This is a genomic window from Micromonospora sonneratiae (assembly GCF_042679305.1).
In the GTDB taxonomy this organism is placed as follows: Bacteria; Actinomycetota; Actinomycetes; order Mycobacteriales; family Micromonosporaceae; genus Micromonospora_H; species Micromonospora_H sonneratiae.
Window position 1 is genome coordinate 115343 of sequence record NZ_JBHTMP010000004.1, and the last position, 57671, is coordinate 173013.

At 69.5% G+C, this 57671-nt stretch carries 25 protein-coding genes (1 of these 25 cut by a window edge); 7 read left to right on the top strand and 18 right to left on the bottom strand.

The annotated features are described in order from the left end of the window. Positions 1-234 precede the first annotated feature (234 nt). On the top strand, positions 235-1404 hold the full coding sequence (locus ACFQ4H_RS04475; RefSeq protein WP_377567242.1) for a UDP-N-acetylglucosamine--N-acetylmuramyl-(pentapeptide) pyrophosphoryl-undecaprenol N-acetylglucosamine transferase: 1170 nt from the start codon (positions 235-237) through the stop codon (positions 1402-1404). A 157-nt stretch (positions 1405-1561) separates the two neighbouring features. Beyond that, entirely contained in the window at positions 1562-1822 is a 261-nt protein-coding gene (locus ACFQ4H_RS04480) for a hypothetical protein (protein ID WP_377567244.1), read from the top strand. Positions 1823-1873: 51 nt separating this feature from the next. On the opposite strand, the gene ACFQ4H_RS04485 is transcribed toward ACFQ4H_RS04480, so the two are convergent. Together ACFQ4H_RS04485 and ACFQ4H_RS04490 are read right to left on the bottom strand one after the other, a co-directional pair. Next, positions 1874-3325: a WD40 repeat domain-containing protein gene (locus ACFQ4H_RS04485; protein WP_377567246.1), complete on the bottom strand. Its 1452-nt coding sequence runs from the start codon at positions 3323-3325 to the stop codon at positions 1874-1876. Continuing rightward, the gene (locus ACFQ4H_RS04490; RefSeq protein ID WP_377567248.1) at positions 3322-3831 is read right to left on the bottom strand and encodes a SigE family RNA polymerase sigma factor; all 510 of its coding nucleotides are present in this window, start codon (positions 3829-3831) and stop codon (positions 3322-3324) included. The genes ACFQ4H_RS04485 and ACFQ4H_RS04490 overlap by 4 nt, the downstream gene beginning before the upstream one ends. A gap of 185 nt (positions 3832-4016) precedes the next feature. Here ACFQ4H_RS04490 and ACFQ4H_RS04495 point away from each other — a divergent pair, with 185 nt between their 5' ends. Both ACFQ4H_RS04495 and glpK read left to right on the top strand, forming a co-directional pair. Then, positions 4017-4850: an MIP/aquaporin family protein gene (locus tag ACFQ4H_RS04495; RefSeq protein WP_377567250.1), complete on the top strand. Its 834-nt coding sequence runs from the start codon at positions 4017-4019 to the stop codon at positions 4848-4850. A gap of 31 nt (positions 4851-4881) precedes the next feature. Further along, complete coding sequence (glpK, locus tag ACFQ4H_RS04500) at positions 4882-6399, top strand: glycerol kinase GlpK (protein WP_377567252.1); 1518 nt, start codon at positions 4882-4884, stop codon at positions 6397-6399. Between the two features lie 78 nt (positions 6400-6477). On the opposite strand, the gene ACFQ4H_RS04505 is transcribed toward glpK, so the two are convergent. Then, on the bottom strand, positions 6478-7047 hold the full coding sequence (locus ACFQ4H_RS04505; protein WP_377567254.1) for a hypothetical protein: 570 nt from the start codon (positions 7045-7047) through the stop codon (positions 6478-6480). A 282-nt stretch (positions 7048-7329) separates the two neighbouring features. Between ACFQ4H_RS04505 and ACFQ4H_RS04510 the strand changes: the two genes are divergently transcribed. Continuing rightward, on the top strand, positions 7330-8064 hold the full coding sequence (locus ACFQ4H_RS04510; protein ID WP_377567256.1) for an anti-sigma factor: 735 nt from the start codon (positions 7330-7332) through the stop codon (positions 8062-8064). Here ACFQ4H_RS04510 and ACFQ4H_RS04515 read toward each other — a convergent pair. Continuing rightward, the gene (locus tag ACFQ4H_RS04515) at positions 8061-10898 is read right to left on the bottom strand and encodes a helix-turn-helix transcriptional regulator (RefSeq protein WP_377567258.1); all 2838 of its coding nucleotides are present in this window, start codon (positions 10896-10898) and stop codon (positions 8061-8063) included. The genes ACFQ4H_RS04510 and ACFQ4H_RS04515 overlap by 4 nt on opposite strands. Positions 10899-11172: 274 nt before the next feature. Here ACFQ4H_RS04515 and ACFQ4H_RS04520 point away from each other — a divergent pair, with 274 nt between their 5' ends. After that, a complete protein-coding gene (locus ACFQ4H_RS04520) occupies positions 11173-11793 on the top strand; it encodes a sigma-70 family RNA polymerase sigma factor (protein ID WP_377567260.1) in 621 nt (206 codons plus the stop codon). Beyond that, positions 11790-12635: an anti-sigma factor family protein gene (locus tag ACFQ4H_RS04525; protein ID WP_377567262.1), complete on the top strand. Its 846-nt coding sequence runs from the start codon at positions 11790-11792 to the stop codon at positions 12633-12635. Before ACFQ4H_RS04520 ends, ACFQ4H_RS04525 begins: the two co-directional genes overlap by 4 nt. Before the next feature lie 83 nt (positions 12636-12718). Here ACFQ4H_RS04525 and ACFQ4H_RS04530 read toward each other — a convergent pair whose 3' ends face one another. The 14 genes from ACFQ4H_RS04530 to ACFQ4H_RS04595 all read right to left on the bottom strand — a co-directional run. Beyond that, positions 12719-16081 (bottom strand): right-handed parallel beta-helix repeat-containing protein, encoded by a 3363-nt coding sequence (locus ACFQ4H_RS04530; protein WP_377567264.1) that lies wholly within the window; start codon positions 16079-16081, stop codon positions 12719-12721. 2 nt (positions 16082-16083) lie between these two features. Further along, positions 16084-16536, bottom strand: a complete 453-nt coding sequence (locus tag ACFQ4H_RS04535) for a YbaB/EbfC family nucleoid-associated protein (protein ID WP_377567266.1) — start codon at positions 16534-16536, stop codon at positions 16084-16086. A 9-nt stretch (positions 16537-16545) separates the two neighbouring features. Further along, positions 16546-18324 carry a hypothetical protein gene (locus ACFQ4H_RS04540; RefSeq protein WP_377567268.1) on the bottom strand — a complete coding sequence of 593 codons (1779 nt, stop codon included), beginning with the start codon at positions 18322-18324 and terminating at the stop codon, positions 16546-16548. A 6-nt stretch (positions 18325-18330) separates the two neighbouring features. Further along, entirely contained in the window at positions 18331-19887 is a 1557-nt protein-coding gene (locus tag ACFQ4H_RS04545) for a hypothetical protein (RefSeq protein WP_377567270.1), read from the bottom strand. Between the two features lie 44 nt (positions 19888-19931). Beyond that, complete coding sequence (locus ACFQ4H_RS04550) at positions 19932-20360, bottom strand: hypothetical protein (RefSeq protein WP_377567272.1); 429 nt, start codon at positions 20358-20360, stop codon at positions 19932-19934. A 144-nt stretch (positions 20361-20504) separates the two neighbouring features. After that, on the bottom strand, positions 20505-20807 hold the full coding sequence (locus ACFQ4H_RS04555; RefSeq protein ID WP_377567274.1) for a WXG100 family type VII secretion target: 303 nt from the start codon (positions 20805-20807) through the stop codon (positions 20505-20507). 39 nt (positions 20808-20846) lie between these two features. After that, positions 20847-21170, bottom strand: coding sequence for a WXG100 family type VII secretion target (locus tag ACFQ4H_RS04560; protein WP_377567276.1), 324 nt, complete (start codon positions 21168-21170; stop codon positions 20847-20849). A 102-nt stretch (positions 21171-21272) separates the two neighbouring features. Next, the gene (eccB, locus tag ACFQ4H_RS04565; protein WP_377567278.1) at positions 21273-22796 is read right to left on the bottom strand and encodes a type VII secretion protein EccB; all 1524 of its coding nucleotides are present in this window, start codon (positions 22794-22796) and stop codon (positions 21273-21275) included. 27 nt (positions 22797-22823) lie between these two features. Next, a complete protein-coding gene (eccD, locus tag ACFQ4H_RS04570) occupies positions 22824-24218 on the bottom strand; it encodes a type VII secretion integral membrane protein EccD (RefSeq protein ID WP_377567280.1) in 1395 nt (464 codons plus the stop codon). Between the two features lie 58 nt (positions 24219-24276). Beyond that, entirely contained in the window at positions 24277-28257 is a 3981-nt protein-coding gene (gene eccCa, locus ACFQ4H_RS04575; protein ID WP_377567345.1) for a type VII secretion protein EccCa, read from the bottom strand. A gap of 8 nt (positions 28258-28265) precedes the next feature. Further along, positions 28266-29612 (bottom strand): type VII secretion-associated serine protease mycosin, encoded by a 1347-nt coding sequence (gene mycP, locus ACFQ4H_RS04580; RefSeq protein WP_377567282.1) that lies wholly within the window; start codon positions 29610-29612, stop codon positions 28266-28268. Positions 29613-30062: 450 nt separating this feature from the next. Then, the gene (locus ACFQ4H_RS04585) at positions 30063-55721 is read right to left on the bottom strand and encodes a macro domain-containing protein (RefSeq protein ID WP_377567284.1); all 25659 of its coding nucleotides are present in this window, start codon (positions 55719-55721) and stop codon (positions 30063-30065) included. A 9-nt stretch (positions 55722-55730) separates the two neighbouring features. Continuing rightward, positions 55731-56033, bottom strand: a complete 303-nt coding sequence (locus ACFQ4H_RS04590; RefSeq protein WP_377567287.1) for a PE domain-containing protein — start codon at positions 56031-56033, stop codon at positions 55731-55733. Between the two features lie 177 nt (positions 56034-56210). Then, positions 56211-57671: the 3' portion of a hypothetical protein gene (locus tag ACFQ4H_RS04595; RefSeq protein ID WP_377567289.1), read on the bottom strand. It continues 888 nt past the right edge of the window; 1461 of the gene's 2349 nt are visible here — the last part of the coding sequence; its start codon lies beyond the right edge, outside the window — the gene reads right to left on this strand; its stop codon occupies positions 56211-56213.

The window sequence follows — 57671 nt, forward strand, 5'->3', positions numbered from 1 at the left end:
GATCCTCCGGCCGATCGGCCGTGCCCGGAGGTAGCCCGCAACTGACGACCCGCAACTGACGGACAGGCACCGGTCGGGATAAGCGGTCGAGATGAGATTTGCCCGGAGTCCTGTATTTTGCGATCATCCGGCAGTCACCGTGCCGTACGCCGGAACTGGTGCCGCCTACGGACGCCACTAGAATCGGCCCGGCCAGGGTGTAAGCAGTCGGTGGGCGACCGGACAAAGGAAGACATGACTATCTACAGCGCGGCACGGCTCCGTAAGGTCCGGGTCATCGTGACTGGCGGAGGAACCGGCGGCCACACGTACCCAGCATTGACCACGATCCGTACGCTGCGAGCCCGGCTGGCGGAGGCCGGTGCGGAGCCCGAGCTGCTCTGGGTCGGCGTCGCCCACGGCCTGGAAGCCAAGATCGCCCGGCAGGAGAACGTGCCGTTCAAGGCGATCACCACCGGCAAGCTGCGCCGCTCGCCAAACCTACGTGAGCTGGGCCGCAACATCGCCGACGCGTTCCGGATCCCGCTCGGTGTCCTGCAGGCGATCATGACCGTGGTCAGGACCCGGCCCGCCGTGGTCTTCTCCACCGGCGGGTACGTCTGCGTCCCGATCGGCGTCGCCGCCTGGCTGACCCGTCGACCGCTGGTCATGCACGAGCAGATCCTCACGCTCGGCCTGGCCAACCGGATCCTGGCCCAGCTGGCCACCCGGATCCTGCTCAGCCACGAGTCGTCCGTGGAGCATCTGCCGGCCCGGGCCAGGAGCCGCGCGGTGGTGACGGGTAACCCGATCCGGCCCGAGGTGCTGGCCGGCAACCGGGCGGCGGCACTGGCGGCCTACGGCCTGGACCCGGATCTGCCGCTGGTCTTCGTCACCGGCGGCGCCCAGGGTGCCCTACAGGTCAACAACCTGGTTGCCGAGATCCTGCCGGACATCCTGCCCGGCTGCCAGGTCCTGCACCAGTGCGGCGAATACTCGTTCACCCGGATGCAGGAGGTCGCCGCCGCCCTGCCCGGCTACCTGCGTGACCGCTACCGCGTGGTCGACTACGTACACGGGGAACTGCCCGACGTGCTGGCCGCCGCCGACATTGTCGTTGCCCGCAGCGGTGCCGGAACCGTCGCGGAACTGACCGCGCTGGGCAAGGCGTGCGTCTTCATCCCGCTGATCCCGACCGGGGGCGACGAGCAGCGTCGTACGGCCCGGCACCTCGCCGACGCCGGAGCCGCCCGCATGCTGGCTGGCCCGGACGCCACCCCGGACCGCCTACGCGACGAGGTGATCGCGCTGTTGAAGGACCCACGGCAGCGTCAGCGGCTGGCTGACAACGCCCGACAGCACGGGCGGCCGGACGCCGCCACCGCAGTGGCGCGGCAGCTCATCGACGCGGCCCGTAAGGACTGACGGGCGCGGCCCGGCTGCGGCCGGCTCCGCTACCGGCCCGCTGGGCCCGCCGGGGCACGGTCCCAGCGGGCCGTGGCATGATCCTGCATGGAGCAGGCCACCGTGCGACCTCGGCACGGCTGCTCCTGCCGCAAGCACCGAGTGCAGGGAGAACCCGATGTCGGACCGCAGCGTTCCGGAAGGTGCAGCCGACCTTTCCGCGGCCGAGCCCGTCGAGCCCGTAGAGGTCGAGGAGCCGGCCGCACTCGAGGAGTCGGCTGAGAGCGAGGAACCGGTCGAGTTCGCGAACCGGGCCGCTCGTCGTGCCCGGGGTAAGGGCGGCGCCAAGTCGCGACCGGCCGGCGTGGGCAAACAGGTCGGCAGTGGCCGGGGATCGGTCCAGGGGCCGCGTCAGTGGGGCAACCGCCGGAGCGGCTGACCCCACCGGACCGGCCGGTCCGACGGTCCCGCCGCCCCGGCCGGTACCGGGTCAGGCAGGCTGTTCCGGACCGCGGTAACTCGCTCTTCGAGCGGATCGTCGGCGGTGGTGTTGCCAGCTTCCGAGCGCCAGCATCACCACCAACGCGAACAGGAGGCACTGTCCGAAGGGCCAGGCCACCGCGAGCAGCCTTCGTAGTATGCCTTCCGGCCACGATGCCGACGGTCCACCGAAGCTGTCCAACAACCGGGTCGGCACATCGACGAACAGCACGTTCTCCGGCAGGTCGACCAACCGGTGTTGGCTGCCGTCCGATCGGAACTCCATCAGCTCGACCCCGCCCACGGTCCACCAGTCGGTCTCGGACCAGGAGTCGTCGTCCGGGCGCTTGACCACACCCTCCTCCGGTCGATAGACGGCGACCACCGCGTCGCCGTCGTCCTGCCAGCCGAGCAGCCGGGCGGCCAGGCCCCGGGCGGGCGGCAACGTCGGCCCGGCAACGGGGGCACCGGTCGGTACGTCCAGGTAGCCGATCTGCCACGACCGTCGCCGCAGGGCCGACTCGTCGCAGGCGGTGTCGCCCTCGCAGGTGTCGGTGGAGAAGACGGCGATCCGGTTCCCGTCCGCCAACCAGGCGCCCGGTCCGGCCAGCCGGTCTCCGGGCGAGAGGGGGGCGAGCCTGCGGACGGTCGCCCGGTTCGGGTCGACGATGTGGATGGCGTCCCTGGTCGCCACCGCGATCCGTGCGCTGTCCGGGGAGAACGCGACGAAGTTCCCGGGCTGGTAGGTGCCGCGGATCTTCGGCAACTCCCGCACCGTTCCGGTGGTCAGGTCCAGCAGTCGGAGTTGCAGCTGCCGCACCTCGGGGTCGGGCATGAGGGAGGGGGTCGGGAGGACCAGCAACGACCTACCGTCCGGGGCCCAGGCTATCGGGGTGCCTCCGTCGTACTCGGTCACCTTTCCGCTGGTCAGGTCGAACACCGCGGTCCGGTCACCGCCGTCCGCGCTCGCCCCTTCCAACCACGGCTGGCTTGCCAGTTGCCGACCGTCCGGTGAGATCAGCAGGCCGTCGGCCATTCCCGCGGTGGTCTCACCCACCGTACGAGCCAGCCGGTAGCCGCCGTCGCGACCGATGACGAGGCTGCGCCCCTCCCAGCCCCAGATGTCACTACCCCGCAACTCCTCGTCGCCGCTGACCACGATGGCGGCCGGCCCGGGCGGACTCTCGACGATGGTGTCCTCACCGGTCAGTGGGGGATAGACGGTGGACGGCACCACCGGTGGGTCGCGTCGGGCCGGCGAGAAGTCGTCAGGGATGGTCCGGTCCAGCAACAGCGGGGTGCCGGTCAACGCGCCGGCCACCACTGCCACGGCGACGACCGCGAGTACGGTGGTGATCCGTCGGCGACGCCGCGCCCGGGGCCAGATGTCCGGGTGTACCCGGGCCGGCCGGGCCTGGTCGGCGATCCGGTGCAACATCTCGGTCAACTGTCGGTCCGTCACGGTCGTACCTCCATCAGGTCCGCCAGTTCCGGCGCGAGCGTGCGTAGCCGGGCGAGTCCGTCGCGGACCTGGCTCTTTACCGTGCCGACCCGGCAGTTGAGGATCTCGGCGGTCTGCGCCTCGGTGCAGTCCTCGAAGTAGCGCAGGATCAGCGCCGCCCGCTGTCGCGGACCGAGCCTGGCCAGGGCCTGCTGTACCGAGAGCATCACCGTCACCTGCTCGGCATCGTCCGACACCGGTCGATCGGTGCCGGACAGTGGAGCCTCGGGCCGCCGGCTGGCTCTTCGCCACCACGTCACGTGTTGGTGGTAGAGCACCCGGTGGACGTAGGGGTCGGGGTCGCCCGCCGCCACCACCCGTTTCCACCGGCCCGCCACCCGCAGGAACGTCTGCTGAACCAGATCCTCCGCGAGATGATGATCGTTGGTGAGCAGATAGGCGATTCGGGACAGGGCCGCGCTGCGCGCTCGCACGTACGCCTCGAACGATTGCCGGTCGGCATCCACATGCCACCTCCTCCGCCAGCTAACACGCCTTCACCGGTTCGTTTGGAGGGGACCGAGGGCGGTAGGTGCGGCCGGGGTGCCAACGAGTCGTTGACTATCGATGTCTCGTTCTTTACGGTTGCCCGAAAAGTAACTCGTATGACATTAGATCATCGCTTGGCGTCACCTGAAAACCTGGAGGAAGCATGATGCAGCGCATGAAACTCCCGGGCCTTCTCGGTGAACTGGCTGCGGAATTCGCCGGTACGATGATCCTCATCCTCTTCGGGGTGGGCGTGGTCGCCCAGGTGGTCGCCGGTGGCATCGGTGACCACGACAGCATCGCCTGGGCCTGGGGCCTGGGCGTCGCCCTCGGTGTGTACGTCGCGGCGCGGATCAGCGGGGCACACCTCAACCCTGCGGTCACCCTGGCACTCGCCGTCTTCAAGGGCTTCCCCTGGCGCAAGGTGCTGCCGTACAGCCTGGCCCAGACCGTGGGTGCCTTCGTCGCCGCGCTGCTCGTGCGGTGGAACTACAGCGAGGTGCTGACCAGGGTGGATCCCGGGCACACCATCAAGACGCAGGGAGTCTTCTCGACCCTGCCCGGCAACGGTGAGCTGCCGGTGGGGCAGTGGGGCGGACTACGGGACCAGGTGATCGGCACCGCCATCCTGCTGTTCGTCATCCTCGCCCTCACCGACCTGCGTAACTCGCCCCCGGCGGCCAACCTCACCCCGGTGGTGATCGGGCTGCTCGTCGTCGGGATCGGCATGGCGTGGGGAACCAACGCCGGTTACGCCATCAACCCGGCCCGCGACTTCGGTCCGCGACTGGCCTCATTCCTCACGGGGTACGAGACGGCCTTCTCCGACCAGTATGGTGATCTCTACTTCTGGGTGCCCATCGTCGGTCCGTTGGTCGGCGGACTGATCGGTGCCGCCCTCTACCAGGTGCTCATCGGACGGTTCCTGCGCACCGACGAGCCGCTCGAACCCGGCCGCCTACCCACCCAGGCCCGGACCACCCCGGTCAAGGCCTGACCTCGATCCCTGTCGAGAAGAGGAGATCCCAATGCCTGACTTCGTCGGTGCGGTGGACCAGGGCACCACGAGCACCCGATTCATGATCTTCGACCACAGCGGTACGGAGGTCGGCCGCCACCAGCTCGAACACGAACAGATCCTGCCCCGGCCCGGGTGGGTCGAACACAACCCGGTCGAGATCTGGGAACGTACCTCGGCGGTGATCCGTACCGCGATGAACAGGTACGACCTGAGCGCGGTGGACCTCGCCGCGCTCGGTGTCACGAACCAGCGCGAGACGACGGTGGTCTGGAACCGGCGGACCGGGCGGCCGTACCACAACGCCATCGTCTGGCAGGACACCCGTACCGACCAGATCGCCGCCGCGCTGGACCGGGACGGGCGCGGCGACGTCATCCGCCGCAAGGCGGGACTGCCACCGGCCACCTACTTCTCCGGCGGCAAGATCCAGTGGATTCTGGAGAACGTCGACGGGGTACGCGAGGCGGCCCAGCAGGGCGACGCCCTGTTCGGCAACACCGACAGCTGGCTGATGTGGAACCTCACCGGGGGTGTCGACGGTGGCGTGCACGTCACCGACGTCACCAACGCCAGCCGTACCATGCTGATGAACCTGGAGACGCTCGACTGGGACGACGAACTGCTGTCCTTCTTCGACATTCCGAGGGCGATGCTGCCGCAGATCAGGCCGTCGTCGGATTCCGCCCGGTACGGCGACACCCTGCCCAACGGGCCGCTGGGCGGCGCGGTGCCGCTCACCGCCATCCTGGGCGACCAGCAGGCGGCCACCGTCGGTCAGGTCTGCTTCGCCCCCGGCGAGGCGAAGAACACCTACGGCACCGGCAACTTCATGTTGCTCAACACCGGTACGGACATCGTGCGGTCGAGGTCCGGGCTGCTCACCACCGTCTGCTACCAGTTCGGCGACCAACCCGCCGTCTACGCCCTCGAAGGATCGATCGCGGTAACCGGCTCGGCCGTGCAATGGCTGCGTGACCAGCTTGGCATCATCAGTGGGGCGGCACAGAGCGAGGCGCTGGCCGCGCAGGTCGAGGACAACGGTGGGGTCTACTTCGTACCAGCCTTCTCCGGGCTGTTCGCGCCGTACTGGCGGTCCGACGCGCGAGGGGCGATCGTCGGCCTCTCCCGCTACAACACCAACGCCCACCTCGCCCGCGCCACACTGGAGTCGATCTGCTACCAGACCCGGGACGTCACCGAGGCCATGGCCCGGGACTCCGGTGTCACCCTGGACGTGCTCAAGGTCGACGGTGGAGTCACCGCCAACCGCCTCTGCATGCAGTTGCAGGCCGACATCCTCGGGGTGCCGGTGAGCCGGCCGGTGGTCGCCGAGACCACCGCGCTGGGTGCCGCGTACGCCGCCGGGCTGGCGGTCGGTTTCTGGAAGTCCACCGACGAGCTGCGGCAGAACTGGAACGAGCAGGAGCGCTGGCAGCCGACCTGGTCGCCGGAGCGCCGGGCGGACGGTTACGCCCAATGGCAGAAGGCGGTGCAGCGTACCCTCGACTGGGTCGACGTCGACTGAGCCGGACCGCACGGAACGAAACCGTACGGAACCGCCGCCGCAGGGGACAGCGGCGGCGTTCCGATGCGTTCTGGTCGCTCAGTAGGTGTAGCCACCACCGCTCTGCGTGCTGTCCTGGCCGCCGGCGACCCGTTGCGCCTTCCCCCCTGTGGGGGTGATCGCGAACCACTTGCCACCCACGCCGTGACCCGCGGTCTGTCCGAGCCTGAGGTCGTCCTTGAAGTAGTACAGCGGCCAGCCCTTGAGCGTGACCTGCTCGCCACCGTCCGGTCGGGCGATGGTGCCGACCTGGTCCTGCTCGATCTGGTTGCCGGAGATCTGCAGACCACCGGTGCCGACCAGGACCGGCTCCCAGGTCTTCGCGCAGTCAGCGAGACAACGGGTGGTGGGCGGCTGGGTGAGGTCGTTGTCGAACCGGTAGATGGTCCGGCCCTTGGCATTTACCAGGAACGGCTCGAACTTGTCGACCTTGGCCACGGTGAGCACCTGCGGGGTGCCGGCCTGCTTGGGGGCGGCCTCGGTGGTGGCGACCGGGGCCGGGGCGGCGTTGCTGGTGGCCTCGGGGGTGTCGTAGCCACCGCCGCAGGCGGACAGTCCGACCGTCAGGCCGGCGGCACCGAGCAGGACAGCGATCGAGCGGATCTTCACGGGAATCCTCCTTCGTGAGGTGCTTTGGCCTTAGAACGTGGGCCGGCTCGACGCTGGTTCAACGAAATCTGCAACGAGGGCCGCTACGAATTTCCGGCGAAATCGGTTGAGTTGCCGGCCAAGAATCTTCGTCGGCTCCGCGACTGCGTCGTCGACGTGTTCCCTGCTGGGCGGTCGAAACCCGTGACACAACCGATGGCGCGGCCTGTCCGTACTGACCAGTGGCAGCTCACACCGCTGCCGGACCGATGTGGTGGATCAGTATTGAGATGAGGTGCGCCAATGGCCGGGACCAGCGTGGACCATTGCGGCGTGGCCGCGTACGCCATGGGTCTGCTCGGCCCGACCGGTATGAGCGCGTTCGAGCAGCATGTGGCCGGATGTCAGCGGTGCGCCGATGAACTGGAGGAACTGGTGGCGGTCGCGGTGCTGCTGGCAGAGGTCCGGCCCGCACCGCCGGCCGCCCGGCCGACGATGGCTGCCCGGCCGCTACGGGCATCGCGGCGTGGAGCGACGGTGGCCAACCGTCGGCCGCCCGATCCACCCGGCCCCGGGGACCGCCGTCGCGTCGCTCACCGCCTCCGCCGTTGGCGGATCCGGACCGGCCTGGCCGCTGTCCTGGCGGTGTCCGCCTTCATCATCGGCCTGGTAGGTGGTGCCCGGCTCGCGGATCGGACCGCGCCGCCGTCGGTACTGCCACCGACCCGTGAGCTGTACGTCGCAACCGACCCGCACACCGGAGTCTCGGCCCGGGTCGGCGTGGTCGGCACAGGCTGGGGCTCGGAGATCGACCTACGGGTGACCGGTGTGTCCGGGCCGGACCGGTGTGAACTGGTCGGGGTCGGCCGTGACGGCACCGAGCAGGTGGCGTTGACCTGGGGTGTCTCCGCCGACTCCGGGGCCGCCTCGTCGTTGGAGGCCCGAGGAGGCCTGGCCGCTGGCCGTGCCGAACTCGACCACTTCGAGGTACGCGGGGCCGACGGCCGGGTGCTGGTCCGGGTGCCGGTCGCGGGCTAGGGCCGGGAGGCCGCCCGGTCGTCCGGGCGCGCCCCGTCCGGCTGCGCAACGGAGCGGTCGACGACCATCCTGGCGATCTCGATCCGGGAGGCGACGCCCAGCTTGGCCAGGATGTTCGACACATGGGTCTGTACGGTCCGGCGGGACAGGAACAGTTCTGCGGCGATGTCCGGGTTCGACCTGCTCTGCGCCACCATCCGGGCGACCCGCTCCTCCGTCGGAGTGAGTGCGTCCCATCCGGTGCTCGGCCGCCGCCGTATCGACCGTGGGCCACGTCGCACGCCGTACGGGCGCAACCGGGTATCCGCTCGACGGATGTCCCACGCTGCGCCGAGGTCGACGTACGCGCGGACCGCGTCGGTCAGCGCTGCCCGGGCGGCAGGTACGTCGCCGCTGCGGGCCAGCAGGACGGCCGCCTCCTCGGTGCACTGGCCCAGTTCCAGGGGCATACCCCGGGCACGGTAGTCGGTGGCGATCGCCAGGAGCGCCGCCGCGTCGCCGTCGAGGGTGGCCCGGGCCCGTCGGGCGGTGAGGACCCGCAACGGCAGCGGTTCCTGGGCGGCATCGGCCTCGGCGGCGGCGACCGCTGCCCGCGCCAGTTCCAGGTCATCCGCGGCCAGGGCGAGTCGGACCAGCTCCGCCAGCCACACGTAGCGGTCGTAGAACTCCCGGGCCCGCTCCTCGTCGACGGTGTGTGCCAGGACCACCGCCGCCTCGTCCGGCCGACCCCGTTGTTCCGCGTCGATCGCCCGGGCCATGTTCAGGTAGCTGGCGGTGGTGGCCAGATGACCGGTGTGCCGACCCAGTTGGGCACCGGCCCGCAGGTGCTCGGCGGTGGCTGCCCGGTCGTCGCGGTGCGCGGCGATGATCGCCAGCCCACCGGTGACCTGGAGCATCCGATCCTCCCGGATCGGCCCGGAGAGCGAGGTGAAACCGGCGTATGCCTCATCCCACGCCCCATGGTCCAGTTGACTGGATGCGGCGAAGATGTAGAGGTTGGTCAACCGGCGGGTGCCGAACCGTTCGGCCAGCCGCAGTGCCTCGTGCAGCGAGGCCATCGCCGCCTCGGTCCGACCCAGCGCGTCAAGGCTGACGCAGCGGTTGACCAGCAGCGCGAGCCGGGTGTCGAACAACTCCGGGTCGTCTCCGATGACCGCGAGCCCCCGCTCGATCAGTTCGAGGCCCGGCTCATAGTCGGCCAGCAGGTACAGGGTGTGCAGGGCATGCCCGACGGCGACCCGGTCGTCGAGTCGCTCGCCCTCGCCGAGAGCCGCCCTTGCCTCGCGCTCGCCCTCGTCGTAGCGTCCGAGATCGGTCAGGACCCGGGAGCGACGGGCCCGCAACCGGACCTGGCGCAGCGTGGGCAGGTCGGTCCGGGACAGTGTCTCGTCGAGCACGGCCAGCGCCTCCGCGTGACGACTTCCCTGCGTCAACACCTGGCTGAGGTCCCAGGCCAGATCCGCGATCAGCGGCCCACCCCTGGCCCGGGCGAGGCTCCGGCGGATGGTCTGCTCGGCCTCGTCGAGTCGGGACAACAGGAAGAGCGCGGTCGACAGGCCCCGCAGGATGGCCGCCTGTCGGGAATCGCCGCTGGTACGGTCGGCGCCCGCCCGGAGCAGGTCCGCGGCGACCTCGGGGGCCCGGTACGCCAGATCCGAGGCGTGCTCGGCCAGCCAGTCCAGCACCCAGCCGTCGAGTGCCTCCGGGGTGACCAGCAGGTGCGCGGCGATCCGGTCCACCGGTACGCCGGCCTCGGCCAGTGCCCGCGCCGCCTGCCGGTGCATCGCCGCCCGGGTGCTGGCCGGCGTCGCATCGTGCAGCGCCTGTCGGATCAGCCCGTGCCGGAACCTCAGCCGGTTGCCCTCCTCCGCCAGAACGCCAGCCGCGATCGCCTCGTCGAGCACCGGTAGCAGTCTGGTCGCCGGTGTGTCGGTGACCGTGGCCAGGTCGAGAACGGAGAAGTCGGCACCGAGCAGGGCCGCCATCCGTAGCGCGTCGTTGGTCTCCGGGGAAAGGAAGTGCAGGCGGTCGGCGATGGCACCGGCCAACGACACCGGGGCCCGATCATCGTCGACGATCTCGGCGATGCCGGCACCGACCGTGATCCGGTGCTCGCGAACGAGCGTATCGACCAGTTCGCGGGCGTACAGCGGGTTGCCGCCGGCCTGTTGGGCGATCCGCCGGAGCCCCGGCCCCGGCTCGGCGCCGGCCAGCCGGGTGACCAGCCCGGTCACCGCTGCTGCTTCCAGCGGGCCCAGCGACACTACGGTCGCCCCACGTTTCTCGGCGGTCTGCCGTAGCCGGAGTATCGTCGGGCTGGCCGGTACGGGGCGGTAGGCACTGATCAACAGCAGCGGGATCTGGTCCACGGCCCGGCCCAGCCGTTGCCAGATCAGCAAACTGGCCTCGTCGGCCCACTGTAGATCGTCAAAGGCCAGCACCAGTGGTGTTTGCGCGCAGTATCCGTCGATCAGGGTCAGTAGCCGCTCCACGGCCGCCGGGACCGGGTCGCCACTGCCGGTCGGGCCACCGGCCCCGCCACTGCGCAGCAGCGAGCCGACCTCGGCGTCGGCCTCCGTACCGAGCGCGTCCACCAGTGCGCGCAGGGGCAGCCGCTGGTCGAGTTCGTCGCCGACGGCCTGCAACACGCGGCAGCCGGTCGTCTGTGCCTGGGCCAGCATCTGGTGGAGCAGGGCCGACTTTCCGATGCCCGGCTCACCCTCGATCCAGGCCGTACCGCCCCGGCCGGTGCTCACCGCAGTCACCATCGCGCCCAGGATGGAGAGTTCGGCGTCCCGCCCGACCAGCGGGCCGCCGCCCACAGGGATGGCCACGGTGTGATCGTACGGGGGACACCGACCGTCAATAACTAGGCACGGTGGCGGATGTGTCGGATTGCGACGTTGGTCCATGCTCGGTGCACAGAACAACCGGTGACGCTGACGGTACGGTGCCGATCCGGTGACGATGCGGTGAATACCGTCGCCACGATGTATCCGCTCCACCAGCGGGCTGCGCCGCCATGGCTCCGCCCAGCGGGAACCGTGGACATCGATGCGACCCGTACCACCGAACCAGCCGGCCAGACTGATACGGAGTGGCGATCCGATGGGGCAATCGACCCAGACAGGTACGGTGACCCGGCTGCCGGTATCCAGGTCCCAGCTACCCGCTCCGACGTTCGTACCGGCCCGGTCCCGGTCCACCGCAGCGACCCCCGCTGAGGCGGACGAACTGATCCGGTCCCTGTACGACAGTCACGCGGGGCCGTTGCTGGCCTTCGTGGTACGACTCACCGGAGGCGACCGGCAGTGGGCCGAAGACGTCGTACAGGAGACCCTGGTACGGGCCTGGCGGAATGCCGGAAGTCTCATTGCGAGTGATGCACCGACGCTGCGCCCCTGGTTGACGACGGTGGCCCGGCGTATTGTCATCGACAACAGGCGCAGCAGAGGCTCCCGCCCTCCCGAGGTGGGCGATGAGCCGTTGCAACATATGCCGGTCGACGATCACGGCGCTCGGGTGGTGGACTCCATCGCGGTAGGGGAGGCGCTCGACGCGCTCAGCGCGCCGCATCGGGAGGTCATCGTCGAGACGTACTACCGAGGTCGGACGGTAGCCGAGGCCGCCGAGTTTCTCGGCCTGCCCCTGGGCACGGTCAAGTCCCGGGTGTACTACGCCTTGCGCGCGTTGCGCGTGGCGATGGAGGAGCGAGGGGTCACTCCATGACGAGGACGTCACAGGTGGACCATCCGGACGTCGGTGCGTACGCGCTCGGCGTCCTGACGCCGGACGAGATGGACGCGTTCGAGGAGCACCTCGCCACCTGTGACAGCTGTGGCGAGGAGCTGGACGAGCTCATGGACGTTCCGGTGATGCTGGCCAACGTCGAGCTGGCCGACGGCGATCCGACGGAGCCGGGGATCCCGGTGGTGGCGGATTCGCGGCGTGGCGCAGCTCCGGTCGCGCTGGAAACGACCGAGCCTGGGTCAGCTCGACCCGCCCCCGCCGGGCAACCGGTCAACGGTCGGCCGGTCGACCCTGCGACGCTGCCGGGCCGGGTGAGCCGCGTCATCTCCTTTCCCGACGCGGCCGAGCGGGAGCGCCGCCGCAGCCGGATGCGCCGGCTGTACTCGGTGGCCGCCGCCGTGGTGCTGGTGGCGGGAGGCGTCACCGGTGGGCTGCTGGTGGGCAGGTCGGACGGGAACCAGCCGCAGGTGACCGGCAGCCCGTCGGTACAGTTGCTGGTCACCGGTGAGGAGTTCCGCGCCACGGATCCGACCACCGGCATCGTTGCCCGGATGGGCCTGGAGAGCAAGGGCTGGGGCACCCATGTGGCCCTGGAACTGGCCCGGGTCACCGGACCGCAACAGTGCCAGCTGATCGCGATCGGCAAGGACGGCACGAACGAGGTCGCGATGACCTGGAGCGTGCCACCGAAGGGCTATGGCACGGCGGAGAACCCCGCACCGTTGACCGTGCACGGTGGCACCTCGGTCAAACGGGACCAGCTCGACCGGTTCGAGGTACGCACCCTCGACGGGCAGATACTGGCCACCATCAGGATCTGAGGTGCCGTCACCGGCTCCAGCCGCGGCACCCGTGGATGCCGCGGCGTCACCGTCCGGTCGTCCGTCCGGCCTCGCCCGCCGCTTCAACGGGCGGGTACGTCCTCCGGCCGCAGCTCGGTCAGGTCCTCGGTGGTCGGCGTGGTCACGGTGATCAGCCGTCCGGCCTGTCGGGTGACCATGCCGTCGAGCACCTGTCGGGCGTACCGGCCGTTGCCGAAGTCCCTGCCGCGCGGCACCGCAGCGAAGTGTTGCCGCAGCACGCTCTCCGTGGCCGGGGTCAGTACGTAGCCGGCGCTGGCCGCATGCTGTCCGAGAATGGTGACCAGCTCGTCGGTCTGATAGTTCTCGAACTCTATGGTGGTGGAGAACCGGGACGTCAGACCCGGATTGGCGGCGAGGAACTCGGCCATCTCCGCCGAGTAGCCGGCGGCGATGACGACCACCTCGTCACGGTGGTCCTCCATCAGCTTGACCAGCGTGTCGACGGCTTCCCTTCCGAAGTCGGCGCCGGACGAGCCGGCCCGGGCCAGGGTGTACGCCTCGTCGATGAACAGGACACCACCCCGGGCACGGTCGAACGCGTCCCTGGTGCGCCCAGCGGTCTGCCCGACGTACTCACCGACCAGGTCGGCGCGGGCCACCTCGACGAGCTGCCCGCTGGCCAACACCCCGAGGGCGGTCAACAGCTTGCCGTAGAGGCGGGCCACAGTGGTCTTACCGGTACCCGGCGCACCGGAGAAGATCAGGTGCCGGGACAGCGACGGCGCGGGCAGCCCGGCCTCCTCCCGCCGCCGGGCCGCCGCGATCAGGTTGACCAGGTTGGTCACCTCACGCTTGACCGAGGTCAGGCCGACCATGCCGTCGAGTTCGGTCAGCAGTCCGGGCAACTGCTCCCGGGTGACCCCGGCACTGACCCCGACGCCGGGACCGGTGACCGCACCGACATCGACCGGCAGCAGCCGGGTCAACTCCTTGTCGGAGACCTCGGCCTGCTCACCCAGCCGTTGCGCCTGCCGCCCGACCATGTCCTCGAACACGCCCCGGGCGACCCGGCCATTGCCGAACGTCTCGTCCCGGCGTAACCGCTTGAAGTACGCCTCGAGTGCCTCGCGGGTGCCACTCTCCAATGCGAAGTGATGCTGCCGGCAGAAGTGTTCGACTATGGTCACCAGTTCGTCGACCGAGTAGTTCTCGAACGTGATGGTCCGGGTGAAGCGGGACGCCAGGCCCGGATTGCTGCCGAGGAAGCCACGCATCTCGTGGGAGTAGCCGGCGGCGATGACGACCACGTCGTCGCGGTGGTCCTCCATCAGCTTGACCAGCGTGTCGACGGCCTCCCGGCCGAAGTCCACGCCACCGCCGCTCTCGGCAGCCAGCGTGTACGCCTCGTCGACGAAGAGGACACCACCCCGGGCCTCGGTGAACTTCTCGGTGGTCTTGATCGCGGTACCGCCGACGATCTGCGCGACCAGGTCGGCCCGGGCCACCTCGACGACGTGTCCCCTACGCAACACACCGAGGGCGGCGAGGATGCGGCCGTACAGCCGGGCGACCGTGGTCTTGCCGGTGCCGGGTGGCCCGGCGAAGACCAGGTGCCGGCTCATCGGCGGTGCCGGCAGTCCGGCTGCCGCCCGTCGTTGCGCCAGGCGCTGGAGGTTCACCAGGGTCGCGACCTCGCGTTTGACCCCGTCCAGGCCGACCAACCGGCTCAGCTCGGCCAGCAGGCTCTCCACCGTGTCGCCACCGTTGTCCGTACCGGCCAGCGCCTTCGCGGCCGACCCGGACGCCGGTTCCGGCCGACCGCGCCGGTCTGGCTCGGCAGTGGGCTTCGCGTTGGCCGACGCACTGCCGTAGGAGTCCGGCACGCCGTTGGCCACGCTGGTGAGTTCCTCCACGGTCAACCGTGGGCCGGCGACGGTCTGCCGTACCCCGCTGCCGGTGTTCTCCCTGGTGGTGGTCTCCCGGATGACGATCGGCTGGTCACTACCGACATGTACGCCGTCGCCACCGTTGGCGAACAGTTCGCAGGCGGTGATCCAGCCCCGGCCGCCCTCGGCGAAGCGCACCCCGTCGTTCTCACAGTCGTGGATCCGGGACCGGGTCAGGGTGATCTCCCCCTCGGCCTCCACCGCGACCCCGACCGTACGGGCTCCAGCCACGTCGCAGTCGCGCAGGGTGGCGCTGCCACTGGCCCCGACCAGCACCGCGGCATCGTCGCTGTGCCGTAGCCGGCACTCGCGGAACTCCGGGTTGCCGCCACCGGAACTGCGTACGGTGGCGTACCGGGTGTCGGTCATCTCCGACTCTTCGAACCGACCACGTCCGTTGTCGCCCACGAGCACCCCGTGTCCGTGGGCGCCCTTGAGTTTCAGTCCCCGGAACAGGGGGTTCGCGCCGCCCCAGACCCGCACCCCGTGCTGGCGGGCATCGGTGACCTCGAGTGCGTCGAAGGTGCCGGCGGAGCCCTCGGTCACCATGACCGCCGCATCGGCACAGTCCACCAACTCGCCACCGGTGAAGGCCGGATCACTGCTGCCACCCACCCACACCCCGGCGACCGGGGTCTCGCTGACCCGGCACCGCTCGAAGGTGCCCCGGGACCGGCCGGTGATCCGGATTCCGTGGCCACGGGTACGGGCAACGACGGTTCGCCGTACCGCAGGGTCCGCCCCCTCGGCCAGCATCAGCCCGTCGCCCGCTGTGTCGCTGATCTCGCACTCCTCCAGGACTCCGCGCGCGCCCCCGGTGAGGTAGACGCCGACGTCGGAGGTGCCGAACACCCGGGTCTGGAGCAGCCTCGTGGTGGACTTCTTCTCCAGTGCGACGCCCGGGCCGCTGGTCCGGGAGATCTCGCAGCCGTGGAGGGTGCCCCGTGCGGCGTCGGTGCCACAGACGCCGTTGCCGGTGACCTGGGTGATGGTGCAGTCGCGAAGCACCGGGTCGGCACCGGAGCGGATCACCACGGCGGTGGAACCGAAGCCCTCCAGAGTGCACCGCTCGATCGTGGCGGTGGCGTTCTCGACCGCGACCAGGCCCGCGCCGGTCGGGTTGCTGATCCGGCAGTCGCTCATCACCAGGGCTGCCGAGTTACGCAGGAAGACCCCGGCCGCCGCCTCGGCGCGTAGTTCACAGTCGTCCAGGCGGAGTCGACCGGTGCCCACGTCCACGACCGGTTTGCCGGCGTCCACGCCGCGGATCACCAGTCCGTTGACGGTGGCGGTCTCGGTGTCCATGACCAGTGCCGGTCCGCTGGGCGGCGCCAGCAGCACACTGCCCCGACCGTCCCGTGCGGTGATCGTGACCGGTGCCTGGAGCAGGAGGGTCTCGGCGTACTCACCGGGCAGCACGTTGACTATCGAGCCGTTGTCCGCCGCGCGCAGAGCGTCGGTGATGCGCCGGTGGCAGCCCGGCTCGGTGGGAGAGACCTCCAGTACGCGACGGCTCACGGCTATTCCTCTCGGCGCGGGGTGGGCGTGGTGCCTGGCGTGGGCAGGCCGCGCTCCAGCACGTCACGGATCAGGTCGGGTAGTTCGAGTTCGGTCGGCAGGGCCGTACTCCAGTCGCCGCCGTCGGCCAGCGTCTGCGGGTCGGTCCCGGGCGGTAGGGAGCCGTCCACCGACTGCCACAGGTCACGCCGGGCGTTCTCGTGTGCCTGATTGACCGTGTCCATGATCAGTTTCGTCAGCTCGATCGGGGGCATGGTCCGGTAGCCCTGGCCGTGCAGCTTCAATTCGGTGAGACGGCCCTCGGCATCGACCTTGGCCGAAACCTGCCGTCCCTTGGAGCGGGCCTCGCCGGTGGTGTTGCGGGCGGTCTCCTGCACTCGGGCCAGGTCCGCGCGGGCACTGTCCCACTCGGCGTGCATCTCCTGAAGGATCGACTGGAAAGACAGATCGCTCATCGCTTCCTCCTAGGTCTCCTCGTCGTCGTACCCGCCCCGTCCGAGCACGGCGGGGGGCAGTTCGTCGTCGTCGCGCCAGACGTCGTCGTCCTCGAGCAACCAGGTCTGCCGGTCCCGGTCACCACCCTGCTGCGGGCCACCGGCGCCGCCCATCGGCGGCATCATCGGCGGCATCATTCCCTGGCCGGGAACGCCCGCGCTGGCCAGACCGGGTACGCCGCCGCGCGTCCCGCCCCGGTTGGGCAGTTCACTCACCGGCGTGCCGAGCCGATCGGCGGTGCCGGGCAGGTCCCCCCGAGAACCGCCCAGCAGTGGGCCGTCGGGGCGGATACCGCTGGTGTTGGGTAGCCGCCCACCGCCCGGCCCGACCTCCGGCAGGTCCAGTGCCGGGATCTTCGGGCCGGTACGCCGTCCGTCGGCGCCTCCCGGCACGTCGTCGTCCGGGATCGTCGGCAGGACCGGCACCCGTGGACTGCGGCTGCTCGGTGCGTCCGGTGCGGACGGCACGTTCGGCAGGCCGCCACGTACGAACGGCTTGCTGCCGGCCGTATTGCCGCCGGTCGGATCGAGGATCGATCCGGTGGTGCCGCGTGGCGAGGTGCCGAACGTGCTACCGGGCCCGCCTGGTAGGCCGGCGCCGTTGGTGACGATCGCGCTGGGTGGAATGACCGGTGGCAGCCGGGTGTCGGCATTGTCGGTCCGCTCGGCGTTGAGCCGGGCCAGCGCCTCCTCCGGGGACAGGTTGGAGCCGGGGAGCGGAATCCCGGCACCATCGACGTCGAGCGTGCCGTCGCCGTCGAGGTCGCGGGCCCCGGGTGGGTCGGGTATGCCGTCACCGTCGACGTCCGATCCCGCCGTATCGGGTATCCCGTCCCCGTCCAGGTCCGCCCCGGGCGGGTCGGGCACGCCGTCGCCGTCGAGATCCGTACCGGGTGGGGCCGGGACGTCTCCGGTGAGTGCGTCACCGCCGCCCGGCAGGGCGTCGTCGCCAGCGGCGCCGGGGGGCTCCGGCACCCCGCCACCCTCCCCGCCCGGCGGTTCGGGGATCTGGCCGCCCTCCCCGCCCGGCGGCTCCGGCACCCCGCCCTCCCCGCCCGGCGGCTCGGGAGGCTCCGGAGGATCTTCTTGTTCCGGCGGGTTTTCCAGATTGTCGAGTTGCTTCTCCAGCACCTTCTTCTGAAGGTCGTCCATTTCCTGCTGTTCGGGGGTCTTCTCCGGTGGCTTGGGGGGTGGAATCTCCTCCGTGGGCCCCTTCTCGTAGTCCACCTCGGTCGGTAGCGGCATCATCGAGCCGCTTTGCTCGTTGTACGCCCCGGCCAGTTGCGCCAGGAGGATCCGACCCTGTTCGGTCGCGTACGTCTCGTTGAACGTGACCGTCGGTTCGGTCTCGCCAGCGGAGATGACCGGCGGGAGGGTGCGTGTCGAGTCGTTGAAGACCTTCCACATCGCCGTCTGCGCCCAGGCCAGCCAGACCCCGCCCTGGTTGATGGTGTTGTGCAGTACCGGATCTTCGAGCTCGTAGGCGAGCCGGTTGACCCATTCACCGATGCCGGTGCCGATCCGATTGAACGTACCGCTGGCGGGCCCCTTCCAGCTGCCGTTCTCCCCGGCGAGGTCGGCGGTCAGCTTGACCAGTTGTGGGCCGATCAGCTTGATCCACGCGGTGACCTCGGCGACGTTGGCCGAGACCGTGTAGAGGGAGTTGGCACTGGCGTTCTCGAACAACGCCTTGATGATCTGGTCGTAGTCGTAGGCGCCATAGTCGGCGTTGCCGTTCGGCTGGCCCATCGTCGGTCACTCCCTCGTCACCGGTCGACCGATTGCGCCGCTGGGGGCCTCCGAGTCGTCCCACTCCTCGTCGCCCAGCAGCCAGGACTCCCGTTCTTCGAGGCCATCCGGGTCCCGGCGGCCGTTGCTCGGCAGGTACCCACCGACGTGCGACGGCTCGCCGAACAGTCCGGCCGGTCCGGTGCCGCCAGGTCCGGTCCGCCGCCCCCGGGCCCGGTCCAGGGTGCTGCCGGGGGAGGTGGGCAGCATCGGCACCGGTGGCATTCCGCTGCGCGGTGGGGTCGTCGGCTGGGGGCGCTGTACCGGTGGCTCCGCATCGGGTGCGCCGAGGCCCGGCAGCCGGCTGGTGTTCAGCTGTGACCCGGGGGAGGAGGGCACCCCGGGGTCGCGGTCCCGGCCGGTGGCAAGCGGTGTGGCCAGCAGCCCGAACCCGGGAACCGACCGGCCGATGGGTACGCCGCCGTTCTCGGCGGCCGGGCCGGCGATGGTGACCGGGGTGCCTCCGGTGGTCAGGTTCGCGGGTGTGGTGCCGAACGTGTTCAGCGTCGTCGGTGGGCTGCCCGGCTGCGGGCCGGGAACGTTCGGCCCCGCTCCGGGCGGCGTGGGGATCTCGCCCTGGAAACTGGCGAACTTCGTACTCGGACTTCCGGCGTCGGTCACCAGGTTCGGGTCGGTGCCGTCGAGCGGTGTGAAGGCAAGATCGGTGGTTGACGGGTTCGACATGTCGGACAGATCGAGTTCGCCGTCGCTGTGGGCGAGGGCCCGGTCCGATGACGGGGAGCCGGGCTTGCCGAGGCTGACGATCGGGAGACCGCCGGTGGGTGGAGAGGCACCCGGCGTGCCGGACCCGTTCGGCTCACCCGGTGGTGGAGCCTCGGCCGACGTGTCGAACACCAGGGAGTTCTCCGGCAGGGGGCTGTCGTCGGGCGAGGGGAGGGGTTCGTCCTCCGGTGCCTGTTCCGGGAACGGCGGGGTACCGGAGCCGTTCGGCGGGGTCTCCCCGACCGGCTCCGGCAGTTCCACCTGCTCGGGCGGGATGGTGTCGACAGGTGGCCCGTTCTCCGCGGCTTTGCCCGGCTCCTTGATCGGCGTCAGCGAATCGCCGCAGGTGACGTACGCGTCGGCTACCGCCTGGATGATCTTCTGAGCCTCCGCGTCGATGGCGGCCTCGTCCGGCTCGCCGCCGGCCGCCGCCACTTCCTCGCGGTAGGTGGCGACCTCGACGGCGTACGCCTCGATCGCCTTCTTGCCCTCGTCCAGGGCATCGCCGGCGGTGGTGATCGCATCCTGGTACGAGGGTGCGCGTAGCGGATCGGCGGTCTCGACCACGAACGTCGTGACGTTGTCGCCGACCAGCTTGAAGGTGCTGGCCGCCGGGCCCCGCCAGGTCTCCAACACGGTCTGGATCGACTTGTTGAGCATCTCGGTGGTCTCGTCGAGTCCGGTGAGCGACTCGCCGAACACCCCGGCCAGCTTGTAGAAGGTGTCGGGCTGGCCGGGGGCCAGGGCGGCCTGGACCTGTTCCAGGGTCCAACCGCCGAATCCTTCGCCACCTGCGGGCATTGCGCTTCTCCGTTTCTCCGGTGACCGGCCGGGGCGTCACGGGACTAGTTCGGCGCGGGTTCCGGCACCGGGTAGGGGGTGGCCGGCGGGATCTTCGTCGGCTTCGTGGCATCGGCACCGGGGAAGTACTTGTTGACGTCCTGGATCAGACCGTTGAGCCGATCGGCGTCGCCGACGTTGTCGTCCTCGGCGGCCTGATAGTCGGCCGCCACCTTGCGCAGGTTGTAGCCGATGTCGTTGCACACGTTGGAGAGGTTGGTGATCGCGGTGATCAGTTCGGTCTTGCGGGCACCGATGTTGGTGGAGAGTTCGGTGGCGGCCGGAAAGTCCCCCGGCAGCACGTTGTTCGCCCGCAGTTTCGGTAGCAGCGTGTTGAGGAACCTGGCCCGCTCCTCGAACACACCCGCAGTTTTGATCAGTTCCTCGGGGACGACGGCCACCTCGTCCTTGTTCCCCTTGTCATCCGGCGGCACGGCGGTCTCCTCTCCTGTGTGCTCTCTGAACGGATTGACTGGCTGTTCGGATCACTTGGATCAGTGGAATCGCGCTGACCGGGTCGGTGCGGGCTGCGGTCGGCGGAGTCGGGGCCCCGCGTAGTGGAACGCGGGGCCCCGACGTCACTTGGCCCAGGAGGCCGTGTTCTTCGCCTCGGTGGTCTCGTAGTTGGTGATGATTTCGGTGAGGATGCGCTGGGCGTTCCCCAGCTTCTCGTTCAGGTCGATGATCGCGGCGTCCCAGATGGTTTTGGCGTCGGCGTATTCGAGCTGCGCCGAAGCCTCCCAGTACTGCAACTTGGCATCGGTGTAGGTCTTCAGGTCCTCGACCATCTTCTGGATGTCCCTCGTGTAGGTGGCGAGGTTCGCTGAGATCTGCTGTGCGGGCGCGAAGTTGATGGAAAAGGCGCCGTCAGGTGCTCCCATGGGGACAATTCCCTTCTTGGCTGCTGGTGGTCGAAATGCTCAGAGGACGGAGGCGGCCTGGGTGTAGGCCTGGCCGGCCAGGTCGGCGTTCTGGTCCTCGTTGATCGTGTAGCCCTGCCGGTTGCCGCCGAGGGCGGTGTAGATCCGGTTCAGCTCGTCGATGATCGGCTTGAACGCGGTCTGCCAGGCGTCGACGGCATCGGTGAAGCGCTGTGCCGCCATGCCCTTCCAGATCGCCAGCATCTGGTCCTGTAGCGCGTCGATGTTGCGGTTGATGCCGTCGCACTGGTTCAGGGCGCCCTCGTAGTACTGCTCGGCGGCCTGCATCTCGATGACGTTCGCCTGCGAAATGGGGGAGGTCATTCCCGCCACCTCCTGCTCTCGTGGGTGCCGTACGTCCATTCGGGCGCGCGGGTCCTGCACCACCGGATGCCGTTCACCGGTGGAGTCCGTAAGTTGCCGTGGTTATGGCGTCCTGGTGGTGCTCGGATTGCCGGTCGGGGTGGCGGAGATGGAACCGCCGGCCGGCGTACCGGTGGTGGAACCTTCGGTCGGTGCGGTGCTGCCGGAAACCACCTGCGGGGCGACCGGCAGGGTGGCGCGGGCCTGTGCGGGGTCCAGCGGTCGCCCGGCCGGAACCAGACCGAGCAACGGGGTGGGGACCTCGACCGCGGGTGTGCCGTCGTAGCCGAGCAACTGTCGGGCGTCGCCGGGAAGTGGATATCGGACACCGGTGTCGACCAACAGGTACAGGGTGCCGTTGGCCACCCCGGGGGCTGGCTGGGCGCTGATGAGCAGGCCACTGCCGGGCGACACCGCGATCTGGTCGGCGAATGTGCCCGCCGCCGCGCCGCTGGTGTTCGGGGCCGCCCCACCAACCGGTGGACTGTCCATGGTGACCCGGACCTCGATACCGGCACCGACGCGAAGATCGAGGCAGGGCACCTGCGTACCGGTGAACCGGGCCGCCGGCGGTGGGGTGGCCGGTAGTCCGACGTTGGTCGAGGCGACCGCCGAGCGAGGGGTGTTGGCCAGCGCGGCGGCACTGATCCCCCGGGTCACCACGATCCCGTCGGGGTACGCCCTGACGGTGTTCGGGTCGCCCAGCACCAGTGCGGCACCGGTCGGGGTGAGGGCGGACAGCCCGTCGCCGCGTAGCACGTAGAACTGGTCGCCGGAGACTCCGCCGGTCACCTCGAAGAGTTGGCCCACCCGGGTCGGCTTGCCGTCGATCGTGGGGCCCGCCGAGCCCAACGCCGGGATCTCCGGTGCCCGCAGGTCCGGGCCGACCGGAAGCGCGTTCAGCCAGGCCGCGCCGACCCGCCAGCGGCGGGCCGCGCCGTAGCCGAGCGCGTCGAGCGTCGCCGCGTTGCGGATCCGCATCCGCCGGTTGTCCCAGATCAGGTACGCCGTACCGTCGCGACCGACGGCCACCAGGGCGGTGCCGTCGGGCAGCGGGGTGCCGCTGCCGTCGTCGCGTACGTGCAACGTGGTGAAGGGCTGCTCGGCGCCGCTGCGGTTGGGCTTCAGCGTGGCGCAGACCTGCCAGTTACGGGCGTTGAGCCTCCCACCGTCGGGCAGGAAGTCGGGTGCGGACTCGACCCCCACCGGCAGTCCGTGCGGCACCCTGGCCAGCGAGTTGCGCGACACCGACACCACCTTCATCGAGGTGCCGAGGATCAGTTTGGCGGAGGTGAAGTTGACGACCGGGCGCAGTTCGCCGTCGACGAAGAGATAACGGGTGCCGGTCTCCTTCTCGACGATCAACGCCCCGGCCCGCTTCCAGGTGTCCTTGCCACCGGGAACGATGAAGCCGTAGATGGCGAACCCGACGGCCACGATGACGGCGACGATCAGCCCGGTGAGGCTGCCGACCGTGAAGCGGCGTAACGGGGTCTGTGGAGCGTCCGGCTCGGCGCGCAGTAGCGCCGAGGAGAGCCGGCCGACGACGAACAGGTGGGCCTGGAGCTGGTCACGACGGGACTGCACGAGAGTTTCTCCCTTCCATCGGTCGGCTCAGCCGGCGAGCGCGCGGGCCCAGGAGTAGACATCGAGGACGGCCAGCGTCAGTGGCAGCATGGCGATCGCGGCGAGGTACTCCGCGATGTCGGCGGCGCGTCCCCAGTAGGGCAGCAGGCGTCGCCCGGGCATGAAGTGGGCGAGTAGGACCGCACCGCCGGCTGCCAGGATCATGACGACCAGCCACAGCATTCGGCTCGGCCAGTCGCCGGCAGCGGCGGACGACACCAGCAGGCTCAGCCCCAGTACCGAGGCGGCCAGCGTGCCGACTCGCTGCCAGGCTGACAGCAGGGCCCGCGCCCGCAACAGCAGTACCAGACTGGCGGCACCGACCAGGCCGGTCGAGGCCCAACCGCCGGCCCGCATCAGGATCACCACGCTGGTCCCGCAGACCGCACCGAGAACCAGGAAGATCCAGTTGAGGTACTGGTCGGCGGCGCGGGCGCCAGTGACGACCCGGGCCCCGCCGTACGGGGTGATGTCGGCGGAGAGGTCCTCGGCGCCGGTGGGCAGCATGGGCAGCCGCATGCGGGCCATCCGGAACGAGAGGTTGGGGGCCAGCACACTCAACCCGAGTACGAGGGTGAGCACGATCGCGGTGGCGCGGGCGGCGTCGAGCCCGGCGAACGCGGACAACGCCCCGCCCACCGCCAGGGTCCCCGAGCCCAGCCCGGTGGCCAGGAACATCGGTCGTTGCTCGCCGACGAAACCCATCGCGGCCAGGGCGACCAGTGTGGCGGCCACCCCCATGCACAGCACGTTGGGCCCGGCGAAGCTGGGCGCGTCGGGTGCGGTGGGGACCACCAGACCGGCGAAGCCGGCGTACGGTACCGCAGCGCACCCGAACACCAGCCCGGTGGTGGAGTCGGCGAAGGCGCGGGAGCAGATCGCGCCGGCCAGCAGCAGCCCGGCCGCCGCAGCTCCGGCGGCGATGGCACCCGCCGGAGACGGCCCGGTGACCAGGATCAGGAATCCGACGAACAGGGCGACCCCGGCGATGACGAGGAACATGTGCCGGGTCATCCGGGCGTTCCACCGGTCGGCCCGGTCCCGGATGCTGGTGGCGATGCCGTCGACCAGGTCGTCGAAGTGCACTGCGGGAAGTTGGTCGGTGCGGTGCCGCAGGTACAGCAACTCGCCGTCGTGGATGCCCAGCGCGCCGGGGGTCAACTCGTCGTCCAGCGGGGCCTCCCCGAGGCGCTGGAGGGTCCAGTCCTCGGCTCCGGCCGTGGAGGCCGCGGTGGCGGTGCCGGTACGCCGGGCGGTGGCGTGGTGCACCAGCGCGGGCATCAGGTCGCAGAGCGCGACCTCGGTCGGCAGCGCCATCTCCACCGAGCTGTCGGGGGTCACGAGGACGATCCGGCACAGGTCGGTCGCCTGGCTCTGGGGCATCGGATCCCTCCTTTCGAGCTTTCTTCATCCAGGTGTACGGACCTGGCGTGGTTTTGGATTAATCGCCGTTCGGGCTGGTCACCGGGGCGGCAATGGCCGTCTGGATGAGACGGACGCCCTTTCGCCGGTCCACCAGTTGGGCCCGGCCCGGCGGCAGGATGAGAGGCTTGGCGTCGCCGAGGAACGTGCCCTCCTCGCGGCGGCACGACATCAGCAGGCCGGGTGTCCCGCCGTCCCACAGTCGGCGCAGCAGCGGGTCGGTCATGGCCCGGAGCCCGTTCGCGGTGCTGCGGGCGATGACGACGTGCAGACCGATGTCGGCCCCGTGGGTGACCAGCTCGACCAGGGTCCGGGTCGGGCTGTCCATCGGCGAGCTGATCAGGTCGTAGTCGTCGATGATCACGAAGAGCTTCGGCCCGGTCCACCAGTCCCGCCTGGGCAGCCGCTCCGGTGCGATGTCCGGTCCGGGAACCCGCTTCTGCATCGGTGGCACCGCCTCACCGATGACCGCCTGGAGCATCGGGCCGGTCAGTACGTACGCCAACTGGTGGGAGGCCGGAACCACGTCGTGCAGTTGCCGGCGTGGATCGGCGCACATGATCCGTGCCTGGTCCGGGGTGTACATCGAGGTGATCGCCTGCGCGACGACCCGCAACAGGTTGCTCTTGCCGGTCTCGGTGTCGCCGAACACCATCAGGTGCGGGTGGACATCGAAGTCGTGCACCACCGGGGCGAGGCGCTGCTCGTCCAGCCCGATGACGATCTTCGGACCGACCGGCTCGGGAGCCGGCAGTTCGGCCACGTTCAACGCGGTCGGCAGCATCCGTACCCGGGGAGCGGCCGGACCGCTCCAGGCGTCCCGGACGGTCGCGACCAGCGCGCCGAGTCCCGCACTGACGTCGTCGTCGTTGCCCTGCCCGTCGATGCGTGGCACCGCCGCCAGCCAGTGGTACTTGTCGGCGTTGATGCCCCGACCGGGCTGCTCGGGCACCGTGCGGGCGGTACGGAAGTCCATCTCGGAATCCATGCCGTCACCCAGCCGCAGCTCCAACTTGGTCTGTACCAGGTCGCGCAGCCACATCCGGATCTCCGACCAGCGGTTGGACGAGAGCATCAGGTGGATGCCGTAGGTCAGCCCCCGGGTGGCGATCTCCTGGATCACCGGTTCCAGCGCCTCGAACTCCGACCGCATGGTGAACCAGCCGTCGACCACCAGGAAAACGTCGCCGTACGGGTCCTCCGCGTACCGGCCCTCGGCCCTGAACCGCCGGTAGGCCGCCATCGACTCGATGCCCTGGGCGGAGAAGAGGTGCTCGCGGGCGACCAGCAGGTTGGCCATGTCGTTGACGGTGCGGATGACCCGCTCCCGGTCCAGTCGGCCCGCCACTGCGCCCACCTGGGGCAGGCCCGCCAGCGTCGACATCCCACCGCCGCCGAAGTCGAGCAGGTAGAACTGCACCTCGCGTGGCGTGTTACGCAGGGCGAGCCCGGCGATGATGGTGCGCAGCACGTTGCTCTTGCCGGACTGCAACGCGCCCACCACGGCCACGTGTCCCTTGCCCGCCGACAGGTCCACCACCATGGGGTCCCGACGCTGGTCGAACGGCCGGTCGATGAGGCCGACCGGCAGCGCCAGCGACGGCGTACCGGTACCGAAGCCCCGCTCGGGGTGCACCGCCAGCGGTGGCAGTAGCTCGTCGAGGGTCGCCGGCGTGGTCAGCGGCGGCAACCACACCCGGTGCGCCGGCGGACCGGCGTCCCGCAGCCGGTCGACCACCACCTCCAGGATCGATTCGACGGCACCCTCGTCGGCCTCGTCCACCGCCGGCTCGGAAGCGGTCGGCCGGGCCACCGGTGCGAGGTAACCGGAGGTGAACGGCACCACCTGGTGGTCGATGGCCGGGCTGCCGCCGGTAGCCGTCCGCCGCCCCGCGGCCCGGTACGGTCCCGACACGTACGCCCCCTTGAACCGCACCAGTGTGGTGGTGTCGGTACGCAGGTAGCCGGTACCGGGTTGCAGCGGCTTGTCGTACGCGTCGGTCGTACCGATGACGCTGCGCGACTCCATCGCGGAGAACATCCGCAACCCCATCCGGTACGACAGGTGCGTCTCCAGGGTGTGGATACGGCCCTCCTCCAGCCGCTGGGAGGCCAGCAGCAGGTGTACGCCCAGCGACCGGCCCAGCCGGCCGATCATGATGAACAGGTCCATGAACTCGCCCTTGGTGGCCAGCAGTTCCCCGAACTCGTCCACGATGACCACCATCGTCGGCAGCGCCGCAAGGTCCGCGCCACCGTCGCGGGCCCTGGTGTAGTCGTGGATCGAGCTGAAACCGGCCCTGCGCAGCAGTTCCTGCCGGCGGACCAGTTCGCCCTGTAGGGCGTCCTGCATCCGGTCGACCAGCGGCAGCTCGTAGGCGAGATTGGTGATGAACGCCGACACGTGCGGCAGCCCGTCCAGGCCGAGGAAGGTGGCGCCGCCCTTGAAGTCGACCAGCACCATGTTCAGCCGCTCGGACGAGTGGGCCAGGGCCAGGGCCAGCACCAGGGTGCGGATCGTCTCGGACTTACCCGAACCGGTGGCACCGATCAGGATTCCGTGCGGGCCCATGCCGCCCTGGGCGGACTCCTTGAGGTCCAGTTCCACCGGCTGACCCCGGTCGTTGACGCCGATCGGCACCCGCAGGTGGTCCCAGGTGGACCGGTTGCGCCACACCTCCGCAGGTACGAACGTCCGGGCGTCGCCGACACCGAGCAGGTTCAGCAGGTCGATGTTGCCGCCGGTCGGGTCGGCCGACTCGGCCACCGCGCCGATCCGGTACGGGGCGAGCTGACGGGCCAGTGCCCGGGCCCGGATGGGGCCCAGTGCGTCGGGCCGGCCGAGCAGGGTGGCGTACTCGTCGCCGCGTCGGTTGACCGTCATGGTGGCCAGGCCCTCGTCGTCCAGCCGGAGCCGTAACGTCGTCTTCTCCCCGCGCCACGGCAGCGAGCCACCCAGCTCGGGGTGGCTGATGTCGACCGCCACCAGGTTGCGGTAACCCGGGCCGGCCAGTCGGCTGTTGGCCGGCAGCGTGGCGCCGTCGACGACCACCACCACGTACGGCTCGGTCCGGGTCGGTGTGGCCGACGCGTCGAACCGGCCACGCTCACCGAACTCCTTGCCACCGAGCAGTTCCTCCAGCTCCGACCAGGTGTCGTGGATCAGGCGTACCGGGCCGGTCGCGTCGTACTCGGTGGGGTGCAGCGCCTGCGGTGCCCATTTCAGCCAGTCCCAGTCGGTCAGCCGGTCGCTGGCGGCGCACACCGCGACGCGCAGGTCGTCGGGGGCATGGAAGGTGATCAGCTGGGCCAGTAGGGCACGGACCAGGTTCAGGGTGCCGGCCCGCTCGCCGTGCACGCTGACCCGGGCGAAGCCCCGCAGGTAGAGCGCGATCGGCATGTCGTCGACGGTGGAGTACGCCTTGAGGAACCGGCGTAGCGCCCCCGCGCAGAGCGGTTCGAGATCCTCCACCGGTTTGGTCTGCGGCGCCTGTAGCCGCATCGCCAGGCGCTGCTCGCCCAGGCCGATCCGTACCTCGCAGAAGTCCTGGTGACTGACCCGCCGTTCCCACAGCCGTTCCGAGCGCACCATCGACCAGAGCCGGTCCGGTGCCGGGTGCGTCCACAGCACCGCCTCGCGTTGCCGCTCCACCGACTTGCGGACCACCCTGCGGGCCTGTCCGAGATACCGCAGGTAGTCCCGGCGCTCGCCCTTGAGCCTGAGTTTGCGTTCTCCGGCCGCCCGGACCAGCTGTGCGATCAGCATGATCACCATGCCGACCGCCATCGCGCCGCCGGCCAGGTACATCACCGGCCGGCTGCCGAAGCCCGGCTGGATGAACATCAGCATCATCCCGCCGGACATCATCACCATCGGCAGGTACATCAACAGCGAGGAGAGCTGCCCGCCCTGCTCCTCCGGCAGGCCAGGGGGCTCCTGCAACGGGAACTCTCCCGTGTCCATCTTCGGTGCCGGTCGTCTGGCCGGCCGCCGCAGCATGATCGTGCTCACGACTCCTCCCTGCCCTCGGTGTCGACGTTCGTTCCGGCGGCGGCCCGACCGGTTGGTTCGGTGGTCGTCGTCTTCGTGGTCCGCTTCTCCGCCGTCGTTGTGCCGGCCGTGCCGGGCGGGTCCGGATCGGGCGCGCTGGCCGGTCGCCATCGACGTCTGACGCCGCGCGGCACGGCGGCACCGAACAGCAGCAACGCGCCACCGAGCGCGACCAGTACGGCGGTGAAGAGGGCCGCGTTGCGGACCGGTGTGGGATCGGCGGCCCGCACGGGGGGCGGGTCGATCGGATCACTGCGACCGCCGGCCGTCGTCACGGTGGACCCCTCGCCGGGCAGGATCGAGGTGACGGCGGCGTACGGGTTGACCACCCCCCAGCCCAGTTCCAGGCTCGGCAGGGTGGCGGCCGGATGGTCGGCGGTCTGTTCGAGCCGGCGCTTGACCTGGCCGGCGCTCAGTTTGGGGTGGTACGACCGGACCAGTGCCGCCACACCCGCCACGAACGGTGCCGCGTAACTCGTGCCCCGGTCCATCACATGGCCACGGCCGCCCCGACTGAGGCTGATCACGTCCACCCCGGGAGCGACCAGGTCGAGATAGTTGCCGAACTCGGAGAATCCGCTACGTGATCCGTCCGGGCCGATCGCGCCGACCGCCAGCACCTGCGGATAGGCGGCCGGGTACGCCTTCGGGTTGCCCTCCTCCGCCTCGTTCGAGGCGGCGGCCACGATCAGTACGTCCTTCGCCGCCGCGTACTCGACCGCCGTACGTAGGTCGACCGTGGGGAAGAACGAGCTGGCGGAGATGTTGATGACCTTCGCCCCGGCGTCGACCGCTGCCCGGATGCCCCGGGCCATCCCGGCGGCGTTGCCGTCGTTGGCGTCGTTGGCCTGCCGGATCGGCAGGATCCGTACGGCTGGGGCGATGCCCACCACACCGGTGTCCCTGGCTGGACGGGCCGCGATGATGCCCGCCACGAACGTGCCGTGCCCGAAACAGTCGCTGTCGGCCCGGCCACCGCCGTTGACCACGTCCACGCCGGGCAGCACCGCGCCCCGCAGTTGCGGAACGTTGGTGTCCACTCCCGAGTCGATGACCGCGACCACGACGCCGGAGCCCCTGGTCAGATCCCATACCCGCTGCGGAGCCAGCCGCTGGTTGGTCCACGGGACCTCCCGGAACTGCTCGGTGGCGGGGGAGGTGCAGCGTTGGCCGGTCGGGGCCGAAGCCCGGGCGACGCCCGGCGTCCAGGCTGCCCAGATCACGATGACCAGCAGCGGTACGACCGACCACTGTGTTCTGCGCCGCCGCTGGAATGCCGTCGAGTTGCCTGTCATGACCTCCATACGGAGACCGGGCGGATTTGGTTGTGCCGATGGCTTCGGTATCGTGCCGGCGTGACGCCTCCTGACTGGTCGGATGTACGCGAACGGCTCGCCGGGTTGGCGGCCGACTCCGACGCCGATGCGGTCTTCGGTTCCGTGGGCCACGGGTGGCGACTCGATCCGCCCCTCGGCGTCGACGAGTTGGCCGAGCTGGAGGCGCAGCTGAAGGTCACACTGCCGGGCGAGTACCGGTCGTTTCTGCTGGAGGCGGGTCGGGGTGGTGCCGGCCGGCGTACGGCCTCTTTCCGCTGCGTCGGATGGACGGACGCGGGTTCCGGCCGCTGTACGACACAGACGGAACGCGACTGGGGTTCGCCCGCTGGTACCTGGGTTGGCTGGATGCCGCAGAAGCCCAGGTGTCACCGGGGCAGGAGTCGAACCTGCGGCCCGGGGGCTATTTTTCCCCGGTACTCATGTCTCTCCGTCCTCGGTCTGGTCGCCTTCGGGGCTCCCGCTCCCGCCGGCTGGATTCCCCGGCTTCGTGTTCGGCAGGTCGAGGTGCAGTTCCCGGGCGATGCGCAGCGCCTCCTCTTCCTCCTCGTCGCGAGCACCGAACGGCTTGCGCCGGAAGGCGTCCTCCTTCATGCCGCTGAGAATGTCGGCGATGGACCGGGGCATCCGGGCCAGCACCCCGGTGTACTCCGTCGGCTCGTCCGACGTTCCCTTCTCGTCGCCCTCCTCATCACCAGCGAGGGGCTCGCCATCCGACGGCTGGTCGGTGGACTGCTTTTCCTGGACCGGCGTTTCGCCCACCATCGTCTGATCGCTGGAGGCGCTGTGGGTGGAGGAGGCGTCGTCGTCCGCGCCGTTGTCGATCACGTACGGGGTGACCGGCTCCTCGACCACGGGGGGCGGAGCGGGCGCGACCACGGTCGGCATCAGCATCGACAGGACCGTCGACGCGTTCGTCCCGCCGCTCGGGCTTCCCCCGGCGTCGTTGCCGGTACCGCCCCCGAAGTGGATGCTGTGGGCGACGGGCGTGCTGTCGGCTGCGGCAACCGCCTCCTCGATTGCCGTGACCGCCTCCGACCAGGACTGGAAGGCGTCGGCGGCGGCGGCGAGGAACGGGTGGTACATGGCGGCCTGCACCGGGCTGATCGTCGGCAGGTCGCCCACCGGCATCTGCGGTACGCCGTTGCGTCCGAGCGCCATCTTCGCGCTGTTCAGCGCCTGCCGTGCCGAGTCGAGTCCGGCTCGCAGGTCGGCAGCGTTGGCGAGGGTGGACCGGTCGAGCGCGCTGATCGCGGCGGTCTCCCGGTCCAGCAGGTCGCCCTGCCCCTCGCGCCACTGTGCGACGGTCGCATAGAGGGCCATCGTGTCGGCCAGCGACGGTGGGGTCGCGGGCGTGCTGCGTTCCACCGTCGGTTCGGTCCGTGTCGGCACCTGGTCGGTGTCCTGGGCTGTCGACGAGGCGGTACCCGTAGCGGTGCCGCCGGGGTAACTCGGCGCTGGTAGCGGGATCGGCGGTGGGGTGTCGGTCGGCGCGCGGCCGGCGAGTTGGTCGACCCTGTGGCTGATCAGGTCGATCATCTGCTGGGTACGGCCAGCCGGGAACGTGCCCTGCGCGGCCACCGGCACGATCACGTACGGCCGGCCGCCGGTCTGCTCCTGGATGAAGGCGGCGATCCGATCGGAGTACGCCGGCAGCACCCGGTCACCGTAGGTAAATCCGAGCCGACCGTCCGGGAAGGCGGGCAGTACGATCCGGATCGGCGCGTCGGGGTTGCCGTCCTGTGCCAGCACGTCCGCGTTCGCCTGCCGCAGTGCGGGGGGCAGCGACACGATCGTGCCCTGGTCCGGGCGTTGGACGTCGATCGGTTGCGGGTCGAACCGGGCGAAGAGGTCCGGGTTACGGTACTGGGCCGGATCGGTGTTGTCCGTGAGCGCTGCCGACACCCGTACATCGAACAGGTCACCGAGTTGCTGGGCATATCGTTCCACCTGCGGCAGCAGGGGGTTTGCCTGTCCGGCATGCGGTACGGCCAACACGATCTCGGTGCCGGGCTGGTAACCGTTCTCCACCATGATCTCGGCGAGCACGGTTACCGGAATCGAGATCGAACTGCCCGGCCCGAGTGGCCCGTACGGGTCGTCGGAGGCACCGAAGACGCTGTCGACGTCGCCCTGGGCGGTCACCACGTACACGTCGTCGGTGAGGGTGGTCGTGGTTGGGACCTGACCATAGTTGGTCGTGGGCTGTGCCGAGCCGCTGTCCCCGTCCGGCGGTGGCGGTGCCGGGAACCGGTTGCGGGCCTGCTCCGGTTGGCTCAGCGCGATACCGCGTTGCGCGTCGTCGGTGTCCCGCAGCGGCTCGACCGTGACGCCCTCCGGGGTGGCCTCGCGGGCCTGCCAGTCCGACCACGAGAGACCGGCCTCGTCGATCGGCGAGTCGACCGGGACCAGGGTCCCGGTCACCGAATCCCGCACGTACCCGGTGAACGTGGGCAGTGGCGCCGGCGCGTAGTTGGCTATCGTCGGCAGTTCCTGGTCGACCACCGCTGGATCGGGGTCCACCCGGTGCCAGTGGGTGTCGACGAAATCGCCGACGGCCGGATCGATCCGCCCGTTGGCGCTGTAGTAGACCGGTCGGCGGATACGGTTTGCCAGCGCGGTCACCCACTCCCGGAAGACGACTTCGTCGGTGAAGGTGCCAAGTGGGCCGACCCCGAGTCGGACCGGCAGGTGCGGTGGGATCCGCATGTTCTCCAGCGCCTGCGCCACCCGCTCAACGGGTAGGCCGGCCGCGTTCCCGTTGTCGCCGTAGGCGGACGGAACGTTGCCGGTCACCGCGAAGATCACGGTGGGAAGATCGTCGGACCGGCTGATCTGCTCGTAGAGTTGGGTGTTGAGCTGCACCCCCTCGGGGGTGTCGAAGATGAGCAGGTTGCTGCCCATCACCGTGAACTCCAGGCCGACACCCTCCTGCGGTCCTGTCGCCACGCCCAGGGCATCGGTGGTGAAGAACGATGGTGGAAGTTCACGGTCCGACGACAGTGGCGGTTCGACCGGGTTGGTACGGTTCAGCGCGCCGTTGGCGTCCCGCTGGTAGAACTGGTCGCGTCCCTGCTCGGGCGTTGGCGCGTCGACCGGTTGGGGCCACATCTGGGCGGTGAACTCACCGAGGGCGCTGTCGTACGCGGTGCCCACGCCGTAGAAGACCGGGCCCCGCCGCGCGTCACCGAGGAGGCTGAGCCAACCCCGGTCGATGGAGACCGCTGCCTGTTCCCGCTGCGACGGCAACAGGTCGGGCAGGATGCGGATCGGTCGGTCGGCCGGGACACCCAGGGCAGCCAGCAGGTGGGCCACCGACTGTCCATCCAGCATCCGTACCGACCCGGTGGGCGTGGGGACGATGAGTCCGTCCTGCCCGAACCGGGCCACCACGGTCACGATGTCCCCGCGCTCCGCCTCGTTGGTGACCAAAGACTGGTAGGCGGCCAGGTCCGCGCCCGTGCCCAGGAGCACCGTGTTGTTCGGCAGCAGATGTACGTCGACACCGACCGTCAGGGTGTGTCCGCCGAGCGTCAGCACACCGTCGCGGTACGGGGGCTCGTCGTTCGCGGTCGCGTCGGTCACCAGATGACCGGCGTCGTCGCCTACGAACGCGTTCGTGGCGGGCTCGCCGATGACGTTGCCACCCGCCGTCGGCCGCAGCCGGTGCCACACCTGCGCGGTCTGGTCGGTGCCGTCGGTCGGAGTGACGACCTGTTCGCCGACGTAGACGCTGGCGGAACGGTGGTTGGCCAGCTGCTGCGCCAGGGTGAGCAACTCGGCCGGATCGGCGGCACCGAGGTAGTGCGGGTCGAGCCGGACCGGTACCCCGTCGGCGACGCGCAGGTGCCGCAGCACCGCATCGAGGGCCGGCGCGGTGAACGGGTGCGATCCGCCGTCGCTGTCGGGGCGTCGGGTGAGCGGTGCGCCGTTCTCACCGACCAGCACCCGGACGGTGGTGATGTCGTCGCGGACGGGCAGGTTGCGTACCGCTGGTGCATGGGTGTGGTAGGTCGCCCCTACGTCGTCGATCACGATCATGTTGCCGAGTTGGTGTACGTCCCGCCCGACGGCGAACTCGCCGCCCAGGTCGGGATGGTCGACGACCCCTTCGACGGGCGGTGCGCTCGCCCGCGACGTCAACCACTCCACCGGTTGGCCGTCGCTGACCGCCCTGAACTGTTCCAGGACGTCGGTGAACTCTGCCGTCGCGCCCTCGGGCAGGTACAGGATGTCCCGGCCGAGGAGCCGGGCCAGCTCGGCCAACTGGGCCTCGACCGTCGCCCGGTGCTCGGACGGGATGGGGGTGAGCAGCTGAAGTGTCTGCGAGCGTCGGGCGTACCGGTTGGCCAGCAACGTATGCGCGATCTCGGCCATCGACCGGGGCGCCACCGTCGTACCGTCCGGCATCGCCAGGCCCAGCCGGCCGTCCCCGGTCAACGGCAGGTCCAGGAAGAACGTGCCGCTGTCGGGGTCGACCTGGTCGTAGTCGAGGCCCCGGTCCGCCCACATCGCCGAGGTGGGCGAGGCGAACCCGGCATGGTTTACGTCCCCCTGCCCGGTCAGGGAACGCTGCTCCGGCACGAACGTCACCGGTTCGTCGACCGGCCAGAGCCGGCCGAGCACGTCGGTGACGTACCGCCTGCCGTCGAACCCGTCGGTCGGCATGATGGTGAGCCACTGCCTGCGGGTGCCCGCCTCGCTCAGCGCGACCAAGTCGTAGTCGGCACCGGTGGACCGGGAGTCGGCACCCGGCGGAAGGGCCAGCACCGGCACGCCCATGAGGTTGGCCAACTCCCGCAGCGTGGCGAGGTACTGCGCGGTGATGGCGGTCGACTCGTTGCCCACAACGGCCGGCACCACGATCTGCTGGCCCGGTTGCCAGCCCCGGGCCAGCAGCCGGATCTGTACCTCCTCGATGGTCGACGTGGTGAAGTTCCCCAGGTGGTCGTACACGCCGAAGCGTCCGCCCTGCACGGGCAGCGCCATCGGGAAGAGATCGTCCCGACGGCGGAGGCCCCCGGAGAGCGCCGCACCGCCGCTGTAACGGGACTGCTCGACCGACATCAGCCCATTGCCGAACGGGAAGACCATTTCGCCGTCTCTCGGGCGGAGAAAGCCGTTACGCGAGACGAAGAACGTCGGCATGCCGGTGGGGAACGTCGATGGCTGGACCGGGATCCACTCCACGGGAGCACCGGTACGCCGGTCGACCGCCTGGATCTCGCCGCTGACCGGGTCGACCCGTCCCTCGGCGTCCAGCGGCAGTGCCCACACCGTGTCACCGGTCTCGTCGGCCAGCTCATGCAGTTGCTCTAGGTAGGCCATTCCACCCGGCACCAGCAGGCGGATCTCGCTGCCGTCCTCCCGTGCGCCGTTCTCCCTGAGCATCTCGCTGATCGTCTGGCTGCTGACCGACTGGCCACCGCCGGGCCCGGGATGCCCGATTCCCAGGAGACCACCGCCCTGTGGAGTGAGCAGGAGGTCGAACACGCCGTCGATCCGCCGACCTTCGGCGATCAGGTCGTGGAACCGGGCGTACGCGGCGGCGTCGACCGTGGCGAAGCCCCCATGGAAGAGCACGCTGGTGAACTGGTCGTTGCCGTAGGGCGAGTAGTCGACTACGCCGTCCTGGGACCGGAACCACTCGGTCGTGACGATGTCGCCCTGCAAGCCGAGCACGGACCGCCACTCGACCGGGTTGCCCTCCTCGTCCAGCTGCACCAGGCTGGTGGTCTCCCGGTCGGTTCCCTCGTTCTCGGTGACGGTGACGAGGGACGTCCCGGCTTGGCGGAAGAAGATCCGGTTACCCAGGATGTCGGCCAGCAGTTGTGCCTGGGCGGCGATGCTGGTGCCCCCGGGGAGAACCTCGGTGAGCAGTTGGATGTCGTTGCCCCGCCACCCCCACCGGGTGAGCGTCGCGGCGATCTCCGCCGCTCCGACCGCCGTTCCTTCGCCGCCGTACGACAGGACGAGCTGACCCGCGTCGTCGACTGCCAGGTCGACGACGAACAGTCCGGGCCGGGGCCGGATCTCGCCGTAGAGGTAGTCCTGCTCCAGGGCCGTCTCCAGGTCGGTTCCGACGACCACCCCCTCGAAGCGGGTGACGTCCGGATCCACCGCAGGCACCAGTCGACCGTCCGCCCCGCCCCGATGCTGCGGAGTCAGCGGCTCGGATCCCTGGACCGGGTCGGGTACCAGCGCTCGCCAGGTTCCGGGATTGCCGCCCCGGTCGATCGAGCGGAAGGCACCCAACCGGTATACGGCACTGTTGGCCGGCCCCGGGACGTAGACGACCCTTCCGAGCTCGTTGACCAGGTCCCGGAGGTTGCGCTCCAACTCGGCAGCCTCGGTCGGGTTGGTCGGCCAGCTGATGGCGAGGAACAGCTCCCGGGCGCCCGGTATGCGCGGCCCGATCAGGGCACCGAACTGCGTACCTGGCAGCAGGTCGACGTCGCCGCTGCCCCACCCCACCTCGAACCGCCCGTTGCGTACGGTGACCTGCACCGGGGCCGGACCGCGCAGCGGCACCTGCCCCATGCGGGACAGACCCGCGCCCAGTGCGTGGTAGTTGGCTCGGGTCGTGACCGCGAGACCGCCGCCCGGCAGCGCCGCGGTCACCGGGCCTGGCAGCGGCCGGACTCCCTGCTCGGACTGGCTGAACATGGGCGGGAAGAACTCGGGCACCCGGCGGGAGCGGATCACCTGCCAGTCGACGATTTCTCCGGTCTCCCGGTCGCGGGCCACAGCCTCCAGTCGGGTGCCCCTGGATCCGTTGTCCACCTCGACGAAGTCGACGTCGGCTCCCTGCGGAGTGACCAGGATGTCGTTGTTGAGCACCGTCGCGATGCGCTGGATACGGCTCAGGGTGGCACCGTCGTCGACCAGCAGCAGGATGTCCTGACCCGGCCTGAGGTTCGCGTTGTTCAGCAGCCCGATGACCTCGTGGTCGCCGAGGGCCTGCAGTTCGCCGTTGGGTTGTACCCGGGCCAGCTTGTCCCCGACGGTGGTCAGGGCGAGGGCATACTGGGTGCTCGGCCGCCACCCGGAGAGCAGGTAGTTGCGCATCCGGTCGAAGTCCGCCTGCGGCACGGAGGCGAAACCACCCCGGAAGGTCACCTGGGTGTCGTAGCCATCGTTGAGCATTTGGAACCCGTCGCGCCCCACGAACGTCACCTCGGGCGGCCTGGTGTCGATGGTGATGCCGCCGCCGCCCAAGCCGCCACCGATGCCAGCGCCACCGAGGTACGTTCCGAACCCGCCGCCCCCGCCTCGGGTGTTTTCATCGGTGTCGGTCGCTGTCGTGCTGCTCTCGGTCGTGGCGGTGGTTGCCTCGATGGTCCTGGTCGTGTTTGTCGCGGTTGCGGTCGGGTTGGTCGTACTGCTGCTGGTGTTGGTGCTCGTGCTGGTGGTGGCGTTGGTGGCACCGCCGGCGGCACCCGATCCCGGTGGTCGGCGGTTGTCGCGGGAGGAGCCGGTGACGACGCTGGTGGCCGGTGTTTTCCGGGCCGCGTCGAGGCGCTCCAGTTCGGCGTCGAACGTCTCACGCAATCCGTTGAGCTCATTGACGATCCGGGGCAGGACCGCGCTCTGCGTCGGGGTCAGTCCGTCCGTCGTGGTGGGCAGATTGTCGAGCTGACGCAGCGCGGTGCGGTATGCGGTCAGCGCCAGGGTCAGTGGCCGAGTCTGGCCGACGGGAACGTTCTCGACCACCTCGTCGTACTGCCGCTGCATGTCGGTCAGGGCCGCACGTAGGCCGGGCACCGCGCGTAGTGCGTCCGCCACTGCCGCGTTCGCTGTGGCCAGCGAGTCGGACTCCAGCGGAACGAGAGCGGCGGTGACATCGTCCAGCAGGGTGACGACCTGCTCCATGCTGTCGATCAGGCTGTTACGGTCGGCGGTGGACGGACCGATCCCACCGATCCAGGTACCGAGTTGGTTGACGATGGTCTGGTACGGGCCCTGCACGGCCTGCCAGGCGGCGGTCAGGGTCTCGGGTACGGCGTCGCCGGCCCGCTCGATGCGGCCACGGAGGTCGCGGAACCGCGTCACCACCGGACGCCACGCCTGATGGATCTCGCGCAGGTTGATCGTCCGAGCCCGGGTCTCGGTGACCCCGCCGATCTCCTCGGTCAGCCTGGCGATGCTGTCCCGCAGCGCCATGACCTGTTCGAGCGTCGGCGGCGCCGGCTGTCCGGTCCGGGCCGCGTTGGCCAGCGCCTGGTGTTCGGCGATGATCTCGTCTCGCAGGTTACGGACCCGGTTCCGCCAGTCCACCACGTTCTCGCCGTTCGGACCGAGGGCGTCCAGTTGGCCCAGCGCCTGTCGGACCCGGGCGGTCAGGCTCGGCAGAGTACGGCCGATCTCGTCGACCGCGTCCCGGGCGGTCGGGTCGACACCGCTCGCGGTGCCCGGGTTCGAGGCAGCGTTGGTAGTGGTCGCGCTCGGACTGCCACCGATTCTGAGGCCGGTGCGGTTGGTCGCCGGCGGGCGTTGCTGTGGACGGTTTAGAACCTGTTCGGTGTCCATGACGATCTGCCCGTACGTCGTGTCCAGCTCACTGATCTGGTCCAGGACGCCGTCGTACGCGGCACCCCGGCTGCTTCCCGCGCCGCCGTAGCCGATCTCCACGTTGTGGGACAGGTCCGCCAGGCCCTGCTCGTAGCCGCGGAGAGTATTGGTCAGATTGGTGGTGAACACCTCCAGGCCGCTGCCCCACGGGGTGGCCCATTGGTGGTCAGGGTCACGGGTCAGGCCCTCTTCCTGCTCCTGGTGCGCCCGGTCGATGGCGGCGTTGACGGCCTGGCGCAGGCCGGCGAGCTGCGTACGGCGTCGGGCCAGCCAGGCGTTGATCTCCTGAAGCTGCTGTTGCGGGTCTCTGGGCGGCCGGGAGGTGTCTGGAGTGATCGGGTCCGGGATCAGCGAGGTTACGTCACTGCTCGTGTCGGCAGTGACCGTACTCTTCTTTCCCTTGCCGCCTGGCTCCGCTGCCGGCTCCGGCAGCGCTTGTTCGATCGCGGCGACCGCTTCCGACCAGGTCTGGTGGGTGTCGACGAAGTTCCGCAGCGGCCCCTGCCAACTCGGACCGTCGGTGGGTAGCAGGTTCGCCGGCAGTTCGTCGGGCAGGTTGTCGTTGGCGAGCGCGTCGGCCGCCACCTGCGCGGCTTCGGCTGCGGTGACCGCGGTCAGCCGGAGCAGGTCCGCGTCGGCTACCGGCGGTGTCGCGTCGGACAGTGCCGCGATGGCCGTGTTGTGCCGGGTGACCAGGTCGGTCGCGTTCTGCCGCCACCGGCCGGCCTGGTCGAACAACTGTTGGAGGAGCTGTCGGTCGACCCCGCCCGGGGTTGCCGTGGCGGCATTCAGCGCCTGTTCAGCGGCGTCGATCGCGTCGGCCCAGTCACGGTATGCGGCATCGGTGGTACGCAGCCGGTCCAGATACGCCTGCTGGACGAACGCGGAACCTCCGGCCTGCCCGGTCGGCACGTTCCGGGGCAGGGTACGCGTGCTCGTCGCGTTGGCTGTCACCACCTCGGCGGTGACCCGCAGCCGTTCACGTAGCCGTCGCGCGTCGGGCACGTTCGTGGTGTGCTGACTGAGGGCGTTCAGCGCGGCCTCGTGGCGGGTACGCAACCCGTCGGTGTTGGTGAGCCACGTGTCGACAGCCTGGACGAGACCGGCAAACTCGGACGGTTGACCGGTCGTGGTCTGACTGTCGTCGGTCGCGGTCTGGCTGTCGTCGGTCGAGGCCCGCTCGGTCGGCTCGACCGTCTGGGTCTGTTCGGTGGTTACCGTGGTGGTGCCACCCGGCCGGATCACGTCCTCGATCCGAGGCCCGCCGGTGGAGTCGGAGATCGCCGCCTCCGCCGCCCGGATGGCACGGGCCCACTGCTGGTAGGCGGCCTGGAATCCACGCAGCGGTGCCAGGTAGCCGCCCGCCTGCGACGGGGTCATGACGGCCGGCGCGGTCTGTGGCAGTCCAGCGGCCATTGCCGCATACCGGGCGGCGATCAGCGCCTGGTGTCCCGCCGTGAGCTGTTCCCGCAGCGCGGTTTCGTTGGCCAGGCCGACGATGTTGGCCAGTGCGGCCTCGTGGCGGCGTTGAAGATCCTGGTGCCGAGCCCGGTGGACGGCCACGTCCGCGAAGAGCCGTCGCGCGGTCTCCACCGCGATCGGATCGACCGGCGGATTCTGGAGGCTGGTGGGCGGGCGTCCGCCACCACGTCCACCGCCACCGCCACCGCCACCACCTCGGCCGTTTCCGCCGCGTCGGTCTCGACCGTCGTCCCGGTGATCACCGTCTCGGCGTCCACCACCACCGAAGAAGCCGCCACCGCGCCGGTTACCCGAGTCTCCACTCCCGCCGCCGCGTCCACCGCCGTCGTTGTTGCCACCACGGTCCGGATCGGGGCCGTCGTAGCCGTCGCGGCCACCCGGTCCGCTGATGACGGTGTGCCGGCCCCTCGGCTGGGAGTCGTCGTAGTGGACCAGGCGGATCTCCCGTACCCGGGTGGGGGTGGTGGAAAGCGTCTCCCGGGCGATACGCAGCGCATCCTGGACCGGCCACCCGTAGGCTCCGGCGGAGATGATCGGGAAGGCGATCGAGCCCAGCCCGAGCCGGTCGGCCTCGCGTAGCGCGGTGCGGTAGGCGGAGCGCAGTTGGTCGCTACGGTCCTGGGTCGCGCTGTACACCGGGCCGACCGAGTGGATGATGTGACGTGCGGGCAGGATGCCGGCGCCCGTGGCCACCGACTCGCCGACCTGGATGCCGTTCGGCCAGTGCTGGCGCAACTCCTGCATGATCGTCGGATTGTTGGCATGCACCGCGAGGTCGGTGCCACCACCGCCGCGTAGGGCAGCGTTGGCAGCGGTGACGACGGCGTCCACCCGCTGTTCCTGGATCCGGCCGAACACCTCGGTCACCGTCACCAGCCCCGGCTGCGGGGCGGGGGCGGTCGGTGCCGGTGTGGTCGTGTTGGCTGTCGTGGTTGTGGTTGTCGTGCTGGTGTTCCCGCCGACGGACGTATCGGACCGCTGCGGCGGGTCGATCGCGTTCTCAGCCGCGACGATCGCATCGGACCACGCCCGGTACGCGTCGTCCACCGCGGCCAGCAGCGGCTGGTAGAGGTCGGCGCTGGTCTCGTCGAGATTGTCGGGTGCCTCGTCCGGTACGTCCCGGCGCATTCGCCGGGTGTCGGTGACCAACACCTCGGCGAAGGCGTTGTCCATCCGCTCGGCCAGTTCGGCGGCGTTCGGGATGGTGGTGTCAGGTGCCCGTAGCACGTCCATCGCGGCGTTGTGCCGCCGCTCGAAGCGGGTGAACCCCTCGTTCCACTCCGCCACGTTCAGGAACAGTTCGTGGGTCTGTGCCACCCGGTCCTGATTCCGTAGGGGCGGTGGTGACGGGGGAGTGATCGGACTCTGTTGCCGTGACCGTGCCGTTTCGAGTCCCAGCAGCACCGAGCGCGCCTCGGCCAGCGCGTTCTGCACCTCGTCCATCACCCGTTCGAGTCGCCCACCGATGATCAACGCCAGGTGCACCTGCCGTACGTCGAACTCCTCGATACTGTCGGGGAGCCACTGATTGCCCTGGTCGCGCAGTTCTCGATAGGTGGCCCGGGCAGCGATCAGCCGGGTGGTGATCTCGGTGGTGTCCACTCCGGTCAGTGTCACCGTACGTAGCGCCGCCAGGGTCTGGTCGATGCGGACCAGCGGATTCTCGCGCACTATCCGGTCGTACATCCGCAGCGCGAGATCGGTTACCTGCTGGACGGCTGCTTCAACAGCGGCGGGTCCGCTGACCACGGTTTCCAGAGCGTCCACGGTTGCGGCGAACTCGGTCGCCGTCCGCACCTGCGCCTGCAGTGCCAGGTGGGCGTCGCGGGCTTCGTTGCCCGTGGGGGGTGGCGTCTGCCGGGCCGGAAGGGGGGTGAGTAGGTCGGTCAACCTCGTTGCGGCGGGTGCCGTCGCCGCGTTCTGGGAGATCACCGCTGCGGCCTCGGCGGCCCTGTTCCGCCGCGTGGTCAGGCTCTCCAGGCTCGCGTCGTGGACGACGAGGAGGTTTTCCAGGTACGTACGCCGGGCGGCCAGATCGGCGGCATTGGTGGTGGGGGCGGCGACAGCCTCGATGTCGGCGAGGACCCGGTCCAGTTCGGTCAGGTGGGCGATCGCATCCGTGGTTGTCACGATCTGCTGTACGAGGTCATTGGCGCTGTCGCCCTCGCCGAGGCGACCGATCCGCCGCATCGCCTCGTTCACGGCGGCCTCGGCCAGCCGCAGCCGCTGCCAGAGGTGGTTGACGTCCGCACCGTTCTGCGCGGCGGTCAGTAGCGCCGAGGTCGCGTTCGTCATCCGCTCGTCGACCAGGGTGGTCTCGACCGCTTCGTTGAGTGCGGCGGTCAGCCGGTCCCGCTCGGCGGCCAACGGGCCGACAGCGTCGGCCAGTTGCGCCTCCAGAACCGACACGACGCTCTCCAGCGCCTGGTACGCATCGACCAGGGACCGCAGGGCACGTAGTGCCGCCACCGCCCGGGCGTCGTCCAGGGCGGAGACCGGCTCGTTGCCCCGGGCCACGCGGTAGTCCGCGGTGTACCGTTCGATCGCCGCTCGCGCCCGGTCGACCCGGCCCGCCACATCAGGATGGTCGGCCTCGCCGAGCTGACCGAGTACGTCCTCGGCCCGCGACAGCAGGTCGTCGAGCCGCTGGTCGTGGAAGTCGGCGATCCAGATGTCCAGGCTCTCGATCACGAACGCGCGTTCGGCGCTGACGGTGACCGCGGGGTCACCCGAGGTCAGTGCCTCGGCCCGGCTGATGCTGCGGACCAGTGCCTCGTGCCGGCTGATCGCGTCGGTGAGTGCCTGCCACTCCAGCGCCGCGTCGACATCGGACAGGACGTCGATCGCCTCGCCGCTGGAGAGAGCTTCGTAGCGGTTGATCTCCTCCTGGAGTGCGGCCCGGCCCTGGGCCAACCGGAACCGGATGTCCAGTGTGTTGGCACCCCCGGCAGCGGGAAAGACCAGCCCGTGTAGCGCCTGCTCGGCACGGCTCAACGTGCCGGTCGGATTCAACGCCGTGTAGCGTTCACGGAGCTCCTGGAGACCGTTGCGCAAGTCGGTGCGTTCGTCGGCGCTCGACAGCTCGACGGCCAGCGTCGCCCGGTAGGTGAGCAGGGCGTTGAGGTACGCGCGGTAGCGCTCGACGGTCATCGGCAGGAGCTGGTCGGAAATCTGGTGCGGGTCCAACGCGCCACGTATGGCGAGGTAGCGGTCCCGCGTGGCCCGTACCGCCCGCTCCGCGTTGGTGATCGCGGTGAGTCGGTCGGTGACGTCCACCCCGGCGCGGTGGAGTTCGTTCAGCGCGTTCAGCACCTGCTGTCGCCACTGTGGCAGCCGTTCGAGCATCCGCTCGGTGCGGACGATGTCCAGTTCGTTCTGTTGCAGTACGCGCATCGCGGCGAGGTTGCGGGCCCGTACCTCACTGTCCGTGACGGTCTGCTGTACCGGGCCGACGACGGTGTGCCGCGGCAGCGGCCGGGTGATCAACTGGGGCTGGGCGGCGGTCAGCTCCAGCACCTCGGGCACCTGTTCGGTGGGCAGGATCAGGGTGGTGCCGTCGTCGTTGATCCGTATCCGGGCCAGGCTGGCGGACGTGGCACCGAACCAGTTCTCCGGGGGATGCCAGGAGATGAGGAACTCGACGCCCGCGCTGAGCCTGGTGAATTGGCGATGGGTGGTCTTGTCCCCGCGTTCGTAGGCGGTGGCGCCGCCACCGGTGGCGGCACCGGCACCACCGCCCAACGACAGGCCGCCCTTGAGGGCCAGCTCGGTGATGACCGCCTCGCTCGACGTCTTGAGTTTCCCGGTGACGTCGAATTCGACGCCGTACCCGCGGCCGGTTCCGCGATTGCTGTTGCCCTTCTCGATCAACCGCTGGAAGTCCTTCAACAGCACTTCGCTGAGTGGGCCGAGGTTGGTCAGGTGCAGGATGTCGGCGGACAGCTCCAGGGTTCCGGCGTCGTCGGTGAAGACCCCGAACTCCGACAGCGGGATGCTGACCTGCCCGTCGATCATCGTCAGCAGGTTGTGGATCAGGAAGTTCGGACTGAGCACGGTCTCTATCGCGTCGTGCAGGTACGCGTTGCTGGTGAGCCAGGACGTACCGGGTCCGAGTATCTTGCCCAGGCCCTTGGGGCTGAAGAGTTGGGCCACCGCGGCCCGGAGATCCCTGAGGCCGCCGACGAACTCGACGTCGCCCTCGGCGAGGTGGTTCGCGGTCAGGGGCAGCCCCTTGGTCAGGGTGTGGTGCGCGGTGCCCAGGGGAATCTCCTGGAACTCCGTGACGATCAGCTCCCGACGGGGCTGCATCGTCGGATTGATCGGGTTGGCGGTGAAGGACCGGGGTACCGGCGCCGGCCGCGACCGGGTCGGCTTCGCGGTGGCTTGCTCCACGGTCGGAGAGGTCACCACCACCTCGGTGGGCGGCCGGTAGCCGAGTGCGTTCTCCTCGGTGGTGATGGTCGCGGCGTAGGCGGCGAACGTGCCGATGAGCTGTTTGAGTGGCTCGTCCAGGGCGTCCAGGGCATCGACGGACTCCACCGTGGCCGGGTCGGTGGCCAGCGCGGTCTCGGCAGCGGTGATCGCGTCGGCGAACGCCTTCTTCCGATCCGTCAACTGGTTGCGTCGGGCCTGCAGGTCGCTCGGCGCGGCCTGGCTCAGCTCAGCCTGAGCTGCCTCGGCCCGCTCGTCCAACGTGGTACGTCCACTGATCGCAATTTTGGCGAACTGTACGCCGACGGCGTGCGATATCCGGGAGCGGACGATCGCGGGACTGTTGTAGGAGATTTCGATCGCCGCGCCCTCCATCGCGCTCACCGCGTTGTCGATGGCGGTTCTGAGCCCTTCGAGCGCCCCGACCGGGTCGGTGCCGACCAGGCCGGCGGCGGTGGCGGCATCGGCGACGGCGGTGTTCCAGGCGGTGATGAGCGCCGCCCTGGCAGTCCCGTCCAACCGGGGGAGCAGGTCGTCCAACAGGGTGTCCAGCGGTACGACCGTGCTGCGCAGGGGGGCGGGTACGGTCGAGGTGACCGGTGTTCCGGCCAGTGCGGATTCGGCCTCGGCCAGCACGCCGGCCCAGGCTTCGTAGGCGGTGTTGACGTCGCCGAACGGCAGGGCGTCGAACTGGTAGTCGACGTTGACCCCGGCCGCTCGCAGGTCGTTTCGAGCCTTCGTCACCGCTGCCTGCGCCTGGGTCAGCCGCTCGGACAGCTCCGGTGCGAGTCCTGGACTGTCCAGTAGCGTCCGGGTCTGTTTTGTCATCAGGGGGTCGGCGGCCCGCCAGGCCTCGAACTCGGCTGTTTCCGTTTCGGCGCGGGCCTGCCTGATCTCGGCATCCTCGCCCAACTGGAGCGATTCGGCCGTGGCCTGCACCAGCTCGACCTGGTCCTCCATCGCCATCAACAGGTCGACGACCGGTCGTAGCGCGGCCAGCCCCTCGGATACCTGGAGGTTGGTCCAGGTGGAGATCGGGCGGTCCCACGGCAGGTGGCTCGGCCGCTCTACCTGGTCGTACGCCTCGATGACGGCGTCTGCCGACTGGTTGAACCGTCGCCTGTGCTGTTCGACGTGCGTGCCCTGGTCGGTGAGTACCCTGAGCGCCTGCTCGAACTGCCGGTTGAGCTCCTGTAGGGAGCCGGTGATGTCGGCCAGCGCGTGTTGGGCGGTGGAGAGCAGAGCCCGGTCCTCGGAGTTGTAGCCGGCCTCGGCGACCTGCGCTATCTCCACCGGGTACCCCATGAAGGTGCCACCGCGGATCAGGTAGTTGACCCGGTACCTGCTGCTGTCCCGGTAGAGTTCGGCGAACGGCAGGGCGGCCGCGCCAAGCCCGGTGTCCGACTGGACGATGGCGCTGAGCTGCACGTCGAACTCGAACTGGGCCAGGTTGCCGATCTGGAGCAGGCCCACACTGTCGTCGAACTTGCTACCCGCGCTGGTCCCCCGGGACGTGCTGTTGCTGATGTTGCCCGATCCGCCGACGGAGATCTCCTTGATCGCCCGGCTCAACGGATTGTCCGGCTTCGGACCGTAGGAGTACCGCAGGCCCAGGCCGCTGTATCTGCGGCCGTGCGAGCTGCTGACCGACGTCCCATGTTCCGTGCTGGACAGGTGCTTGCCCTCCAGCGCGTGCTTGCCCGGTGTGAGTCCTCGATAGGTGGGGTTGATCAGCTCGGCGAAGAAGGTGACGCGGTAGGTGTGGTCGGTGAACATTCCCCGGTAGCCGACGGTGACGGTCAAACCGGCCATCATCGACTCCAGGAGGCCACCACCGGGATGGAGGTGGAACAGCTTGGCGATCTCGTCGCTGATCGCCATGGCCTGGAAGAAGTTGTGCTGCTGGTACAACCGCCCGATCAACGCGTCGCGGAACTCCCGCATGTCCGGCACCCGCAACGGTGCGACGTGCCCGAGCCCGTCGTTGCGTAACACGGACGGTGGGGGCAGCAGCTGCAGCCGGGCGGCGTTGATCGGTACGTCCGATTCGTGGCCGAGTGCCAGCCACGCCACCGGCGAGGTGGCCGACACCCCGCCCTTGTTCAGACCGCTGCGCCCGACGGGGCTGAGCCGGCCGTTCGAGTTGGTGGACCCGTTGGGACTGGCGGACTGTTTCGGCGAGTTGGACACCGCCGTTTGGCCCTTCTGGGGCGCCAGACCTCGGGCCAGCGCCTCATGCAGCTCCATCAGCACCAGCCCCGGCACGTTCTGCGGACGGGAGCGGTATGTGTCGTCAGCGTGGAGACCGTAGCGGTTGGCCTCGTACATGCGTACCGAGATGGTCGCGACGTAGTTGGCCCAGCTCCAGACCTGGTGACTGATTTCGATGTCCACCCGGTCGAGGACGCCGTGCAGCACCTGCGACCGGCCGTACGAGCGGGTGTTGGTGTAGGTGAACGAGCCGGGCGTGGCGGTGAGACCGTGTGGCGAACCGCCGAAGGCGGTGCCGAGACCGGGTAGCTCCACCCCGCCCTTCAGGCTTCCCCGTTCCGTGCCGACGGACTTGGAGATCGACGAGGTGCCGGCAAAGTGCAGGTAGCGGTATCCGTGGTCGGTTTCACCGATCGACGTCAGCTTGCGCGGCCGCAGGTTGAGGTGAACCTCCAGGTAGGTGTCGAACTCGGCGTCGAAGTTCCACTTGTCGCGCCACAGCAACTGCTGATTGGGCCCGGAGAAGTCGCGGCTCCTCGGCCCGGCACCGACGAGCGACTTCTGGATCTGGTCGTAGATCTCCGGCGGCACCTTGTCGATGCCGTGGTGGCGGAATCCCTGCTCGACGGCGGGCATGAGTTTGCTGGTGTGCACCATTGCCAGCGCGCCCTGGGGCATGTCCAGGTCGGGGGAGGGATACCAGGTCAAGCCGCTCACCGCGTCGGCCATGGTGGAGTGCCATTGTCCGGTCTGCGGATCGAGTTCCTCGACCAGGTCCTCGGCGGTCACCATGCTGAAGCCGAACTCGATGGGGTTGTCGAGCTGCGCCTGGGTGGGGGCGCCGAAGGAACGTACCACTGGAATCTGCTTGGCCAACGGGCTGCGGGTGTCCTCCAGCGACGCGCCGATCTCCATGTTGGTGCCGGGAAAGCCGCCCGGCATCGGCATGGCCGTCTCCATCTGCGTCGGCACGGCGGGCGTGACGGTGAACGCGGAGATCATGATCTGCATCCGGCCGTCGAACTCCGCCAGCCAGTGTGCGCCGCCACCGACCGCGCCGCTGCCGGAGTAGCCCGAACCGAACGTCACGCTGTCCTTGTTGGTGAAACCGGTGGAGAACTTGAGGCCGCCGATCTTCTTCATGAACTCGCCGATGGTGCCGCCGAGCGCTTCGGTGAACGGCAGTCCGAGCGAGCCGGCCAGCCCCAGGCCGTAGGTCCAGCTCCGGGTGGTGCTGCTGCCCAGGTCGACAAAGTCTCCGTAGTAGACCTCCATGTTGCCGGCCAGGGTGCGCTTGTAGGCCAGGCCGCCGTTGGCGTGGGTCTCGTCGAGCAGCTTGCCGTGTACGAGCAGGATCAGTCGTTCGTCGCCCAGCTTGCCGGGCTTGGTGAGCATGATCGGGTCCCCGCCATTGATGATTTCGTGGCTTCGCCGGATCAGGTTCTCGGTGGTCAGGGAGTTGACCAGGGTCAGCCAGTTGACGAAGTACGCGAGCTTCTGTGTCGCGTCGGCGTCGTCGCCCGGCAGGTTGGCCACCGGCAGGACCCCGTCGGGGCGTCCGGGGGGCAGAAATCCGGGGAAGTTGTCCCGGACCAGTTGCATGGCCGCGTCCATGACCCGGTTGGCGCCGTCGTCGAACCTGGTGAACCGGGTCATGGGCGGCAGGTAGCTGTAGAACTCCCGGGGGGCCCGCAGTTGCCGGTCCGGACTCTGCCGGCGCTCCTGTTCGGTCGCTGCGGCGATGCTGCCCTCGGTGACCGCCTGCGCGTTCTGGGGCGTCAGCGTCGCCAGCGCCTTCGGGTCGATCAACCCGGAGGTCCTGTCCTGACCTGGTGTCGGGGACAGGGGGCGGACCGGCGGTGGTGTCTGATAGCCCAGGCGGTAGGCGTCGTCGAGGAACATCCGGGTGTAGACCCGGCTCCAGGCGACGCGGAGTTCGCCGGTGACAGCGCTGCGGAACTGAAAACGCGCGTCCATCGCGATCACGGTGGTCGGTTCGGTGTCGAACTTGACCTTGTTGAGCACCACGGAGCCGAACCCCGGTCCGGGTCGGCTGTGCGACAGCCCCCGGTCCAGGGTGACCGGCACCTCGAACTCGAAACCCAACTTGCCCGTGAGGTAGGAGATCGGGTTGATGTTGAAGGCCTTGAGCCCGAGGTTCACGGGAGCGCCGAGGCTGAAGCCGTTGCCCTGGCTCTGTGAGTGTCCGACGTTGGTGATGTAGTAGTCCTCGGCATCGACCCGGGTGAAGTCGTCCCGCTCCACCACGACCTCGTCGTTGAAGAACTCCACCTGCATCAGCAGCACGTCGAGCGAGGCCATGCCGGCCATCCAGTGCGGGGTGATCAGTACCGGCGACGATGCCACCCCGCTGTACGCGTCGTGGATGTTGCCGGTGATCGATCCGGGGCTGACGAACTTCTGGAACGCCGCGTACGCCGGTGAGCCGATCTTCTGGAACTGCTTGCCCAGTGCCCCGGAGGCAGCCTCCCGCAACTCACCCACGTTGGTTACCACCGGCACCCCGCCCAGCCGGGGCAACGGCCGCGGGCCGGTACGGATCTCCGGCTGGTAGCGGTCCGGCTGCACCTGGATGGTCGGATCGATGTCTGGGTTGTCGACGTTGAGCATCGGTGGCGGAGGCGGCGAGTCCGGCCGGCCCGTCAACGCCGACCAGTTCGCCGAACTCGCCGCCCGGACGATCGGCTGCTGACCCGGGGCAAGGTCGAACGTGTGTCGTTGGAGCAGCTCCCGGGGCCAGCGGACGACCAGTGCGTCGTCCACGGTCAGTGGCGGGGCCACCCGTGTCCGCTGACCATCCTTACGTAGCGTGATGCCCACGTCGATGCTGAACAGGAACTCCACCGCCCGGTACGACGACCCCTTGAAGATCTGCGTCGTGGCCGCCATCGAGCTGGACTTGCGGGTGCTGCTGACCGCGTCGAGGTTGAACTTGAGCCCGTACGACGTCTTCAGCATCTCCAGGACGGTCAGGCCCGGCTTCTTGGTCGTGTCGCCCACCGGCGTGACCGGGATGCTGGCTTCGAAGCCGCGCCTGTCGTCGGTTGTGTTGTCCAGTCCCTGCTGTCGGTCGATCAGCTGCCGGGTCCGTACCTCCTTCTTGCCGAGTGCCTGGTAGGCGGTCGAGTCGAACAGTCGGTTGAGATGGGTGTCGGTCAGCTGCTCCCACGCGCCGTAACGGAGATCTACCTCCACCGAGTAGGTCCCGTCCGAGGTCGGCAGGACGATCGGCAGTCGGTCGTTGAGGAGGTTCTCCATCGTCTGGAGCAGCGCGTTGCCGGCCAGGTACGGTGCCAGCAGCCCACGGATCTCCATGGCCATGCGGTTGGGGAACATCCCGACGATGTGGTTCTCGATCATTTCCACCAGCTGGTCGTCAGCCAGGTTGAAGGTGTCGGCGCTGGATGCCGACCGCCGGTCTGCGGTGATCGCGTACTCCGGCGGCGCGAACACCGACCGCTTGTCGAGCTCGGCGTACGTGGCCTCCAGATCCGATTCCGGGATGACCAGCATGTCGCCGGTGGTCGGAGTGCCCGGCCGATTACGGACCGTCTCGGTGGGCTCGGAGACCTGGCCCTCCGGGCTGATGACGACGATGCTCGGCGGCCGTTGCTGGGGCGACGACCTGAGCGGATCGGTCACGTCGAGGTTGGCGTTCCGGGTGGTGCCGTTGTCCTGACCGGTGGTGTCGTCCTGAGTGTCGTCGGCGGTGATCTCGGCGTCGATGGTGGGCGGGCTGCTCGTCGTCGCGGTGATGAGGTTCCCGTCACCACCCGCTCTCGTGATCTCGTAGGCCAGCCGGGCCCGCTTGGCCTCCACCCCTTTGAGCCGATAGTCCAGCAGGTCGACGTCCCGTTTCGGGGGCACCACCACGCTGTCGCCGTCCCGACCTGCCGAGGAGACGTCCTGGTTGAGCTGCTGGAAGTCACCGACCAGCTTCGCGAGATCGTTGGTCAGTTTCGCGCGCCCGTTCGGATCCGGGACGGTGTCGATCGCCTTCTGTAGTCCGGCCGCGTATCCGATCTCGGGCCGCCGGAACGTGTCGTACACCGCCTGCCAGCCGCCCCGGAAGGTGTTCCAGCCGGTGACGACCGCGTCACGGCCGCCGCCTCGGACCCGTTCGTCCTGGTCCGAGGACTGACCGTCGGCCGGCCTGCCCTTTCCCCGGTCCGGTCGGGGCTGGGTGGGCTCGTCGTCGCTGCTCCGTGAATCGCTGCTGGCACTGTCGGACTGGTGGCCGACGGTCATGCCCGCCACCGTCAGTTGGATCATGGTGAAGTCCGCCGCCAGGTGCGCGAACGCGTCCGCCCGCTCCGCCGGGCTACGGGTCAGGAAGCCGCTCTCGCCGTCGTTGTCCCGCATCTGCGTCGCCAACAGGTCGAACCGGTCGAGGAACTGCCTCCACTCGGTGGCGTTCCGGGCGGTCGCGGTGGTGTCGGTGTACCAGGCCTCGTACTCGGTGCGTACCGCCTCGACCTGTGCGGCGAACCCGTCCCACGCTTCCGGCAGCCAGCCGTAACGGTCGCGTGCCGGTGGGGCCGGTCGGCCGGCGATCGCGGCCCGGGTCGCCTCGTCGAGCACGTTGAACTGCAACGACAACTCGACCACCGCGTCGCGCAGGGCCGCCGGGTCGGTGACCCCGGCCGGCTGCCCACCCCCCTCCGGCGGTGTCACCAGCGACGCGACCGCGTCACGCAGTTCCTCGTACCGTGTCCCGGCCGTCCGTAGGTCGATCCGCCGGTCGAGGTTGCCGTCACCGGACAGGGCGTTGCTGGCCCGCTGCTGTTGGGCGTCGTAGCCGGCCATGGCGTCCAGAAAGTCCGGCCAGCCCTCCGGGGCCTCGGTCGTACCGTCCCACGGGCTGAGCACCATGAGCAGCAGGTTCAGCGGGCCGGCCAGCCGGTGACGCAGCGAGGTCTGGGTGTCGGCGTCGAGCACGTCGTCACCCCGGCCGTCGGCCACCAGACCGGTGAGCTGTCCGACGATCTGCTGGTACGACTGCTGGTAGGCGCCCCACACCGTGACGACGGCGGCCCGTTCAGCGGCCGTCCCCCGGTTGGTCCCGGTCAGGTCGGCCAGGGCGATCCGGTTCAGCCACTCGCGAAGGGCGGCCATCGTCTCCGAGTGACTGGTGACGATCTGCTCCAGGGTCTCCTGGATGGTCGTCGGTCCGAGGTCGGAGTCCGAGTCCGACTGCTGGTCCGCGTCGTTCGGCTGCTCCTCTTCGCTGCTGTCGCTGTTCTCGTTGCCCGTCGGGTCGTCCTGGTTGGTCCCGGTGGGATTCCCGATGCTGGGGGAGCGCACCTCGAAGTGTGTACTGGCGGCGACGAACGACGTGTTGTCGGCACTTGGGGTGACGTTCTCCGCCTCGGCCACCGAGGCCATGAAATCGGTGACCTGCTGCCGGACCGAGGCGATCTCGGTCGCCGTCGGCAGCGGTGCGCTGCTGGCGGGGTTGACGCTGCGCACGATCAGGTCGTCGAGCGCGTCCAGCGCGACCTTGGCGTCCTGCTCCAGGCCGTCGCGCAACCGCGTCGCGGTCTGGCCGTTCGGTAGCGGCCCGGCGTACGCGGTCAGGTTGTCGAACAGCGTCTGGTAGCGGGTCTCGAACTCGACGACCTGCATGGCGATGTCGAACAGTTCCGCCCGTACCGCAGCCTCGTCCGGCGGTGTCTCCGGCGTGTCGGGCGTGTCCGGCGTCTCGTCGTCGATGATCTCCGTGAACCGGTCCGAGTCGACGTCCTCGGTGGTCTCGCGGCGAAGCGGCGGTGGAGGTGGTGTCCAGAGCGAGCGGGCCGTCTCCTCCACCACGGACAACTCGGCGTCGAGGTCGGCGGCCAGGTCACGGACCGCCTGGATCTCCTCGGCCGTCGGAGGGTGCGTGCCGTCCGGGGACTCGATACGCAACAGCAGGTCGGCGACCTCGGCGGCCAGGCCGGCGTGACTGGCAGCCAACCGTTCCCGCCAGACCTGTGGGGTTTCGCCGTCCGGGCTGAGCTGGTCCAGTCCGGTCATCATGAACAGCGCGGTGGCGAACCGGTCCCGTAGGCCCGCCGCCGTCGCCACGACCTCCTGCACCTGCGCGACGATCGTCGGCGCGACGTCCGGAGCCGAGGTGACCGAGCCGGGTGCGGTGACGAAGGAACCGGTGTCGGCGTCGACGGCCTGACCGGAGAGATCGACGATGCCGTGGAAGATGGGCGTGGAGTCGCCGTTCTCGACCGCGAGCACCAGATCGGCCAGCCGGTCGTTGAACCGTTCCGCCCGGACCAACGCCTCACCGATCAGGGTGCCGGTGATCTCGTCGGCCGGGCCGAGACGCAGCAGGGTCAGGTCGGTCAGGGCCCGCCGGTAGGCGTCGAGGTCGAGGGCCAACCGGTCCACGGCCCCGACCGGGCCCTGACCGGTGGCGGCAAGCGCCTGCGCCTTGGTGACCCGTTGGTTGAGCGCGTTGAAGGTACGCCGCATGAAGGCGTACCGGGAGGCCTCCTCGGGCAGCGTCTCGTCGAGTTTCGCGCCGGCCGTCTGCCACTGTTCCTGCTTACCGCCGGGCAGGCCCGGTTTGGGTCGCTCGACCGCCCGTACGCCGGCCTTGAGCTGGTCGCGCAGCATGGCCAGGTGGTCCAGGTGCGCGGTGATCTCCGTCGTGGTGAGCGACGTCGGATCCGTGGCCAACGTCGCCAACAGGTCCGACAGACCGCTGCGGTACCTGCTCCACGCCTCGATGAGCATCTCCCGCTGCGCGTACGGGTTGCTCAGCCGGCGGGTACGGCCTCGGTTGATCTTCGCGATCGCCGCGTCCACGTCGCTACCGAGCCGGCCGAAGCCCTCCCGCAGGTCGGTGAGTCTGGCGTCCAGCACAGGCTCGGAGAGCAGCGGTGTCACCGTCGTGGTCGTGGTCGTGGACGTCGTCGGAGTTCCCTGCTCGAGCGTGGCCAGTCGTTCGGTTATGGCGTTCTCGAACTCGGTGAGTTCGGCGACGGTCGCCACCAGTTCGTTGGCCGGGATGGAGCTGAGCAGACCGGTGGTGGCGGTCTGGTAGGCCACCCAGTCCCGATGGAGGGTGGCACCGGCCGTTGCCAGTTCCGGCGTGGGGCCGCTCAGGTGACTGCTGACGACTGTCTCGACCTTGGGGCGTAGCTCGATGAGGTTCGCCCGGAGCCGGGCCAGGTCGGCGTTCGCGTTCCGGATCGCATTGCTGGTGACCGAGATCGACCCGCCGATCCCGGTAACGCCGGGATGGATGCTGGCCGTGGGCACGGTCGGGGTCAGGCTCGGCGCCCGTTGCGTCGTCGGCCCGGGGTTGACGATCGAGCTGCCCGGTGTGCCATTGCCGACCGACTCCCCGCCGACCGGCCGCCGGCCCTCCGGGGTGCTACCGGTGCTGCTCGACCCCCCGCCATCGGTGGGTCCACTGGTGACGAACGGTGCGCTGGCCTCCGTGACCGGGCCGGTGCCCGGCGACCGGGACGATGTCGGGGTCTCCTGCGGGCCCGTCGGCTCGATGTCGTCAGCCGGCTCGATGTCGCCGGTCGGCTCGAACTCGACCTCCGATGGCGTCTCCACCGGTTCGTCGATCTGGTGTTCGGACTGCTGGTCGCTGGTGACGTTCTCGGTTGCGCTGGTGTCCGTTCCGTCGAAGTTGATCACGTACGGCGCGACCGGGGGCTCCGGAGTGGTCAAATCTGCGGTCTGGCCGGGGATGTTCGGGGTGACCGGTGGCGTCGGCCCAGACACCGGCGGCTCGACCGAGGGGGTCGACGGGCCGACGGGCGTGATCGGTGCGACGGCTTCCGAGGGAAGTACGGATTCGCCGCCCGGCTGAACCGGCGGTTGGTTCGGATCCACCACGACGGAGGAGACCGGTGGGGTTTCCGGCGAGATGACCGGCGAGTTCGGGCCGCTGGTGGTCCCGGTGTTCCGCGCGTCGCCCGTACCGTTGCCACCGGCCCGGTCGACACCGTCGACCGGGCGCTGGCCGCCGGGTACGTTGCTGTTCTGCCCCACGCCGTTCTGTGCCGGGGGGTTGTTCGAGCCGGGTGTCGGGGCTGGCGACCCGCCCTGGTTGGTCGGAAACGGTTGACCGACCAGCGGTGCCTGGACCGGCTGCTGCGGCTCGAGGTTCTCCGGCGGCACGGATACGTTGCCCTGCTGAGGCGGATCGTTCGGTGGCTGAGCGGTCGTTGCGGTGCCGCTGTCGCCAGTCGGAACGGCAGGTGGCAGGCCGTTCTGCGGGTTGCCGTCCACCGAGGTGTCGATCGGTGGCGTGATGGTCTGACCAACCGGGGGATTGGTGGTGGAACTGATCGGGTTGTCCGTCGGCAGGGCCCCGGGGGCGATGATGGGCGGGGTGTAGGCAGGCGAAGCACCGGGCGGTGGAGTGACCGGTGTCGAGCCCGGCACCCCTGGCAACCCGGGGCTGTCCGGGCCTTCGCCGGCTGGCAGGTCGAACTCCGGCAGGTCCAGGTCGGGCAACTCGGGCAGGTTGATGTCGGTCCCGAGGCTGCCCCCGTTCTTCATGTTGGCCAGGATGTTCTTCCGGTTCCCGATGGCCTGGTCCATGATCGTCTCGGTGCTGGCTCCCGATGCGAAACCACCGGCCGCCCCGTCGCCGAACTTTCCTTCGTCGAGGATCACCTCGGGGATGGCCTCGCCCAGGCCACCCCGGATCGCCTCGTCCGCGAACGATCCGTGGAAGCTCTTCAGGAACTTCTGGCTGAACGTGCTCAGGGCGGTGCCGGCGAAGGCGCCGATCGAGCCGATGCCAACCGCCGTGATCGTCTTCTTGGTGTCCCAGTGGGTGCGGTCGCCCTTGAGGAACTGCAGGCTCTGCACGATCGCGTCGAGCAACACCTGGAAGCCGACCCCGCTGAGGATCGCGATGGCCAGCCGGTTCAGGATCGCCCGGGCCGACAGTTGGGCGATCTTGGTCACTGCCGGGATCAGGCCGCCGGTTGCGCCCAGTGTCGCGGCGCTGAGCTTGATCAGATAGATCAGTTGAGCCAGCAGCCAGGCGGCCATCAACATGATCATGTATTTTGCGTACTGGATCTCCAGACCTACCTTGCGGATTTCCTCGGCCATTTTTCGGGCGGCATCACGGATCTCCGGCAGATAGCCCGCCTCCGCAGAGAAATACTTGTCCAGGTACTCCGTCGCGGCGGTGATCGCCGCGCCCTCCCCGGCCTGGTCGATGGCGCTGGCAGCCAGGCCGAAGTCGTTCTCGATGTCGTGGAGATCCTCCGCCAGTTTGTCCCACGCGTTGGCAAGGAGAAAGACCTTGTCCTCGTCACCCTGCGGCCACTGCTCACCGACCAGGATGAAGATGACGTAGTTGAGTTCCGGTGGCGGATTGATCCCCATGATCGAGCCTCAGTTCGAGTTCGCGTCTTCGGTGTCGGTGTAGTTGCCGGCCATCACGTTGACCTTGTCGTTGATGTTGTCGGCGCTGTCCGCCAGATCGTGGATTGCGGTGATCACCTTGGGTGCCTCCCGGTTGTAGGCGGCACCGAACTGCTGCCCGATCTCGTCGTTACCCCATGGGTTGGGGCCGGCCTCGGCAGCGGCTGTGTCGAAGGCGATGACCGCGTTGCGTAGTCGCTTGGCCGGGTCTTCGAGTGTCCGACCGGCGTCGGCCAGCGCCTTCGGATCGACGGAGAGGAAAGGATTGGTCATCGGGACCTCCAAAGGGTGGGAGCCGGGGGATCGGCGACCTGGAAGGGAAGCGGAAACGGGAGGTACTGCTCGGGTCGGGGCGACCACCGGACCGGGTCACCCGGGTGTGGCTGCCACAGCCGGGTGACCTCGATATCGGCAAGACCTTGGGGCTCCGGCCGGCCCCGCCCGGCTTGCTCAACTCGACTTGCAGCTGATCTTCACCTGGGCAGCTCCGTGCCGGGTGTCGCCGGAGCCCCTGCCTCGGTTCAGCATCTTGATCGCGATCTTCCCGCCGCTCATGCCGAAGCTGCCGACCGAGACCCAGCGGCCCCGCGCCGCCGTCTGGTCGATGCTGAACCGGCCGGTCACGGTGTGGTTCTCGGCGCTCCGGATGACCTGGTAGTGGGTGGGCCTGCCCGCGACGTCCGCGGAGCGGCTGCCCTTGGGCACATACACGGCGATGCCGCACCGGCCCTGGAACACCGCACCGGTCTTGAACCACCACACGACGTACCTGTTGTCCCGGCTCGTGCTGCCCGACATCGGCACGACGCGGAACGTTCCCTTGCAGCCATCACCGCGGTAGCCACCCGGCTTCTTCGTGGTGCCGGAACCCTCGACGTAGTAGCCGCGATAGGACGTGTGCTGGCAGTCCTCGCCGCCGAGCGTGACGAAGGTCGCCGGTGGGGGCGGCGGTGCCTTCCGGGTCGTCTGGCCGCTGTCGTCGCCGGACCCGTTACCGCCGTCGGGCCGGGAGTTGCCGCCTCCGGAACTCCGGCCCGGGCTGGTCGGAGTCGGCGGCTTGGCGGTGACGGTTGGTGACGGCTCGGCTGGCAGTTCGGTGGGCGGAGCGTTCTCCACGATCGGCGGTTCGACCGGATCGTCCACCCCACCGGTGAAGTCCTCACTGGACAGCACCGTGCCGGGATCCGGCGAGGTGGCTGCCGCGTCGGCGAGGGCCGGGGGTGCCGGGGGCGGTGCGTCATGCTGGCCGGGGAGCGCGAAGGGCACGATCAGCAGCGCCAGCGCGACCGCGGATATCCCGATGATGCTTCCCCGTCTGCCGGACAACAGCCCCCGGGACCGTTGGGCCCCGGCATCCGCGGACTCGGGAGCGGTCGGCTCGACACTCGTCCGGCCGGGGAGCGCCGGTCCCGCACCGTCGCCGACCTCCATCGATCGGATGTCCGCTGTGGACACCTCGGGTACCACTGTCGCATCTGTGGCGTCACCGGACGCCGTATCGCTGGTGCCGTCGGGGGTGAGTAGTTGCGGCGCGACACCCAGAAGGCTGGCACACGAACGACTCACCGAGTTGACGAACCGCTTACTGGCCGCCGCCGGCACCACGACCCGCAGTCGTACCCTGGCCTCGTCCGGCAGCTCACGCAGCAGGCGGCTGATGGCCCGCCACGGCGGCCGGGTCTGGTCGCCCGCCACCCCGATGGTCACCGTGCACCGGTCCGCCACCAGCGGCAGGGTACGGATCCACGACCCGCCCTCGGTGCGTTCCACCTCGCGGATCCACAGTCCGGAGCGCACCACCTCGACCGCCCACCGGTGGTCCAGTGCCAGTACTCCGGCGGAAAGCACCGGCAGGCCCCGGATCGGGCCGGCCCAGTCCCGCAGTCGGGGCGCGGTGCGGTGCGGCTGACA

Coding starts and splice junctions, on each gene's coding strand:
- ACFQ4H_RS04495 (WP_377567250.1), top strand. CDS start 4,017: ATGATGCAGCGCATGAAACTCCCGGGCCTTCTCGGTGAACTGGCTGCG.
- ACFQ4H_RS04585 (WP_377567284.1), bottom strand. CDS start 55,721: ATGGGGATCAATCCGCCACCGGAACTCAACTACGTCATCTTCATCCTG.
- glpK (WP_377567252.1), top strand. CDS start 4,882: ATGCCTGACTTCGTCGGTGCGGTGGACCAGGGCACCACGAGCACCCGA.
- ACFQ4H_RS04475 (WP_377567242.1), top strand. CDS start 235: ATGACTATCTACAGCGCGGCACGGCTCCGTAAGGTCCGGGTCATCGTG.
- eccD (WP_377567280.1), bottom strand. CDS start 24,218: ATGCCCCAGAGCCAGGCGACCGACCTGTGCCGGATCGTCCTCGTGACC.
- mycP (WP_377567282.1), bottom strand. CDS start 29,612: ATGGAGGTCATGACAGGCAACTCGACGGCATTCCAGCGGCGGCGCAGA.
- ACFQ4H_RS04520 (WP_377567260.1), top strand. CDS start 11,173: ATGGGGCAATCGACCCAGACAGGTACGGTGACCCGGCTGCCGGTATCC.
- eccCa (WP_377567345.1), bottom strand. CDS start 28,257: ATGCTGCGGCGGCCGGCCAGACGACCGGCACCGAAGATGGACACGGGA.
- ACFQ4H_RS04540 (WP_377567268.1), bottom strand. CDS start 18,324: ATGGGCCAGCCGAACGGCAACGCCGACTATGGCGCCTACGACTACGAC.
- ACFQ4H_RS04535 (WP_377567266.1), bottom strand. CDS start 16,536: ATGAGCGATCTGTCTTTCCAGTCGATCCTTCAGGAGATGCACGCCGAG.
- ACFQ4H_RS04480 (WP_377567244.1), top strand. CDS start 1,562: ATGTCGGACCGCAGCGTTCCGGAAGGTGCAGCCGACCTTTCCGCGGCC.
- ACFQ4H_RS04555 (WP_377567274.1), bottom strand. CDS start 20,807: ATGGGAGCACCTGACGGCGCCTTTTCCATCAACTTCGCGCCCGCACAG.
- ACFQ4H_RS04525 (WP_377567262.1), top strand. CDS start 11,790: ATGACGAGGACGTCACAGGTGGACCATCCGGACGTCGGTGCGTACGCG.
- ACFQ4H_RS04545 (WP_377567270.1), bottom strand. CDS start 19,887: ATGCCCGCAGGTGGCGAAGGATTCGGCGGTTGGACCCTGGAACAGGTC.
- ACFQ4H_RS04510 (WP_377567256.1), top strand. CDS start 7,330: ATGGCCGGGACCAGCGTGGACCATTGCGGCGTGGCCGCGTACGCCATG.
- ACFQ4H_RS04590 (WP_377567287.1), bottom strand. CDS start 56,033: ATGACCAATCCTTTCCTCTCCGTCGATCCGAAGGCGCTGGCCGACGCC.
- ACFQ4H_RS04560 (WP_377567276.1), bottom strand. CDS start 21,170: ATGACCTCCCCCATTTCGCAGGCGAACGTCATCGAGATGCAGGCCGCC.